This is a genomic window from Kitasatospora sp. NPDC101155 (genome assembly GCF_044768305.1).
Lineage (GTDB): Bacteria > Actinomycetota > Actinomycetes > Streptomycetales > Streptomycetaceae > Kitasatospora.
In genome coordinates this window covers 1-55,982 of record NZ_JBIWPN010000006.1, presented here as the reverse complement: position 1 = coordinate 55,982, position 55,982 = coordinate 1, and the positions used below count along the sequence as shown (strand labels likewise).

General features: G+C 72.1%; 52 protein-coding genes. 25 read left to right on the top strand and 27 right to left on the bottom strand.

Features of this window, described 5'->3' with window-relative positions:
* The 4 genes from ACIRYZ_RS11110 to ACIRYZ_RS11095 form a co-directional block, all read right to left on the bottom strand.
* The coding region (locus tag ACIRYZ_RS11110) for a caspase domain-containing protein (RefSeq protein ID WP_402942175.1) at nt 1-937 on the bottom strand (937 nt) is incomplete at its 3' end.
* A complete protein-coding gene (locus ACIRYZ_RS11105) occupies nt 934-1,311 on the bottom strand; it encodes a hypothetical protein (protein ID WP_402942174.1) in 378 nt (125 codons plus the stop codon). The genes ACIRYZ_RS11105 and ACIRYZ_RS11110, both read right to left, overlap by 4 nt.
* Before the next feature lie 131 nt (nt 1,312-1,442).
* Nucleotides 1,443-2,516, bottom strand: coding sequence for a redox-regulated ATPase YchF (gene ychF, locus ACIRYZ_RS11100; protein WP_402942172.1), 1,074 nt, complete (start codon nt 2,514-2,516; stop codon nt 1,443-1,445).
* 84 nt (nt 2,517-2,600) lie between these two features.
* A complete protein-coding gene (locus ACIRYZ_RS11095) occupies nt 2,601-2,993 on the bottom strand; it encodes a glyoxalase (RefSeq protein WP_402942170.1) in 393 nt (130 codons plus the stop codon).
* Between the two features lie 138 nt (nt 2,994-3,131).
* Between ACIRYZ_RS11095 and ACIRYZ_RS11090 the strand changes: the two genes are divergently transcribed.
* Nucleotides 3,132-3,758: a DUF6542 domain-containing protein gene (locus tag ACIRYZ_RS11090; protein ID WP_393033237.1), complete on the top strand. Its 627-nt coding sequence runs from the start codon at nt 3,132-3,134 to the stop codon at nt 3,756-3,758.
* 39 nt (nt 3,759-3,797) lie between these two features.
* Here ACIRYZ_RS11090 and ppgK read toward each other — a convergent pair whose 3' ends face one another.
* Together ppgK and ACIRYZ_RS11080 are read right to left on the bottom strand one after the other, a co-directional pair.
* Nucleotides 3,798-4,544: a polyphosphate--glucose phosphotransferase gene (gene ppgK / locus ACIRYZ_RS11085; protein WP_402942168.1), complete on the bottom strand. Its 747-nt coding sequence runs from the start codon at nt 4,542-4,544 to the stop codon at nt 3,798-3,800.
* A 131-nt stretch (nt 4,545-4,675) separates the two neighbouring features.
* Nucleotides 4,676-5,650: a 4-hydroxy-3-methylbut-2-enyl diphosphate reductase gene (locus ACIRYZ_RS11080; RefSeq protein ID WP_393033243.1), complete on the bottom strand. Its 975-nt coding sequence runs from the start codon at nt 5,648-5,650 to the stop codon at nt 4,676-4,678.
* A 109-nt stretch (nt 5,651-5,759) separates the two neighbouring features.
* Here ACIRYZ_RS11080 and ACIRYZ_RS11075 point away from each other — a divergent pair, with 109 nt between their 5' ends.
* From ACIRYZ_RS11075 to ACIRYZ_RS11060, 4 genes are all read left to right on the top strand, one after another.
* A complete protein-coding gene (locus ACIRYZ_RS11075) occupies nt 5,760-7,118 on the top strand; it encodes an APC family permease (protein WP_402942167.1) in 1,359 nt (452 codons plus the stop codon).
* Between the two features lie 38 nt (nt 7,119-7,156).
* A complete protein-coding gene (gene xseA / locus ACIRYZ_RS11070; RefSeq protein WP_402942165.1) occupies nt 7,157-8,386 on the top strand; it encodes an exodeoxyribonuclease VII large subunit in 1,230 nt (409 codons plus the stop codon).
* Between the two features lie 175 nt (nt 8,387-8,561).
* Nucleotides 8,562-8,819: an exodeoxyribonuclease VII small subunit gene (locus ACIRYZ_RS11065; RefSeq protein WP_393033249.1), complete on the top strand. Its 258-nt coding sequence runs from the start codon at nt 8,562-8,564 to the stop codon at nt 8,817-8,819.
* A 109-nt stretch (nt 8,820-8,928) separates the two neighbouring features.
* Entirely contained in the window at nt 8,929-9,531 is a 603-nt protein-coding gene (locus ACIRYZ_RS11060; RefSeq protein WP_402942163.1) for a malonic semialdehyde reductase, read from the top strand.
* A gap of 76 nt (nt 9,532-9,607) precedes the next feature.
* Here ACIRYZ_RS11060 and ACIRYZ_RS11055 read toward each other — a convergent pair whose 3' ends face one another.
* A complete protein-coding gene (locus ACIRYZ_RS11055) occupies nt 9,608-10,123 on the bottom strand; it encodes a DUF4245 domain-containing protein (RefSeq protein WP_402942161.1) in 516 nt (171 codons plus the stop codon).
* A 236-nt stretch (nt 10,124-10,359) separates the two neighbouring features.
* Between ACIRYZ_RS11055 and glpX the strand changes: the two genes are divergently transcribed.
* The gene (gene glpX / locus ACIRYZ_RS11050; RefSeq protein ID WP_387623633.1) at nt 10,360-11,400 is read left to right on the top strand and encodes a class II fructose-bisphosphatase; all 1,041 of its coding nucleotides are present in this window, start codon (nt 10,360-10,362) and stop codon (nt 11,398-11,400) included.
* 132 nt (nt 11,401-11,532) lie between these two features.
* Here glpX and ACIRYZ_RS11045 read toward each other — a convergent pair whose 3' ends face one another.
* Together ACIRYZ_RS11045 and ACIRYZ_RS11040 are read right to left on the bottom strand one after the other, a co-directional pair.
* Nucleotides 11,533-11,961, bottom strand: a complete 429-nt coding sequence (locus ACIRYZ_RS11045; protein WP_402942158.1) for a WhiB family transcriptional regulator — start codon at nt 11,959-11,961, stop codon at nt 11,533-11,535.
* A 265-nt stretch (nt 11,962-12,226) separates the two neighbouring features.
* Nucleotides 12,227-12,934, bottom strand: coding sequence for a DUF1707 domain-containing protein (locus ACIRYZ_RS11040; RefSeq protein WP_393033374.1), 708 nt, complete (start codon nt 12,932-12,934; stop codon nt 12,227-12,229).
* Between the two features lie 205 nt (nt 12,935-13,139).
* Between ACIRYZ_RS11040 and ACIRYZ_RS11035 the strand changes: the two genes are divergently transcribed.
* Entirely contained in the window at nt 13,140-14,807 is a 1,668-nt protein-coding gene (locus tag ACIRYZ_RS11035; protein ID WP_402942156.1) for a fumarate hydratase, read from the top strand.
* A 104-nt stretch (nt 14,808-14,911) separates the two neighbouring features.
* Here ACIRYZ_RS11035 and ACIRYZ_RS11030 read toward each other — a convergent pair whose 3' ends face one another.
* Nucleotides 14,912-15,670, bottom strand: coding sequence for a GntR family transcriptional regulator (locus ACIRYZ_RS11030; protein ID WP_393033267.1), 759 nt, complete (start codon nt 15,668-15,670; stop codon nt 14,912-14,914).
* Between the two features lie 136 nt (nt 15,671-15,806).
* Between ACIRYZ_RS11030 and ACIRYZ_RS11025 the strand changes: the two genes are divergently transcribed.
* Nucleotides 15,807-16,010: a hypothetical protein gene (locus ACIRYZ_RS11025; RefSeq protein ID WP_402942154.1), complete on the top strand. Its 204-nt coding sequence runs from the start codon at nt 15,807-15,809 to the stop codon at nt 16,008-16,010.
* Between the two features lie 253 nt (nt 16,011-16,263).
* On the opposite strand, the gene ACIRYZ_RS11020 is transcribed toward ACIRYZ_RS11025, so the two are convergent.
* A complete protein-coding gene (locus ACIRYZ_RS11020; RefSeq protein ID WP_402942152.1) occupies nt 16,264-16,545 on the bottom strand; it encodes a hypothetical protein in 282 nt (93 codons plus the stop codon).
* A gap of 214 nt (nt 16,546-16,759) precedes the next feature.
* Here ACIRYZ_RS11020 and ACIRYZ_RS11015 point away from each other — a divergent pair, with 214 nt between their 5' ends.
* The 3 genes from ACIRYZ_RS11015 (at nt 16,760) to ACIRYZ_RS11005 (ending at nt 22,939) form a co-directional block, all read left to right on the top strand.
* The gene (locus tag ACIRYZ_RS11015) at nt 16,760-19,723 is read left to right on the top strand and encodes an AfsR/SARP family transcriptional regulator (protein WP_402942150.1); all 2,964 of its coding nucleotides are present in this window, start codon (nt 16,760-16,762) and stop codon (nt 19,721-19,723) included.
* Between the two features lie 481 nt (nt 19,724-20,204).
* Nucleotides 20,205-20,981 (top strand): class I SAM-dependent methyltransferase, encoded by a 777-nt coding sequence (locus ACIRYZ_RS11010; RefSeq protein ID WP_402942148.1) that lies wholly within the window; start codon nt 20,205-20,207, stop codon nt 20,979-20,981.
* An 86-nt stretch (nt 20,982-21,067) separates the two neighbouring features.
* On the top strand, nt 21,068-22,939 hold the full coding sequence (locus ACIRYZ_RS11005; protein ID WP_402942146.1) for a SpoIIE family protein phosphatase: 1,872 nt from the start codon (nt 21,068-21,070) through the stop codon (nt 22,937-22,939).
* Between the two features lie 90 nt (nt 22,940-23,029).
* Here ACIRYZ_RS11005 and ACIRYZ_RS11000 read toward each other — a convergent pair whose 3' ends face one another.
* Nucleotides 23,030-25,213, bottom strand: a complete 2,184-nt coding sequence (locus tag ACIRYZ_RS11000) for an MMPL family transporter (RefSeq protein WP_402942144.1) — start codon at nt 25,211-25,213, stop codon at nt 23,030-23,032.
* Nucleotides 25,214-25,352: 139 nt separating this feature from the next.
* Between ACIRYZ_RS11000 and ACIRYZ_RS10995 the strand changes: the two genes are divergently transcribed.
* Nucleotides 25,353-25,988, top strand: a complete 636-nt coding sequence (locus ACIRYZ_RS10995; RefSeq protein ID WP_402942142.1) for a TetR/AcrR family transcriptional regulator — start codon at nt 25,353-25,355, stop codon at nt 25,986-25,988.
* A gap of 57 nt (nt 25,989-26,045) precedes the next feature.
* Here ACIRYZ_RS10995 and ACIRYZ_RS10990 read toward each other — a convergent pair whose 3' ends face one another.
* Nucleotides 26,046-26,996, bottom strand: a complete 951-nt coding sequence (locus tag ACIRYZ_RS10990; protein ID WP_402942141.1) for a LysR substrate-binding domain-containing protein — start codon at nt 26,994-26,996, stop codon at nt 26,046-26,048.
* Nucleotides 26,997-27,188: 192 nt separating this feature from the next.
* On the opposite strand from ACIRYZ_RS10990, the gene ACIRYZ_RS10985 reads away from it, so the two are divergent.
* The 4 genes from ACIRYZ_RS10985 (at nt 27,189) to ACIRYZ_RS10970 (ending at nt 30,393) form a co-directional block, all read left to right on the top strand.
* Entirely contained in the window at nt 27,189-27,740 is a 552-nt protein-coding gene (locus ACIRYZ_RS10985; protein ID WP_393033293.1) for a peroxiredoxin, read from the top strand.
* Nucleotides 27,741-27,743: 3 nt separating this feature from the next.
* A complete protein-coding gene (locus tag ACIRYZ_RS10980; RefSeq protein ID WP_402942138.1) occupies nt 27,744-28,286 on the top strand; it encodes an alkyl hydroperoxide reductase in 543 nt (180 codons plus the stop codon).
* Nucleotides 28,287-28,419: 133 nt separating this feature from the next.
* Nucleotides 28,420-28,773 carry a hypothetical protein gene (locus ACIRYZ_RS10975; protein ID WP_402942137.1) on the top strand — a complete coding sequence of 118 codons (354 nt, stop codon included), beginning with the start codon at nt 28,420-28,422 and terminating at the stop codon, nt 28,771-28,773.
* 12 nt (nt 28,774-28,785) lie between these two features.
* Complete coding sequence (locus ACIRYZ_RS10970; protein ID WP_402942135.1) at nt 28,786-30,393, top strand: alpha/beta hydrolase; 1,608 nt, start codon at nt 28,786-28,788, stop codon at nt 30,391-30,393.
* Nucleotides 30,394-30,471: 78 nt separating this feature from the next.
* Here the strand turns inward: ACIRYZ_RS10970 and ACIRYZ_RS10965 are convergent, their stop codons facing one another.
* From ACIRYZ_RS10965 to ACIRYZ_RS10950, 4 genes are all read right to left on the bottom strand, one after another.
* Complete coding sequence (locus tag ACIRYZ_RS10965) at nt 30,472-31,968, bottom strand: AI-2E family transporter (protein WP_402942133.1); 1,497 nt, start codon at nt 31,966-31,968, stop codon at nt 30,472-30,474.
* 536 nt (nt 31,969-32,504) lie between these two features.
* Nucleotides 32,505-33,245 (bottom strand): transglycosylase SLT domain-containing protein, encoded by a 741-nt coding sequence (locus ACIRYZ_RS10960; protein WP_402942131.1) that lies wholly within the window; start codon nt 33,243-33,245, stop codon nt 32,505-32,507.
* 451 nt (nt 33,246-33,696) lie between these two features.
* Nucleotides 33,697-35,031, bottom strand: a complete 1,335-nt coding sequence (locus tag ACIRYZ_RS10955) for a PhoH family protein (RefSeq protein WP_402942129.1) — start codon at nt 35,029-35,031, stop codon at nt 33,697-33,699.
* 262 nt (nt 35,032-35,293) lie between these two features.
* Entirely contained in the window at nt 35,294-36,088 is a 795-nt protein-coding gene (locus ACIRYZ_RS10950; protein WP_380612162.1) for an isoprenyl transferase, read from the bottom strand.
* A gap of 374 nt (nt 36,089-36,462) precedes the next feature.
* On the opposite strand from ACIRYZ_RS10950, the gene ACIRYZ_RS10945 reads away from it, so the two are divergent.
* Complete coding sequence (locus tag ACIRYZ_RS10945; RefSeq protein ID WP_402942126.1) at nt 36,463-38,058, top strand: chitinase; 1,596 nt, start codon at nt 36,463-36,465, stop codon at nt 38,056-38,058.
* A 114-nt stretch (nt 38,059-38,172) separates the two neighbouring features.
* On the opposite strand, the gene ACIRYZ_RS10940 is transcribed toward ACIRYZ_RS10945, so the two are convergent.
* Nucleotides 38,173-38,892: a prepilin peptidase gene (locus ACIRYZ_RS10940; RefSeq protein ID WP_402942125.1), complete on the bottom strand. Its 720-nt coding sequence runs from the start codon at nt 38,890-38,892 to the stop codon at nt 38,173-38,175.
* Between the two features lie 243 nt (nt 38,893-39,135).
* On the opposite strand from ACIRYZ_RS10940, the gene ACIRYZ_RS10935 reads away from it, so the two are divergent.
* Complete coding sequence (locus tag ACIRYZ_RS10935; RefSeq protein ID WP_402942123.1) at nt 39,136-40,350, top strand: pyridoxal phosphate-dependent aminotransferase; 1,215 nt, start codon at nt 39,136-39,138, stop codon at nt 40,348-40,350.
* A gap of 178 nt (nt 40,351-40,528) precedes the next feature.
* On the opposite strand, the gene ACIRYZ_RS10930 is transcribed toward ACIRYZ_RS10935, so the two are convergent.
* Nucleotides 40,529-42,370: a phosphoenolpyruvate carboxykinase (GTP) gene (locus ACIRYZ_RS10930; RefSeq protein WP_387623580.1), complete on the bottom strand. Its 1,842-nt coding sequence runs from the start codon at nt 42,368-42,370 to the stop codon at nt 40,529-40,531.
* Nucleotides 42,371-42,655: 285 nt separating this feature from the next.
* Between ACIRYZ_RS10930 and ACIRYZ_RS10925 the strand changes: the two genes are divergently transcribed.
* Complete coding sequence (locus ACIRYZ_RS10925) at nt 42,656-43,348, top strand: hemolysin III family protein (protein WP_393033330.1); 693 nt, start codon at nt 42,656-42,658, stop codon at nt 43,346-43,348.
* Here the strand turns inward: ACIRYZ_RS10925 and ACIRYZ_RS10920 are convergent.
* Nucleotides 43,319-43,879 (bottom strand): hypothetical protein, encoded by a 561-nt coding sequence (locus tag ACIRYZ_RS10920; RefSeq protein WP_402942121.1) that lies wholly within the window; start codon nt 43,877-43,879, stop codon nt 43,319-43,321. The genes ACIRYZ_RS10925 and ACIRYZ_RS10920 overlap by 30 nt on opposite strands.
* Nucleotides 43,880-44,200: 321 nt before the next feature.
* On the opposite strand from ACIRYZ_RS10920, the gene ACIRYZ_RS10915 reads away from it, so the two are divergent.
* A complete protein-coding gene (locus ACIRYZ_RS10915) occupies nt 44,201-45,790 on the top strand; it encodes an MFS transporter (RefSeq protein WP_402942119.1) in 1,590 nt (529 codons plus the stop codon).
* 8 nt (nt 45,791-45,798) lie between these two features.
* Nucleotides 45,799-46,455, top strand: coding sequence for a TetR family transcriptional regulator (locus tag ACIRYZ_RS10910; RefSeq protein ID WP_393033339.1), 657 nt, complete (start codon nt 45,799-45,801; stop codon nt 46,453-46,455).
* A gap of 190 nt (nt 46,456-46,645) precedes the next feature.
* Here the strand turns inward: ACIRYZ_RS10910 and ACIRYZ_RS10905 are convergent, their stop codons facing one another.
* A complete protein-coding gene (locus tag ACIRYZ_RS10905; RefSeq protein WP_402942117.1) occupies nt 46,646-46,909 on the bottom strand; it encodes a hypothetical protein in 264 nt (87 codons plus the stop codon).
* 318 nt (nt 46,910-47,227) lie between these two features.
* Between ACIRYZ_RS10905 and ACIRYZ_RS10900 the strand changes: the two genes are divergently transcribed.
* Complete coding sequence (locus ACIRYZ_RS10900; RefSeq protein WP_402942115.1) at nt 47,228-47,374, top strand: hypothetical protein; 147 nt, start codon at nt 47,228-47,230, stop codon at nt 47,372-47,374.
* Nucleotides 47,375-47,383: 9 nt separating this feature from the next.
* Here ACIRYZ_RS10900 and ACIRYZ_RS10895 read toward each other — a convergent pair whose 3' ends face one another.
* Complete coding sequence (locus ACIRYZ_RS10895; RefSeq protein WP_402942113.1) at nt 47,384-48,004, bottom strand: hypothetical protein; 621 nt, start codon at nt 48,002-48,004, stop codon at nt 47,384-47,386.
* Nucleotides 48,001-49,671: an alpha/beta hydrolase gene (locus ACIRYZ_RS10890; protein ID WP_402942111.1), complete on the bottom strand. Its 1,671-nt coding sequence runs from the start codon at nt 49,669-49,671 to the stop codon at nt 48,001-48,003. Before ACIRYZ_RS10890 ends, ACIRYZ_RS10895 begins: the two co-directional genes overlap by 4 nt.
* Nucleotides 49,672-49,758: 87 nt before the next feature.
* On the opposite strand from ACIRYZ_RS10890, the gene ACIRYZ_RS10885 reads away from it, so the two are divergent.
* Nucleotides 49,759-50,124 (top strand): hypothetical protein, encoded by a 366-nt coding sequence (locus ACIRYZ_RS10885; protein WP_402942110.1) that lies wholly within the window; start codon nt 49,759-49,761, stop codon nt 50,122-50,124.
* Between the two features lie 5 nt (nt 50,125-50,129).
* Here ACIRYZ_RS10885 and ACIRYZ_RS10880 read toward each other — a convergent pair whose 3' ends face one another.
* From ACIRYZ_RS10880 to mca, 4 genes are all read right to left on the bottom strand, one after another.
* Nucleotides 50,130-50,993 (bottom strand): GNAT family N-acetyltransferase, encoded by an 864-nt coding sequence (locus tag ACIRYZ_RS10880; RefSeq protein ID WP_402942109.1) that lies wholly within the window; start codon nt 50,991-50,993, stop codon nt 50,130-50,132.
* Between the two features lie 69 nt (nt 50,994-51,062).
* On the bottom strand, nt 51,063-53,105 hold the full coding sequence (locus ACIRYZ_RS10875; protein ID WP_402942108.1) for a thioredoxin domain-containing protein: 2,043 nt from the start codon (nt 53,103-53,105) through the stop codon (nt 51,063-51,065).
* Between the two features lie 174 nt (nt 53,106-53,279).
* Nucleotides 53,280-53,471: a hypothetical protein gene (locus ACIRYZ_RS10870; RefSeq protein WP_387623549.1), complete on the bottom strand. Its 192-nt coding sequence runs from the start codon at nt 53,469-53,471 to the stop codon at nt 53,280-53,282.
* A gap of 48 nt (nt 53,472-53,519) precedes the next feature.
* Entirely contained in the window at nt 53,520-54,425 is a 906-nt protein-coding gene (mca, locus tag ACIRYZ_RS10865) for a mycothiol conjugate amidase Mca (protein ID WP_402942107.1), read from the bottom strand.
* A gap of 241 nt (nt 54,426-54,666) precedes the next feature.
* Between mca and ACIRYZ_RS10860 the strand changes: the two genes are divergently transcribed.
* Nucleotides 54,667-55,080, top strand: a complete 414-nt coding sequence (locus ACIRYZ_RS10860) for a DUF4307 domain-containing protein (RefSeq protein WP_393033367.1) — start codon at nt 54,667-54,669, stop codon at nt 55,078-55,080.
* 275 nt (nt 55,081-55,355) lie between these two features.
* Nucleotides 55,356-55,856, top strand: a complete 501-nt coding sequence (greA, locus tag ACIRYZ_RS10855; RefSeq protein WP_380612143.1) for a transcription elongation factor GreA — start codon at nt 55,356-55,358, stop codon at nt 55,854-55,856.
* Nucleotides 55,857-55,982 lie beyond the last annotated feature (126 nt).

Sequence of the window (55,982 nt, the reverse complement as noted above, 5' to 3'; positions counted from 1 at the left end):
ACAGGCGGAAGTCCGGGTCCGGCTCGGCCGCCAGCGCCACCGCCAGGCGGGTGGCCCGGTGCAGCAGCTCCCGCGCGCCCTCCTCGGCGGCGGCCCGCAGCCGCTCGACCTCCCGCTCCCGCCTCGCGAGCAGTTCCTCGGCGGCGGCCCGGGCCTCGGCGGCGGCCCGGACCGCGGTGTCCTCCTCCGCTTCCGTCCCCGCCGCCCGGTTGCGGGCTATCGCGATCAGCCCGCCGGTGTTGCGGTTGCGCTGCTGCGGCAGCGGGCGGGACTTCGCGGCGAGCCGTGCGTACAGCCGCCGGTAGAGGGTGTCCATGTCCAGCAGTTCGGGACCACCCGGGATGCCGCACTCCAGCAGGTCGATGAGCTCCCCGGTGAAGGCGGTGTACGGCTCCCCGGGCGGCGAGAGGGCGGGCCGGGTGGCGGCCGAGGCGGTGAGCACCACCGTCCCGTTCACCGCCGTCCGGTCGGCGAGGGACTTGCCCGCGCCCATCGAGCCCACCAGCGCCCGGCCGCTGTAGCAGCAGTCCAGCACCACCACCGTGCGCTGCGCCCGGGACTGCGAGTCGAGCAGCGCGCGGCGCAGCGACTCGAACCGCAGCGCGGTGTACTCGCGCTCGCGGTCGGTGTCCGGCAGCGCGAGGTACAGCTCCTCCGAGTAGTCGTCGGTCACGCCGTGCCCGGCGTAGTAGACCAGCAGGGTGTCGGTGGCCTGGCGCGCCTTCTCCCGTACGGTGTCCAGCACTTCGCGCACGCTCGCGGGCTGGGCGATCACCGCGCAGGCCTCGGCGGGCAGCCCCCAGACGTCGGGGTCGGCGAGCACCCGGCGCAGCCCCTCCAGGTTCTGCTCGACGGCCGGCAGTCCGTCCAGGTGGACGTAGTCGTGCACCCCGACGAGCACGGCCGCCGACCGGCCCGGGTCCGCCAGCACGGTCACGACTGCTCGGCGGCTCCGGCCGGCGGCTCCAGCTGCGCCACGATCCGGCGCACCTCGTCCGCCGACCCGTCCTCGATCACCACCGACGTGCCGCCGCGCTCGATCCGCACCCGCATCCCGCCGCGCCGCGAGTCCCGCCAGGTGGCGACGGCGGTCACCAGGCTCCCCAGCGCGATCCCGTTCGCCAGGACCACGTTGAGGATCTCCAGCACCTCCCCCATCCGTCCGGCCGCCGGATCCGCCGCCCCGGGCCGCACCTCGATGCCCCGCAGCTCCGGCTCGGCCAGCAGCCACCGGGTCAACGACCGGGCCGCCTCGACCTCCGCCCCCTCCGAGGCATCCTCCGCCACCTCGAACCCGAGCTCGACCTCCACACCCAACCCCTCTCCCACAACCCCCAGTTGGCCGACCCCACCCTAGAGGAACCACCACCCCCACAAAGCGGAAGGGGCCGAACTCCGTTCACGGGAGTCGGCCCCTCCGGGGGGTGTCAGCTGTCGCCGGGTCAGACGTTGAAGCGGAACTCCACGACGTCGCCGTCGTGCATGACGTATTCCTTGCCCTCGATGCGGGCCTTGCCCTTGGCGCGGGCCTCGGCGACGGAACCGGTCTCGACCAGGTCGTCGAAGGAGATCACCTCGGCCTTGATGAAGCCCTTCTGGAAGTCGGTGTGGATGACTCCGGCGGCCTCGGGGGCGGTGGCGCCCTTCTTGATGGTCCAGGCGCGGGTTTCCTTGGGGCCGGCCGTCAGGTAGGTCTGCAGGCCGAGGGTGTTGAAGCCGACGCGCGCGAGGGTGGCGAGGCCGGGCTCGTCCTGGCCCATGGACTGGAGGAGTTCGAGGGCCTCGGCGTCGTCCAGCTCGATCAGCTCGGACTCGATCTTGGCGTTGAGGAAGATCGCCTCGGCGGGGGCGACCAGCTCGCGCTGGGCGTTCTTGAAGTCCTCGTCGGCCAGCTCGGCCTCGTCCACGTTGAAGACGTAGAGGAAGGGCTTGGCGGTCAGCAGGTGCAGGTCGCGGATCGGGGCGGTGTCGAAGCCGGCCTCGAAGAGGGTCTTGCCGGTCTCCAGGATCGCCTGCGCGGCCTCGGCGGCGGCCAGCACGGGGGCGGTGTCCTTCTTGAGGCGCGCCTCCTTCTGCAGACGCGGCAGGACCTTCTCGATGGTCTGGAGGTCGGCCAGGATCAGCTCGGTGTGGATGGTCTCGATGTCGTCCTTGGGCGACACCTTGCCGTCCACGTGCACCACGTCCGGGTCGGTGAAGGCGCGCACGACCTGGCAGATCGCGTCCGACTCGCGGATGTTGGCGAGGAACTTGTTGCCCAGGCCCTCGCCCTCGCTGGCGCCGCGCACGATGCCCGCGATGTCCACGAAGTCGACGGTGGCCGGGAGGATGCGCTGGGAGCCGAAGATCTCGGCGAGCTTGGCCAGCCGCTGGTCGGGGACGCCGACGACGCCGACGTTCGGCTCGATGGTGGCGAACGGGTAGTTGGCCGCCAGCACGTCGTTCTTGGTCAGGGCGTTGAACAGGGTCGACTTGCCGACGTTCGGCAGGCCGACGATTCCGATCGTGAGCGACATGAAGCGCAGTCCCGTGGGCTTGGAGGAGTTGGGTCGGCACCGTACGGGCCGACCCCCAAGTCTACGGGCAGCGTCTGCGCTGCCCTACGCCTCGGTCTCCGCCGGTCGTGGCTCCAGGAACTCCAGCCGGTTGCCCAACTGGTCGGCCGCGTAGAAGCGCCGGTGGCCGGGCAGGTTGTCGTCCCAGACCACCCCGTGGCCGTGCGCGGTGAGCCGCTCGGCCAGGGCGTCCAGCGAGCGCACCAGGATGCCCGGGTGTCCCTTCACGGACGGCCGGAAGTCCGGGGTCACGCCGAGGTGCACCTCGACCCCGCCGCCACGGAACCAGCAGCCGCCGCGGGCCGCCAGCACCGGCGGCTTCTCCAGCTCCGTCATGCCGAGCACGCCGGACCAGAAGGCCCGGCAGGCGTCCTCGGCGCCGGCCGGGATGTCGAGCTGGAAGTGGTCGAGGCGTTCGAAGGTGAAGTCCGTGGCCACGAGGCCCCCCGTACGGTGATCCGATGATCTTGGTTCGTCGACCCGTCCGAGCCGGTCAGGTCACTGAACGACGATCACAGAACCACTCCATCCGGAGACACGGGACAAGACCTGAACGGTCCATTACACAGTGTGGCGATGATCGGACCGTACGTTGGGCGGGTGGAGCAGAGCACCCGTACCCAGCCGCCAGGGCCCAGACGCCGTCCGCCGAACGGCGCGGCCGCGGCCGCCGTCCCCGGTCCCGGCCGGGCGCCCGAGAGCACCCGAGCCCCTGCCGCCCCTGAGACTCCCCCTGCCCGGCTGCGTCCGGTGGCCGGCCGGCCCACCGCGGCGCGCCCGTCCCCCGGGCGCCGACTGCGGGTGTACGGGCGCCGCCGCACCGGTCGGCCGACCCGGCTGACCGCCATCGGCACCGGCGTGGTCGCCGTGCTGGCGACGCTCGCGGTGGCGGGCGTGGACCGGCTGCTCTTCGACGGCCTCGGCTGGCTGTTCGGCCTCGGCTACCTGGTGGTCTGCTTCCAGCTGGCCGTCCGGGTCCGGTACGCCGACCTGCTGGCCGCGCCGATCAGCGGGCCGATCGCCTTCGCCCTGGCGCTGCTGGTGCTCGCGCCGGTCAGCTCCTCGGGCGTGACCGCCCAGGTGGTGGCGCTGGCGACCGGGCTGGCACTGCGGGCCGGCTGGCTGTTCTCCGGCACCGGCCTGGCCACGCTGATCGTGCTCGCCCGTTTCGTCGCCCAGCGCCGGATCCACCGCTCCCGCTGAGCTCCACCCCTCCCGTCGAAGCCCGGCACCGGCAGACCCTCAGCCCGCCGCCCGGGCCGCCGCCATGGCGGCCCCGACGATGCCCGCGTCGTTGCGCAGTTCCGCCGGCACCACCCTCGCCTCGCGGTCCTTCAGCAGCGGCAGGAACTTCTCGTGCTTGCGGCTCACCCCGCCGCCGATCACGATCAGCTGCGGCGAGAGCAGCATCTCCACCAGGTCCAGGTACTCGTTGACCCGCCCGGCCCACTGCTCCCAGGTCAGCCCGTGCCGCTCCTTGGCGGCCGAGGAGGCCCGACGCTCGGCGTCCTTGCCGCGCAGCTCCAGGTGGCCCAGCTCGGTGTTGGGCACCAGCGTGCCGTCCACGAAGAGCGCGCTGCCGATGCCGGTGCCGAAGGTGAGCACCAGCACCACGCCCGACTCGCCACGCCCGGCACCGTGGGTGAACTCCGCCAGGCCGGCCGCGTCCGCGTCGTTGAGGACGGTCGCCGGCAGATCCAGTGCCTCGCGGAACAGGCCCGCGGCGTCCAGGCCGACCCAGCCCTTGTCCACGTTGGCTGCGGTCCTGGTACGGCCGCCGACCACCACGCCGGGGAAGGTGAGCCCGACCGGCCCCTGGTGGTCGAAGTGCCGGACCACCTCGCACACGGCGGCGACCACAGCCTCGGGCTCGGACGGATGCGGGGTGAGCACCTTGTGGCGCTGCTGGGCGAGCACTCCCCGGGCGAGGTCGACCGGGGCTCCCTTGATGCCCGAACCGCCGATGTCCACGCCGAATACCGCCGTCATCGCTCCGCCCTCCGCCGTTCGGCCGCGGACCGGCTTGTCCACAGCCTGTGCACAAAAGTACGAGAGCCCCGGCGGCGACGCACAGCGAAGAACCCGGCACCCCACCGGGGCGCCGGGTTCTCCACAACGGTCTACAGCTTGCCCGCCGCCTCGGCGCGCAGGTCGCGGCGCAGTTCCTTGGGCAGCGAGAAGGTCAGGTGCTCCTCGGCGGTCTTGACCGTCTCGACCGTGTCGTAACCGCGCGCGGCCAGGAACTCCAGCACGCCGTCCACCAGGATCTCCGGCACCGAGGCGCCGCTGGTCAGGCCGACCGTGGTGACGCCCTCCAGCCAGGACTCCTGGATCTCCTCGGCGAAGTCCACCAGGTGGGCGGCCTTGGCGCCGTACTCCAGGCCGACCTCGACCAGGCGGACCGAGTTGGAGGAGTTCTTGGAGCCGACCACGATCAGCAGGTCGGTCTCGGGGGCCAACTGCTTGACCGCGACCTGGCGGTTCTGGGTCGCGTAGCAGATGTCGTCGCTGGGCGGGCTGACCAGCGCCGGGAAGCGCTTCTTCAGCTCGCCGACGGTGGCCATGGTCTCGTCCACCGACAGGGTGGTCTGGGACAGCCAGACGATCTTGGACTCGTCCCGCACCTGGACGTTGGCGACGTCCTCGGCACCGTCCACCAGGTGGATCCGGTCCGGGGCCTCGCCCATGGTGCCGATGACCTCCTCGTGGCCCTCGTGACCCACCAGCAGGATGTCGAAGCCCTCGTCGGCGAAGCGGACGGCCTCCTTGTGCACCTTGGTGACCAGGGGGCAGGTGGCGTCGATGGTGGCCAGCTTGCCGGCCCGCGCCTCGTCGTGGACGGACGGGGCGACGCCGTGCGCCGAGAAGACGACGATCGAGCCCTCGGGCACCTCCTCCGTCTCGTCGACGAAGATCGCGCCCTTCTTCTCCAGGGTCTGCACCACGTACTTGTTGTGGACGATCTGCTTGCGGACGTAGATGGGCGCCCCGTACTGCTCCAGGGCCTTCTCCACGGCGATCACGGCGCGGTCGACACCCGCGCAGTAGCCCCGGGGGGCGGCGAGCAGGACACGGCGCTGCGCGGTGTTGGACATGGCTCCATCGTACGGGCGACCGCGAGTCGCACTGTCCCCGGCGGGCAGCCGCGCCGACAGCGGGCGGTTTCCGGTCAGATCCGATCAGAAATGCTCAAATGTGGGGTCTATGAGCGCTGTGAGCGGGCAGGCGACACCGAGCGGCCTGCGCCGCAGTCTGGGCGTCCGCGATCTGATGGTCTACGGACTGCTGTTCATCGCCCCGATGGCCCCGGTCGGCGTGTTCGGCGTGCTGGACGCCAAGAGCCACGGCGCCGTCGCCTCGGTCTACCTGGCCGCCACGGTGGCGATGGGCCTCACCGCCTTCTCGTACGCCCAGATGGTGCGCGCCGTGCCGCAGACCGGCTCGGTGTTCGCCTACGCCCGGGCCGGGCTGGGCGAAGGACCGGGGTTCATCGCCGGGTGGATGGCGATGCTGGACTACCTGCTGATCCCGGCGGTGGCCTACCTGTTCTCCGGGATCGCGCTGCACTCCCTGGTGCCGGGCGTCTCGCGCTGGCTGTGGACGGCGCTCGCGGTGGTGGCCACCACCACGCTCAACCTGATCGGGGTGCGCACGGCGGCCGTGGTCGGCTTCGCGGTACTGGCGCTGGAGATCGCGGTGCTGGCGGTGTTCATGGCCGCGGCCGTGGTGGCACTGGTCCAGGACGGCCCCCGGCGCGGCTGGGACACCCCGTTCACCGCCGTCGGGGACTTCTCGCTCACCGCGGTGATCTCCGCGGTGTCCGTCGCGGTGCTCTCCTACCTGGGCTTCGACGCGATCGCCACCTTCGTGGAGGAGGCGGTCGGCGCCTCGGCGGCGGTGGCCAAGGCGGTGCTGTGGTGCCTGGCGCTGGCCGGGGTGCTGTTCGTCGCCCAGACCTACCTGGCGGCGCTGCTGGAGCCGATGACCCCGCGGCAGCTGGCCGCCGACCCGGCCGCACAGGGCTCGGCCTTCTACGACACCGTGGAGAGCGGCATCGGGCACTGGCTGCACGTGCTGGTCGCGGCCGGCAAGGCGATCGGCGCGGCCTTCGCGGCGCTGGCCGGCCAGGCCGCGGCCGGGCGGCTGGTCTTCGCGATGGGCCGGGACGGGCGGCTGCCGCGGGTGCTCGGCTCGGTCGACCCGGGCAGCGCGGTACCGCGCCGGGCACTGCTGGCGGCCGCGGCCATCACCATGGCGGCGGCGGTCTGGGCGGCCAACCGGGACGACGGGCTGGACCAGCTGACCTCGGTGGTGAACGTGGGCGCGCTGACCGCCTTCGCCCTGCTGCACGCCTCGGTGGTCGGCTGGTACACCGTCCGGCACGGCTCGCGGGACCGGCTGCGGCACCTGGTCGTCCCGGCGCTGGGGATCGCGGTGATCGCGGCGGTGGTCCGCGAGGCCTCGACGACGGCGCAGCTCGTCGGGCTGGCCTGGCTGGCGGCCGGGCTGGTGGTGCTCGGGGTGCAGGGCAGTACCGCTTCGGGCGCCGGCGGGCACCGTTAGCGCCCGAGCTGTCGGCGTGCGCCGCTAGCCTCGTACGCATGGCCAACCCCAGCTCCCCCGAAGCCCCGCTCCCGGTCGGCAAGGTCTCCGCGCTGATCGGCGGCTGGATCGACCGGCTCGGCGCGGTGTGGGTCGAGGGGCAGATCACCCAGCTCAGCCGTCGGCCCGGGGCGGGCGTGGTGTTCCTGACCCTGCGCGACCCGCAGGCCGACGTCTCCCTCACGGTGACCTGCTTCCGCTCGGTCTTCGACCAGGTCGCGGACGTGGTGCAGGAGGGCGCACGGGTCGTCGTGCACGCCAAGCCGGAGTGGTACGCGGCGCGCGGGCAGCTGTCGATGCGGGCCTCGGAGATCCGGCCGGTGGGCCTGGGCGAGCTGCTGGCCCGACTGGAGCAACTGAAGCGGCGGCTGGCCGGGGAGGGCCTGTTCGCACCCGAGCGCAAGCGCCCGCTGCCGTTCCTGCCGCAGTGCGTCGGACTGGTCACCGGGCGCGACTCGGCGGCCGAGCGGGACGTGCTGGAGAACGCCCGGCGGCGCTGGCCGGCCGTGCGCTTCGAGGTGCGCAACGTCCCGGTGCAGGGGGTCAGCGCGGTGGAGCGGGTGAGCGCGGCCGTCCGGGAGCTGGACGAGCACCCCGAGGTGGACGTGATCATCGTGGCCCGGGGCGGCGGCAGCGTGGAGGACCTGCTGCCGTTCTCGGACGAGGGGCTGGTGCGGCTGGTGGCGGCCGCCCGTACACCGGTGGTCAGCGCGATCGGGCACGAGCCGGACCAGCCGCTGCTGGACTTCGTCGCGGACCTGCGCGCCTCCACCCCGACCGATGCCGCCAAGCGGGTGGTCCCGGACGTCGGCGAGGAGCTGGCCAAGGTCCGCCAGCTGCGCGACCGGGCCCGTCGGCACGTGCTGGCCCGGGTCGAGCGCGAGCAGCATGGGTTGGACGGGCTGCGCAGCCGCCCGTCGCTGGCCGCCCCGCACAGGATGCTGGACGGACGCGGCCAGGAGGTGGACGGCCTGCTGGAGCGGGCCCGGCGCACCCTGCGGCACCGGCTGGACCACGCGCAGAGCGACCTCGGGCACACCCTGGCCCGGGTGGTCGCGCTGTCCCCGGCGGCCACCCTGGAGCGCGGCTACGCGGTGCTGCAGCGGGCGGACGGCACGGTGGTGACGGACCCGGCGCAGGTCGCGGCCGGGGAGGGGCTGCACGCCCGGGTGGCGGGCGGCGGCTTCGACGTCACGGTGACCGCGGCCGAGGCCGAGGCTCGGGACTAGGACGAGGCTCGGGACCAGGACGAGCGCTGCCGGGACGGCGCGGGCGCGTCGGCCGGAACGGCGGGTCGTACCTGGATCGTGCGGCGGAGGCCGGCGCCGCGGGTCGACCGGGCGCACCCGGGTTTCCGCCCCGCCGGAGCCGTCCCTGTCGGTGCCAGCCCCTACGCTGGCACGCATGGCAGAGCAGCAGGAGCAGCAGAACGCGGCGGCGCCGACCCCGGACGACGCGCTGGGCTACGAGCACGCCCGGGACGCGCTGCTGGACGTGGTCCGGCAGCTGGAGAACGGCGGCACCTCCCTGGAGGAGTCGCTGGCCCTGTGGGAGCGCGGCGAGCAGCTGGCGAAGGTCTGCCAGCGCTGGCTGGACGGCGCCCGGGCCCGACTGGACGCCGCGCTGGCCGCCGAGGAGGGCGGAACCCCGACCGGGGAGTGATGCGGGTCACAGCCCCTTGGGGAATCGTTGAATCTTCACCTATGTTGGAGGAAGTGATCGGCCACGCCGGTCACACCGACGAACCCCCTCCCGCATGAGGTGCAGAAGCATGACCACCGACGCCCTGGTACTCGACGCCGCCGCTCAGGACCTGCTGTTCCGCGAGGCCCGCACCGCGAACACCTTCACCGACGAGCCGGTCACCGAGGAGCAGGTCCAGGCCATCTACGACCTGGTCAAGTACGGCCCGACCGCCTTCAACCAGCAGCCGCTGCGCGTCGTCCTGGTCCGTTCCGCCGAGGCCCGCGAGCGCCTCGTCCAGCACATGGCGGACGGCAACAAGGCCAAGACCTCCACCGCGCCGCTGGTCGCCATCCTGGCCGCGGACAACGAGTTCCACGAGGAGCTGCCGACCCAGCTCCCGCACTTCCCGCAGGCCAAGGACATGTTCTTCTCGGAGCGCCCCGTCCGTGAGCAGTCCGCCACGCTGAACGGCGCCCTGCAGGCCGCCTACTTCATCATCGGCGTGCGCGCCGCCGGCCTGGCCGCCGGCCCGATGACCGGCTACGACGCCGCGGGCCTCAACAAGGAGTTCTTCGGCGACGGCGAGCACTCGGTGCTGGCCGTGGTCAACATCGGCAAGCCGGGCGAGGACGCCTGGTTCCCGCGCTCCCCGCGCCTGGCCTACGACGAGGTCGTCACCACCGTCTGATCCGCGACGGAACGGCGAAGGGCCCGCACCGGTTCGTCCGGTGCGGGCCCTTCCGCGTGCCCGTGGAGCCCTGGCGCTACTTGAGCGCCTGGGCCAGCTCGGCCAGCTCCTCGTAGGAGGCGGTGCCGGTGATCAGGGTGGTCGCCGAGCCGGTCTGCACGGCCAGCGCGCGGCCCTTCTCGCCCTGCACCCGGTCCCAGACGTGCCCGGCGGCGTCCGAGGTGCCGTCCGGCCGGCCGTCCGCGACCTTGTCGGCCAGCAGCTTGTCGCGCGGCACGTCAGCCTGCTCGACGGCCGCGTACTGGCCGGAGGGCGTCACGAAGCCCAGGTGCCAGGCGTTGCCCTTGCCGGAGTTCAGGTCGGCCGGGGTGTAGCTGACCGAGGTGGCCCGCCACTTGCCGGACAGCCCCTCCGGGGAGAGCAGCGGATAGGGCGCGGCGCGCTTGGCGCTGGCCGCGGCCGCCCTGTACTCGACCACATGCACCGGGTCGCTGTTGGCGTCGTGCGGGAGGAACAGGTACCCGATCCAGACGACGAAACCGACCGCCAGCATCGACAGGACCATGTCCCGTACGGTCTGCCGACCTCTCATACCCTTGCTCTCTGCAGCCACCCCCACATGGTGACTCATCCGCATCCGGGCGGGGCCACCCGGGGTGTCCACGTACGGGTGAAGCCGGGCGAACCGGTGCTTTTCGCCACAGGGTGGCGACCCGCGCCACAGACAGTCATCTCGTGGGCAGATACGATCGCAGAACCCTCACCACGGCGTTCGACCAGGCAGTAGTCGGGCGCTCACTGGCCGTCGCGTACAGAGAGGTAACGACGATGACCACGCAGTACCCGCACCACCTCCCCCGTGCCCTGGAAGTCGCGCCCGAGGCTCCCGACCGGAACCTCGCGCTCGAACTCGTCCGGGTCACCGAGGCGGCCGCCATGGCCGCCGGCCGATGGGTCGGCCGCGGTGACAAGAACGGCGCGGACGGTGCCGCCGTGAAGGCGATGCGCACCCTCGTCTCGACCGTCTCGATGAACGGCGTGGTCGTCATCGGCGAGGGCGAGAAGGACGAAGCCCCGATGCTCTACAACGGCGAGCGGGTCGGCGACGGCACCGGCGCCGAGTGCGACGTCGCGGTCGACCCGGTGGACGGCACCACGCTGACCGCCAAGGGCATGAACAACGCGGTGGCCGTGCTGGCCGTCGCCGACCGCGGCACCATGTTCGACCCCAGCGCCGTGTTCTACATGGACAAGCTGGTGGCCGGCCCCGAGGCCGCCGAGTTCGTCGACATCACCGCCCCGGCGGCCGTCAACATCCGCCGGGTCGCCAAGGCCAAGGGCAGCGCCGTCGAGGACGTCACCGTGGTCGTGCTCGACCGCCCGCGCCACGACGGTCTGGTCCGGGAGATCCGCGAGGCGGGCGCCCGGATCAAGTTCATCTCCGACGGCGACGTGGCCGGCGCCATCATGGCCGCTCGCGAGGGCACCGGCGTCGACCTGCTGATGGGCGTCGGCGGCACCCCGGAGGGCATCATCGCGGCCTGCGCGATGAAGTGCATGGGCGGCGTGATCCAGGGCCGGCTGTGGCCCAAGGACGACGCCGAGCGGCAGAAGGCCCTGGACGCCGGGCACGACCTGGACCGGGTGCTCACCACCAACGACCTGGTCAGCGGCGAGAACGTGTTCTTCGTCGCCACCGGCATCACCGACGGCGAGCTGCTGCGCGGCGTGCACTACCGCTCGGAGACCGCCACCACCAGCTCGCTGGTGATGCGCTCCAAGAGCGGCACGATCCGCGAGATCAACTCCGTCCACAAGCTGGCGAAGCTGCGGGCCTACAGCGCGATCGACTTCGACCGCGCCAACTGACCCACACGAAACGGCCTCGAAGACAGGACGTTCGGGCGCGGCCTCGGCGGAATCCCCCTCCGCCGAGGCCGCGCCGCGTTTCCGACCGCCTTTCGGGGGATCCGCCTCCCGGCTCCCGTCTCCGGCCCGCTGTCAACCGGCTATCCGGCTCCGGGCCGTGGTCACCCGGGTGGCCTCGCGCAGCTCCGCGTCCCGACGGCGGCGCCGGGCCAGCACCACCCGCCGCTCGGCGGCCGTCAGCCCGCCCCAGACCCCGTACGGCTCCGGCTGCGCCAGCGCGTGCTCGCGGCACTCCAGCAGCACCGGGCAACGGGCGCACACCTGCTTGGCCTGCTCCTCGCGCGACAGCCGGGCCGCCGTCGGCTCCTTCGAGGGCGCGAAGAACAGCCCCACCTCGTCCCGCTGACAGGCCGCACCGGTGTGCCAGGGGCTGTCCTCGCCGGCGGCGGTGCCCGCCGGGCCGCCCGGGGGCTGCGGCTGCGGGCGGACGGCCGGACGACGCTCCAGCATGTGGGCGGCGACGACTGGCGAGGTGGGGCGGGACTCGATCGGATGCAGCACGGCCGTACTCCTGACGAGGCTCTCGGACACAGGGAACCTCGCTCCGCTGCCCGGCTGCGAGCCCCCGCTGGTCCAACCCTCCGGACCGGCCGCTTGGCCGCCTCCGGTGCGCAGCCGTACAAGAAGCGATGTGCGGAATGACCTACCCCGCCCCGCCGGGATTCATGCACACTGCACGCAATCGACTACGGAGTGCACCCGCCACAACGTCGAGTGCCCGGCCGGGAGTTGATCCCCGGCCGGGCACTCGACAGGCCAATTCAAGTCAGTCGGCGCCGAGTTGCTTGCGCACCCACTCCTTGAGCTTCTTGCCCCGGCGCGGCTTGGCGTTGCAACCGCCGAACAGGGCAACGCCCTTGACCCGCACGACCGGAGCGTACGGGTCCGCGGCGGTCTGCTCGCGGACGTCGAACCCTCCGAAGATGCCGACCCCGGAGCCGTGCAGGCTGACGTTCTCCGGCACCCGGACCTCGACCCCGCCGAAGATCGCCGTCACGGTGATCTCCACCTCGGGGGACTCGAACACGGCGTCACTCAGGTCGATCTCCACCCCGCCGAACATGGTGAAGGCGGTCAGGTGCGAACCGACCCGCCAGCGGCCCTTGCGGGCGGCGCCCCCGAAGATCGCCACCACCGACGGCGACTCCTGGCGCGCGGGCGGCAGTTGCGTCCGGGTGGGAGCCGGCGCCGGGGCGTCCAGCGGCGGCTTCTCGAAGGAGAGCGGCCGGTGGGCGGGCAGGTCCCGGGTCAGCGGCACCAGGTCGCCGAAGGTCTTGGCGGCGTACGCGGCCCCGATCCGCTCGGCGTGCTCGTCCGCGTCCAGGCGACCCTCGGCGTAGGCGTCCCGCAGCAGCTCCGCGACCCGCTCGCGGTCGGCGTCCGAGACGCGCAGCTCCGCCTCCGCCACCGGGGCGTGCGAGGGCTGCGGCGTGGCCACGGGCGTGGTCTCGGGCTTGAGTTCGGGTTTGGTCATCGGTACGGGAGCCGGCACCGGCGGCTGCCCCGGGTCGTCCTGCGACGGCGAGTTGTCCACGGCGCAAGCGTAGTCGCTCGCACTGCTGCCCGAGTGAGCCCCGTCACCAAGGCTGACCTGTCCGCATGCGCGCGATCGGCGGGTCCTACCCTGGATGGTGCTTCGCCGACGCAGCCGGATCACTGGACACCTAAGGACCGCCCCCATGGCTCCCACGCCAGACTTCGAGTACAGCGACCTGCTCCCCCTGGGCGCTGACCCGACCCCGTACCGCAAGCTGACCTCCGAGGGTGTCTCCACGTTCGAGGCCGGCGGTCGCAGCTTCCTCCAGGTCGAGCCCGAGGCGCTGCGGCTGCTCACGGCCGAGGCGATGCACGACATCTCGCACTACCTGCGCCCCGCGCACCTCGCCCAGCTGCGCCGCATCCTGGACGACCCGGAGGCCAGCCCGAACGACCGCTTCGTGGCGCTCGACCTGCTGAAGAACGTCAACATCTCGGCCGGCGGCATCCTCCCGATGTGCCAGGACACCGGCACCGCGATCGTCATGGGCAAGCGCGGCCAGAACGTGCTGACCCAGGGCGGCGACGAGTCCGCCATCGCGCGCGGCGTGTTCGACGCGTACACCAAGCTCAACCTGCGTTACTCCCAGATGGCCCCGGTGACCATGTGGGACGAGAAGAACACCGGCAACAACCTGCCGGCCCAGATCGAGCTGTACGCCACCGACGGCGACGCGTACAAGTTCCTGTTCATGGCCAAGGGCGGCGGCTCCGCCAACAAGTCGTACCTGTACCAGGAGACCAAGGCCATCCTGAACGAGGCGAACATGCTCTCGTTCCTGGAGCAGAAGATCCGCTCGCTCGGCACCGCCGCCTGCCCGCCGTACCACCTGGCCATCGTGATCGGCGGCACCAGCGCCGAGTTCGCGCTCAAGACCGCCAAGTACGCCTCGGCGCACTACCTGGACAACCTGCCGACCTCGGGCAACGCCAAGACCGGCCACGGCTTCCGGGACCTGGAGCTGGAGGCCAAGGTCACCGAGCTGACCCAGAAGATCGGCATCGGCGCCCAGTTCGGCGGCAAGTACTTCTGCCACGACGTGCGCGTGGTCCGACTGCCGCGCCACGGCGCCTCGCTGCCGGTCGCGATGGCCGTCTCCTGCTCCGCCGACCGCCAGGCGCTCGGCAAGATCACCGCCGAGGGCGTGTTCCTGGAGCAGTTGGAGACCGACCCGGCCAAGTACCTGCCGGACACCACCGACGAGCACCTGGACGACGACGTGGTGCGCGTCGACCTCAACCAGCCGATGTCCGCGATCCGCGCCGAGCTGTCCAAGTACCCGGTCAAGACCCGGCTCTCGCTCACCGGCACCCTGGTGGTCGCCCGCGACATCGCCCACGCCAAGATCAAGGAGCGCCTGGACGCCGGCGAGGGCATGCCCAAGTACCTCCAGGACCACCCGGTCTACTACGCCGGCCCGGCCAAGACCCCCGAGGGCTACGCCTCCGGCTCCTTCGGCCCGACCACGGCCGGCCGGATGGACTCCTACGTCGACCAGTTCCAGGCCGCCGGCGGCTCGATGGTCATGCTCGCCAAGGGCAACCGCAGCAAGCAGGTCACCGACGCCTGCGCCACGCACGGCGGCTTCTACCTCGGCTCGATCGGCGGCCCGGCCGCCCGCCTCGCCCAGGACTGCATCAAGAAGGTCGAGGTGCTGGAGTACGCCGAGCTCGGCATGGAGGCCGTCTGGCGCATCGAGGTCGAGGACTTCCCGGCCTTCATCGTCGTCGACGACAAGGGCAACGACTTCTTCCGCGAGACGACGGAAGGTCCGCTGATCACCAGCCTGCGGATCCGCTCCAAGGAGTAGTCCGGAGGCGTGACTCCACGCGTTCCCTCACCGCCCCGGCCGCCCTGCGGCCGGGGCGGTTTCACGCCGTGCGGCCTCCGGCTACTGCGCGGCCGTCGGCTCGTTCAGGCGTCGAAGTCGTACTCCAGGACGTAGGAGGCGGCGTCCAGGATCATCTCGTTGAGCTCGACGACCTGCCCCTCGTCGGCGAAGGCCGTACGGCAGATCAGGATGACCGGGGTGCCGGCGGAGAGTTCGAGGCGGGTGGACTCCTCGGCGCTGGGCATGCGGGAGCGGACCTCCTCGCGGAAGTGCACGGGCTTGGCGCCGATCTCGGCCAGCCGGGCGTAGGTGCCGCCGGGGCCGGTGTCCTCGCGGGTGATGGCGGTTCCGGCGACCAGGACGGCGGGCAGGTAGGAGGTGGAGAGCAGCACCGGCTTGCCGTCCAGGACGAAGCGGCGGTGCCGTACGCACATCGACGCGCCCGGGTCGACCCCGAGCACCCGGGCCACGTGCTCGGGCGCGCCCCGCTCGGCGACGGAGACCTGGTCGACCACCAGGCTGCGGTTGTCTATGTCCGCGGACCATATCGACCGGCCGGAGCCCCACTGCCCCTGCGCCAGCCGCTGGATGCCGCGCCGACGCAGCGGCCGGAAGTCCCGGACGAACACCCCGGCGCCCCGGCGGGCCTCCGCGATGCCCTCGCTCTGCAGCACGCCGAGCGCCTGGCGGGCGGTCATCCGGGCCACGCCGTACTCGTCCATGAGGTCGTTCTCGCCGGGCAGCCGGTCGCCCGCGCGGTAGCGGCCGTCGTCGATGGCCGCCTTCAGGGAGTCTGCGATCCGCTGGTACTTGGGCTGTCTGTCGCCACTGCTGCCGGTCATCGCCGCTCCCTCTCCCTCGGACAATCCTAGGCGCGCCCGCGGTCGCTGATAAGGAGATACGACCGTTGACATCTCTAGAGATATTAGCTTCTCTAGAGATGCTGGCCAGTCGCCTACCAGAGCGAGGAGCAGCACGGTGAGCACTCGACAGCACGACGCCCGGGCCTACCGGCCACAGGTGGGCGAACTCGTCCTCGACCGGAGGACCGGACACACCGGCATCTACATGGGCACCCTCGGCGGCGAGCACTACCTGCGCCCGGAGGGCGGCGGCCGCGAATGGACCGCCGAACCGCACCACGTCTCACCCGTCCCGAAGCCCCGCGATTCAGCTGAATGAGATCGGCGCCGGGAATTGCGGCAAAACCCACGCAAACCACAACATTCAGGGGCCCTCAATCCCCCTGGTGAATCCGGAATTCCGGAACGTCGCGGGCCCGCCACCGGGCACGTTACGAATAACTCCGGTCACCATGCGTGCACCGCGGACAGGAATCGGCCACCGCGACGCACCCGCACACGAATTGGCGCGCACATAACCAACAGCGCCCCCGCGCCCGGACGGGGGCACGGGGGCGCTCGGTCGGCACGGCTTACGGGTGGCCGCCGACAATGCTCTCGGGCTGGCGCGGGCCCGGCTCGCCGGTGGTCGGCTGGTCGGGCTCCGCGATGTACTGGCCCTCGTCACCGAACGGGCCGTTCTCGAACGCGGTCTTGTCCGCGTCGGTCGGCGCGGTGTACTCGGTCGGGTTCGAGGTCGCGGTCACCGCGCCCTCGACAGCCTTGCCCGCCTCCACAGCGGCGGCCGGGGCACCGGTCTGCGCCGCGTTCTCGGGCGTCGACGGCACCGGGGTCTCGCTCTGGTCGTTGGCCATTGGGCGGCCGCCTTTCAGTCATCAATTGTGTCCCGCCCGACCTCTGTGGCGCGGGCGCGCGGACAGTATCGTAGGGTTGATTAAATGTCCGATAAACATCGTGCGGCTTGCGGCGCCGTCCGGCAGAGTCAGGCGCCCGCCTAAGCTGAACCATCACGGCGGACCGCCGAGCGCCCTTTCACGGAATCGACACCACAGGCCATCGGGGGACTTCATGGAGTTTCGGGAGACGCCGCAGGCCCCTGCGCTGCGCTTCCAAGTCCTCGGTCCGGTCCAGGCCTGGCTCGACGGCACGCCCCTCTCCCTCGGTTCCCCCCAGCAGCAAGCCGTTCTGACCACCCTTCTGCTGCACTCCGGCCGCCTGGTCACCACCCAGGACCTGGTCGACGCGCTCTGGGGAGACCGTCCGCCGACCCAGGCCGTGGCCGCGCTGCGCACCTACATCTCCCGCCTGCGCTCCGTCATCGAGCCCCGGCGCGCGGTGCGCCGGCCCGCCGAGCTGCTGATCTCGGTCGCCGACGGCTACGCCCTGCGCATCCCGGGCGAGGCCCTCGACCTGACGGTCTTCGAGCGCCTCTCCGCCGAGGCCGCAGCTGCACGTGCCTCCGGCGACCGGCACGAGGCGCACCGACTGCTCGTAGAGGCGCTAGGCCTGTTCAGCGGCCGTCCGCTCACCGGAATCCCCGGACCCTACGCCGACGCCCAGCGGCTGCGGCTCGCCGAACGCCAGGTAGCCGCCGCCGAGGAACTGTGCGCCGCCGCCCTCGACATCGGTCTGCACGCCGAGATCGTCGGCGAGCTCAACAACCTGACCGCCGAACACCCGCTGCGCGAGCGGCTGCGCGAACTGCTGATGCTGGCGCTGTACCGCTGCGGCCGCCAAGCCGAGGCGCTCGGTGTCTACACCGACACCCGCAAGCTGCTGATCGAGGAGCTCGGGGTCGAACCGGGCGCGGGCCTGTCCGCGATGCACACCCGCATCCTCGCCGCCGACCCTGACCTCGTCCTCCCCGCCGCACCCGCTGCCACGACCCGCGAGGACGGTCCGGCCGCGCCCCCGGCTCCGGCCCAACTACCCGCTGACGTATCGGACTTCAGTGGCCGCTCGGAGCTGGTCGGTGAGCTCTCGGCGGTCCTGATGAACGCCACCGGGCAGGCCGTGGTGGTCACCTCGCTGGCAGGCATCGGCGGAGTCGGCAAGACCACCCTCGCGGTGCACGTCGCCCATCGCGTCCGCGCCGAGTTCCCGGACGGGCAACTCTACGTCGACCTGCGCGGAGCAGGCACCTCACCGGCCGACCCGGTGGTCGTCCTGGGTGACTTCCTGCACGCGCTCGGCGTCACCGAGAACCCCGACTCGCTGGAACAGCGGTCCGCCCTCTATCGCTCGCTGCTCGCCAACCGTCGGATGCTGATCCTGCTCGACAACGCGCGCGACGCGGACCAGATCCAGCCGCTCATCCCCGGGGTCTCCGGCTGCGCGGTGCTCGCCACCAGCCGCTCCCGGCTCGCCGGTATCCCCGGCGCCCAGCTCTTCGACGTCGAAGAGCTGACGCCTGACGAGGCACTGGCGCTGTTCTCGGCCATCGTCGGCGATCAGCGCGTCGCCGCCGAGCCGGAGGCGGCCATGAAGGTGGTCACCGCCTGCGGTTTCCTCCCGCTGGCCGTCCGCATCGCCGCCGCCCGGCTGGCCAGCCGCCCGCGCTGGAGCGTCTCCGACCTGGCTAGCCGGTTAGCCGACCAACGACGGCGACTGGACGAACTCCAGCTCGGCAACCTCGCTGTGGAGACCACCATCGGGCTCGGCTACGGACAGCTGTCCGCAACCGAGGCCCGCGCCTTTCGGTTGCTCGCCCTGATCGACTCGCCCGACATCCCGCTGGCGGCGGCCGCGGCGCTGCTAGGTGTGGACGAGTACACCGCCGAGGACCTCGCCGAGGCGCTGGTTGAGGCGAACATGCTGGAGTGCTTCACTCCCGGCCGCTACCGCTACCACGACCTGCTCCGGCTCTACGCCCAGCGACAGAACGAGCGGATCGGCGACACCGCGGACCAGGAGCGAGCGGTCATGCGGCTACTCGACCTGCTCATCCCGACTGTCCGCAACGCGACCCAGGTCATCGAACCGGACGACCCGCTGCCCGAACTGCTGTCCACACTCACCTCGCCGGGGCTCGGTCTGTCGACGAGCCCGGCCGCGCAGGAATGGCTCCGCGCCGAGGGCGCCCTGTTGCTAAGCGCCATGGCCGCAGCAGCGAACGGCTCCCGCACCTCGCAGCACGCGGCGATCGACCTGCTGATCCTGCTGTACGGCCTCGGGCCGGACGCCACCCACGGCCCGCAGGTGGTGCCGGTGCTGGAGACCATCGGCCGTGCGGCGGAGCAACGCGGCGACCACGCAGCGCTCGCCAGGGTTCATTTCGCCCTCGGCACCCTGCAGTCCGTCACCAGCGACTTCCAGCGGTCCGAGCAGTCATTCCGCCGAAGCCTGGACCACCAGGCACCCAACGAGCCGACCGTCCTGCTCCTGGCCACGGCCAACATGCTGGGCGTGATCCTCAACGTCGGCAACCGTCCGGCCGAAGCCCTGCGGTTCCTCGAACAGGCCCGGGCCACCAGCCAGGCCGTCGGCGCGCCGATCCTTGAGGCTCGGGTCGTCAGCAACATGGCCCGCGTGCAGCACCGGCTCGGCATGGCCGAGACGGCGATCCAGTCCGCCGGCGACGGCGTCGCCGCCGCCCGGACGTCCAACAACGGCCCGCTGCTCGCCCAGACCCTCTACCAGCTCGGCGTGGTGCTCTCCACCGCCGAGGCCGTCCCGCACCTGCGGGAGGCCCACCAGCTGTTCCAGTCCCAGCAGAACGCGCTCTGGGAGGGCTACGCCCTGGCCCGTCTTGCCTCCGCCCTGCTCGCCGCCGAGCAGCACACCGAGGCCGCCGAGGCGGCCGGCGCGTCTCTGGCGATCGGGCAGGAGATGGACTTCGTCTACTGCCAGGGCCTGGCCAACGCCGCCCTAGGCGAGGCGCTGCTCGCCCTGGCCCAGCCGGCCCGCGGGCTCGCCTGTCTCCAGGAGGCGCACGCGATCTTCACGCGGCTCGGTGTGCCGGAGGCCTCCCCCGTGGCGGACCTCATTTCCCGTCAGCACACCGAGCCCATCTCTTCTCCCCCCGCGCCGTAAGGCCTCCGCCCCCCAGCGGAGCGCCTTCCCCGTTCCGCGCGTCGGCGCTCCCGCAGCCCCCCGGCTGCGGGAGCGCCCTCAACGCTTCCCCGGCGCTGGACTCAACTGTGCACCGAGCCGATTGACGTTCGATAAACGTCCGATTGTCAGCCTGCGGACTGGTGAAACCGCAGGTCAGCGCCGTCACCCCGGCGCGACATCCGGCGCGCGGGGCCCTGCCCACCACCCCCGCCCGCACCGTAGTGCTTCCGCGAACCCGGGCCACACCGGCCCAAGCACGACGAGTTGGCTGGAAAGGGACCCCATGGCGCAGTGATCACGCATATTCTCAGATGCCAGTACGCACACGAGTGTCTGCCGGGAACGTGTCGGGGTGCAGTCCGCCTGTGTGATGCGAAGTGATGCGGGGAGCGTGACGTACCGCCACCGGCAGCGGCCCGCGAGGCTGTGGAGGAGCCGACCGGAGGCCACAGGTGGAAGGGTGCCTCTCAACGTGACGACCGGCCAGATATCCGATTCGTTCCCGGTCGGCGAGGACGCCGACGACGACGAACCCGACGTGCGGCGGCGCCGTGCGGCGCGGGCCCTGCAGGCGGTCGCCTTCGACACCATCGGCGCCGGGTACGGCGAGGCCTTCCCCGCCAAGGACGGGCAGCTGGAGTGCGGGAAGCAGCTGCTCACGGCGCTCGAACCCGGGGCCCGGGTGCTGGACGTGGGCTGCGGCACCGGCGAGCCGACCGTCCGCCAGCTGGCCGCCGGCGGGCTGCGGGTGACCGGGGTGGACCTCTCGGACGTGATGCTCGCGCTGGCCCGTCAGGCGAACCACCCCGGCCCGTTCCCGCCCGATTTCCATCGGATCGACCTGTACGATCTGGACACCGAGCGCGCCGACCGGGTCTGGGGCGTCCCCGGGCTCGGCCCGGAGGGCCACGGCACCTTCGCCGCCGTCACCGCGTTCTTCTCCCTGATCCTGCTGCCGCAGGACGAGATCCCGACCGTGCTCGGGCGGTTGCGCGAACTCCTGCGACCGGGCGGACTGCTGGCGCTCGGTATGGTCGAGGCGGACCTGGATCACGTTCCGCTTCCGTTCCTTGGCAGAGAGCTGCGGATCAGTGGGTATCTGCGGGAGGATCTGGAACGGGTTCTGGTCGCGGCCGGTTTCGCCGTCGAGGAGTGCTCGGGGCATCCGTACGCGCCGGCCAGTACCACGCTGCCGCCGGAGGAACAGCTGTTCCTGTGCTGTCGACGCGTCGGCTGATCGACCGCCCGACCAGCACACCCACCGACCAGTACACCCACCGCCCAGCCCACCCACCGACCACACCGAATCCAGGACAGGCAGCCGTGCGCGACCAGCTCAAGACCGAGGCGGAGCAGCCGCCCGCCGTCCCGGGCCAGCGCCGCCGGGTCCCGGCCCGGCCGGAAGCAAAGTTCGGGGCCGCGGCCCCGGCGAAGTCGCCGACGGCACGGCCGGACCGCACCGGGGCGGCGGACGGGCTGGCCGACCGCCTCGCCTACCTCGACGCGGCGACCCGACGGATCAACAGCGCCCTCGACCTGTCCGCGACCCTGCGCAACATCGGCCGGGTGCTGGTCCCGACCCTCGCCGACGCGGCCGTCGTCCACCTGCGCGACCCGCTGCCCAACGTCGAGCGCGAGCCCGGCTTCCCGGACGAGCTGCGGATCCACCACAGCACCGGCACCCGGATCGGCCGGCGCGGCCGCAAGGGCGGCGTGGACGACCGGCACCGCTCCCGGTTCGGCTCCCGCTCCACCGCCGACCCGGGCCCGGCCGTCCCGGTCACCCGCGGCGGCGCGCTGGCGCACGTCCTGCTGAGCCGCCGCCCGGCCGAGTCGGCCGTCCTGGGCGCGCCCGCGGCCGATCGCACCGAGACGCTGCTGCGCGAGCTGTACGGCCCCCGCGGGCTGGCCCGGCTGGCCGCCGGCACCTCCGTCCTCGCTCTGCCGCTGCGCGGCCGCAAGGCCGTCCTCGGGCTGCTGGTGCTGATCCGGCGGCCCCCTGAACGCACCGGCCGTCCGGCCTTCGACCCGGCCGACACCGCGACCGCCGCGCACCTGGCCACCCAGGCCGGGCTGGCGGTGGACACCGCGCTGCGGTACGCCCGCGAGTGGGAGATAGCCAACGAACTCCAGCGCAGCATGCTGCCGTTGCGGCTGCCGCAGCCGCACGGCGTCCGGCTCGCCCAGCGCTACCTGCCCGGCGAGCGCGGCGCGCAGGTCGGCGGCGACTGGTACGACGCGGTGCCGCTGCCCGGCAACCGGGTCGCCCTGATCGTCGGCGACGTGATGGGCCACTCGCTCACCTCGGCCGCCATCATGGGTCAACTGCGCACCAGCGCCCAGACCTTGGCCGCTCTCGACCTGCCGCCGCACGAGGTGCTCTACCACCTGGACGAGCAGGCCCAGCGGCTCGGCCGCGAACAGCACCTGGCCACCTGCGTGTACGCGGTGTACGACCCGATCGCCAACCGGGTGGTGCTGGCCAACGCCGGGCACGTCCCACCGGTGCTGGTCCGCCCGGACGGCACGGCCGAGCTGGTGGAGCTGGACTCCGGGGCGCCGATCGGAGTCGGCGGGGTGGACTTCAACTCCGTCGAACTGCCCGCGCCGCCCGGCTCGGCGCTGCTGCTGTTCACCGACGGCCTGGTGGAGACCCGCAGCCGTCCGATCAGCGACGGCCTGGAGGTGCTCCGCGCCAGGATCGCCGCCGCCCGCTGGCAGTCCCCCGAGCAGCTGTGCCAGGAGGCACTGCGGATCCTGCCGCCCGGGGACCGCGGTGACGACATCGCCCTGCTCGGCGCCTGCTTCGACGGCATCCCGGCCGGGGACGTCGCGCACTGGTACCTGCAGCCGCGCAACGAGACGCCGGGCCGGGCGCGCCGGCTGGCCGCGCACACCCTGCGCCGCTGGGGGCTGGACGAGCTGAGCGAGGCGACCGAGCTGATGGTCAGCGAGCTGGTGACCAACGCCGTCCAGCACGCGACCCGGCCGGTCACCCTGAGCCTGGTGCGCACCACCCGGCTGCGCTGCGAGGTCGGCGACGACAGCCCGCTGCTGCCGCGGCCGCGCCGTACCGGCCCGGAGGACGAACGCGGGCGCGGGCTGCAGATAGTGGCCCGGTGCGCGGACCGCTGGGGCGCCACCCGGCTGGGCACCGGCAAGGTGGTCTGGTTCGAACAGCGGCTGCCCCAGTAGCCGCCGGCTCCGTCACAGCCCCGGATCTGCCGGGCGCCCGGCGGGAAACCGCTCCCACCGGGCGCATCGAAGGGTGCGTCGAAGGGGCCGTCACACCCCGGCGGGCTCCTTCACCGGCTTCTCCTCCAGCCGGGCGATCAGCTGCTCGCCCTCCATGTCGACCTTCGGCACGACCTTCTCCAGTCGCTTCGGGAACCACCAGGCCGCCTTGCCGAACAGCGCCATCGCGGCCGGTACCAGCGCCATCCGCACCACGAAGGCGTCCACCAGCACGCCCACCGCGAGGGCGAAGCCGATCGGCTGGACGATCGGGTCGTGGCCGAAGACGAAGGCCCCGAACACCGAGATCATGATCAGCGCGGCCGCGGTCACCACCCGGGCGCCGCCCTTCACCCCGCCGACGACCGCCTCGCGCGGCTCCTTGCCGTGGACGTACTGCTCCTTCATCCCGGAGACCAGGAACAGCTCGTAGTCCATCGCCAGCCCGAACAGCACGCCGATCAGCAGGATCGGCACGAAGCTGACCACCGGGCCGACCTTGGGCACGTCGATCAGGCCGTCCAGCCAGCCCCACTGGTAGACCGCGACCACCGCGCCGAGCGAGGCCACGATGCTGAGCAGGAAGCCGAGCACCGCCTTGAGCGGCACCAGCACCGAGCGGAAGGCCAGCGCCAGCAGCAGCAGGGCGATGCCGACGATCACCGCGACGAACGGCGGCAGGGCCTGGCCGAGCTTGGTGGAGACGTCGATGTTGGCGGCCGTGGTGCCGGTGACGGCGATGCTCGCGCCGGTCGCGGACTTGAGTGAGGCGCGCTGGTCGCGGATCTCGTTGACCAGCGCCTTGGTGTCCGCGTGGTCCGGGCCGGTCTGCGGTATGACGGGCACCAGGGCGGTCCGGCTGGCCTGGTCGACGGTCGGCGGCAGCAGCGTCCTGACACCCTTCAGGGTCTGCAGCTCGCCCGCCACGGCCTGCACCGCCTGCTCCGGCCGCGGCGCGTCATGGGCGTCCACGACGACCACCAGCGGCGCGTTGAAGCCGGGCCCGAAGCTCTCGCTGACCAGGTCGTACGCCTTGCGGCCGTCCGTCCCGACGGCCTGCGAACCGCCGCCCGGCAGGCCGAGCTCAAGGCTCGCGGCGGGCACCGCGAGGGCGCCCAGCCCGGCCAGGCCGACCAGCAGCACCGGCAGCGGGCGGCGGACCACGAAGCGGGCCCAGCGCTCGCCCACGGTGGTCCGGCCGTGCGTGGTCAGCGCCCGCCTCCAGACCGGCAGCCGGTCGATCGCGCGGCCGGCGAAGCCGAGCACCGCGGGCAGCAGGGTGATCGCGACCAGGACGGCGACCACGACGGCGCCGGAGGCGGCCAGCCCCATCACGGTGAGGAACGGGACGCCGGCCACCGCCAGCCCGGCGAGCGCGACCACCACGGTCAGGCCGGCGAAGACCACCGCGCTGCCGGCGGTCGCGGTGGCCCGGGCGGCGGCCTCCTCGGGCTCCAGGCCCTCGTCCAGGTTGCGGCGGTGCCGGAAGAGGATGAACAGCGCGTAGTCGATGCCGACCGCGAGGCCGACCATCAGCGCCAGCACCGGCGCGGTGGTGATGATCTCGAACGAACCGGTGAGCGCCAGCAGGGCGCCCATGGCCACGCCGACGCCGATCAGGGCGGTCAGCAGCGGGAGCCCGGCGGCGACCAGGGTGCCCAGGGTGACCACCAGCACCACCCCGGCGACCACCAGGCCGATCGACTCGGTGCCGCCCTCGATCTGGGCGAACCGGTTGTACGCGTCGCCGCCGAAGGCGACGTCCAGGCCGGCCGCGCGGGCCGGTTCGGCGGCGGTCTTCACGGCCTCGCGCTGCTGGTCGGTGACCTCGGCGAGCTTGTGGTCGAAGGAGACCAGCGCGATCGCGACCTTCCCGTCCGGGGAGACGGCACCGGTGGCGTACGGGTCGGGCACCGCGGCCACGCCGGGGACGTGGGCGATCCGGTCGACGGCCTCGCCCACCGCCTTGCCCGCCCCGGGTGCCTTGATGCCGCCGGAGTCCTTGGCGGCGAAGACGATCTGCGCGGAGCCGTGGCCCTGCGCCGGGAAGGTGCCCTTGATCTTGTCCAGGGTGCTCTGGGCCTCGGTGCCGGGGACCTTGAACTCGTCGCTGGTCTTGCCGGCGAAGGCCCCGGCGGCGCCGCCGATCGCGATCAGCAGGGCGATCCAGACGGCCAGCACGGCCCGCCTTCTCCGGAAGCAGTAGCGGCCCAGCCGATACAGGTACGTGGCCATGGGTTCCCTCGGTCGGATCGTCGGACAGGCGACTGCCTGAGCGGACCCGTCTCACGGTAGCCCCAAGTTTGTCGAGTGACAAAGTTGGGCGACAAAATCATCCGACACGGTTGCCCGACCATGGCGCTACCCTGGCTGAATGGCTCACGTCCCCGCCTCCGAACGCCGACCACAACTGGTCCGGGCCGCGATCGACCTGATGACCCGGGAAGGGGTCGCCGCCGGCAGCACCCGCGCGATCGCGGCCGAGCTGGGCGTGGCACAGGCGACGGTGCACTACACCTTCGGCACCAAGAAGGACCTCTACCGGTCCGTCGTCGAGGAGGTGGCCGCCCAGTTCATCGACCAGGTGCGCGCCGCATCCCCGGGCGACGGCCCGTTCGGCGAGCAGGTCCGCACCCTGGTGCACGCGCTCTGGGCCGCCGCCACCGGCGAGGAGGGGCGCTGCGTGCTGCTGAGCGAGTTCTCGGCGCTGGCGATGCGCGATCCCGACGTACGGGAGATCATGCTCGGACTGGACCGCGCGATCGAGGGCACCGCCACCGAGATGCTCACCGCCCTCGCGGCCGCCCACCGACTGACCCTGGCCGTGCCCGCCCGCGAGATCGCCGTCCACTTCCTCAGCGGCTTCGACGGCCTGACGGCCCGCCACCTCACCGGGCACTCCCCCGGCGAGCCCGCCGACCCGGACACCCTGCGGGCACTGGACCTGCTGGTGGCCACGACGGTCGGGCTCTGCCTGGGCACCCCCGCCGCAGTCGGCCGGGTCGCCTGAAGCCGCCTGCCGAGGGCGGGTCCGCAGGCCCGCCCGGCGGGAATCGTCAGACCGGCCTCAGGAGACGATCCGGACCGGCAGTTCGGCCAGCACCTCGCGCAGCGCGGCCGCGAAGCGCTCGTACTCCGCGCTGCGGGCCGAGCCCGGGCGGGTGGCCAGCCCGATCCGGCGGCCGGGCGCCGGATCGGCGAAGCGGACGGCGGCCAGCCGGTCGGCGCGGCCGGCCTCGACGTCCAGCGCGGTGGCGGGCAGCAGGGTCACCCCGAGACCCCCGGCGACCAGCTGGACCAGGGTGGACAGCCCGGCCGCGCGGGTGGTGGAGCCGGCCGGGTCGGCGCCGACCTCGCGGCAGATGTCCAGCGCCTGGTCGCGCAGGCAGTGCCCCTCCTCCAGCAGCAGCACGTCCAGGTCGAGCAGCACGTCGCGCGGGACGTCGCTCCGCCCGGCGAGCGGGTGCCCGGGCGGGGTGACCAGGACGAAGTCCTCCTCGAACAGCGGGATGTCCCGGGTCGGCGAGGCCCCGCCGGCCGGCAGCGCGAGCAGCAGCACGTCCAGGCGCCCGGCGGCCAGACCCTCCAGCAGCGAGGGGGTGCGCTCCTCGTGGACGTGCAGTTCCAACTCCGGAAACCGGTCGCGGACCAGCTTCAGCACCAGGGGCAGGAGATACGGCGCGACGGTCGGGATCACGCCCAGGTGCAGCGGCCCGGTGAACGGCCGGCGGGCGGCCTCGACCTCCTCGGTCAGCGCCTGCAGCGAGGCCAGCACCCGACGGGCGTGCTGGTGCACCCGCTCCCCCAGCGGCGTGACGATCACCTTGCGCGTCGTACGCTCGACCAGCTGGGCGCCCAGCGACTCCTCCAGCGCCGCGACCGCCCCGGACAGCGCCGGCTGGCTGGTCCCGGTCGCGGCGGCGGCCTCCCGGAAGTGCCGGTGCTCGGCCACCGCAACGAAGGCCCTGAGCTGGGCGACCGTCGGCGTGCGGGGGCTGCGGGCCGTGGCGCTCGTCACAGCCGGATCGGCCTTGGCGGCGGCGGACCTGCGGGCGGCGGGCCGGGGTGCGGGCGGTTCAGTACTGATAGCAATCTCCGATCAGACACATCCAGTGTAGCTATTTCTCTGATCAGTCCACGATGTGGAATCGTGGGTCGTGTCCGGAATCCGGACAAAGCTCCCCACAGTCTCACTTCAGGAGAAGCGAACGTGCTCACGATCGGTGACAAGTTCCCCGAGTTCGACCTCAAGGCCTGTGTCGACCTCGACGCCGCGAACGCCTTCGCCGACATCAACCACAAGTCCTACGAGGGCAAGTGGAAGATCGTCTTCTTCTGGCCGATGGACTTCACCTTCGTCTGCCCCACCGAGATCGCCGCGTTCGGCAAGCTGAACGACGAGTTCGCCGACCGCGACGCCCAGATCCTCGGCGTCTCCGGCGACTCCGAGTTCGTGCACCACGCCTGGCGCAAGGACCACAAGGACCTGCGCGACCTGCCCTTCCCGATGCTGGCCGACGTCAAGCACGACCTGATGCGCGCCTGCGGCGTCGAGGCCGAGGACGGCACCGCCCAGCGCGCCGTGTTCATCGTCGACCCGAACAACGAGATCCAGTTCGTCATGGTGACCGCCGGCTCCGTCGGCCGTAACCCCAAGGAGGTCCTGCGGGTGCTGGACGCCCTGCAGACCGACGAGCTGTGCCCGTGCAACTGGAACAAGGGCGAGGACACCCTCGACGCCCAGGCCCTCCTGGCGGGCTGACCCATGGCCCTCGACGACCTGAAGGCCGCCCTCCCGGACTACGCCAAGGACCTCAAGCTCAACCTGGGCTCGGTCATCGGCAACTCCGACCTCCCGGCCCAGCAGCTCTGGGGCACCGTGCTCTCCTGCGCGATGGCCACCCGCAGCCCCGGCCTGCTGCGCGAGCTGGAGCCCGAGGCCAAGGCCAACCTCTCCCCGGAGGCGTACACCGCCGCCAAGGGCGCGGCCGCGATCATGGGGATGAACAACGTCTACTACCGGACGCTGCATCTGCTCTCCGACAAGGAGTACAGCACGATGCGCGCCGGCCTGCGGATGAACATCATCGGCACCCCCGGCGTCGAGAAGATCGACTTCGAGCTCTGGTGCTTCGCGGTCTCCGCCATCAACGGCTGCGGCCAGTGCCTCGACTCGCACGAGGCCGTCCTGCGCAAGGCCGGCGTCGAGCGTGAGGTCATCCAGGCCTCGATGAAGATCGCCGCCGTCCTGCAGGCCGTGGCCGGCGTCCTCGACTCCGAGGCCGCCCTCGCCGCCGTCAGCTCCTGACGCACCCGGCACGACGCCGACGGGCCCCTCCGCTCCAGGAGGGGCCTGTCGGCGTTTCCGCGTCCCGGACCCTCCCAACTCCGCTACAGTGCAGGGCGATCCGTACACGACATTCGGTCCGAGGGGGCCCGCGGTGTCCGACCACCCTTCGCATTGCGGCAGCTTCCAGATCGACGCCGACGCGCTCCACGAGGCAGCCGGAACGGCGAGCACGACCGCGGCCCGGATCCCCGGCCGGACCAAGGCCGTCCTCGACTCCTCCCACCAGGCCGTCGCCGCTCTGTCGGGACTCCGGTGCGCCGCCGCGCTCGACACCTGCACCGACGCCTGGCACACGCTCCTGGACGACCTCCGCACCTCGATGAGCCGACACGGCCGGCAGCTCGAAGAGGCCGCCCGCCGGTACCGGGGCACCGACCACCAGATCACCATCCGGTTCGGCCCGACGGCGGAGCAACAGCAGAACTTCGTCCGGCACTTCGGTTAGGGGCCGACGACCGTGGATCTCGCGACGCTGCGCGACACCGACTTCGCCGCCCTCCACGCCGCCGCCGACGCGTACGACAAACTGCACGGCGCCTTCGGACAGCACCTGGAGAGCTGGCACAGCGGGGTCGACCAGCGGCTCGCCGCCTCCGGCTGGACCGGACCGGCGGCCGACGCGGCGACGCCCTCCTTGCAGCTCACCACCGGCGAGTTGAGGGCCGCCCACTCCGAGGTCGGCCAGATCGGCAAGGTCCTCCGGACCGGCGCGGACGCCCTGGTCCTCGTCCAGTCCGCCCTGCGCAAGGCCCTGGAGGACGTGAGGACCGCCGGCATGTCGGTCAACGAGCACGGCGCCGTCACATGGGGGCCCGCCCCCTACGCCGACCAGCACGACCCCGAGTACCGGAAGAGCCGCGAGCGCACCGCCACGGCACTCGCCGCCCGCATCGGCACCGCCCTCACCGAGGCCGGCACCATCGACCAGGCCGTCGCCGCCCGGCTCCAGCACTACACCACCCGCGCCCACGACGGCACCGGCCTCGACCCGGACTCGGCCGGCCAGGACCAGCTCGACCCGAACCTCGCCGTACGGACCCTGCTCCGCGTCGCCGTGCCGCGGGACGGCGCCCCACCGACCGAGGTGAACGCCTGGTGGAACGGACTCCCCGCCGACGAACAACAACGGCTGATCAAGGACCACCCGGACCTCGTCGGCAACCGCGACGGCATCCCCGCCCTCGCCCGGGACCGGGCCAACCGGGCCCTCCTGGCGCAGCACCTCGCCACGTACGAGGGCCACCCACCGCCGCTCTCCGACAAGGACGAGCTCAGACTCGCGGGCTTCCGCAAGATCAACGAGCGGTTGGAGGAGGCCGAGGGACAGGACCCGCCGGTCCTCCTGCTCGGCATCGGCGCGGAGGGCCAGGGCCGCGCCATCCTCTCCTTCGGCAATCCCGACACCGCCCAGAACGTCACGTCCCTCGTCGGCGGCATGGGCACCGAACTCCAACGCATCGGCGGCGGCGACGCCGACCGGGCCAAGGCGGTGTACGACTCGGCCCTGCGCGCCGACCCCACCCGCAGCACGGCGTCGATCGCGTGGCTGGGCTACGACGCGCCGCTCTCCCCTCAGCGGACCCTCGACTTCGGCCGCGCCCGGAGCGGAGTCGACGCCTACCGCACCTTCCTCGAAGGGCAACGCGTCACGCACCAGGGACCGCCGGCCCACGTCACGGCACAGGGACACAGCTTCGGCTCGCTCCTGGTCGGCCTCGCCGCGCGGAAGCCGGCCGGACTGGCGGCAGACGACATCATCCTGGTCGGCAGCCCCGGCACCGACGCCTTCCACGCCTCCGAGCTCTCGGTGGGAGCCGCCCACACCTACGTCGGCGCCGCCGGCTGGGACTACGTCTCGCACGCCGGCTGGTACACCCGGGACCCGGCGAGCGCCGACTTCAGCGCCCAGCGCTTCGCCGTGGACGTCGGGTCGGCCGACGGCACCGCGCACTCGTCCTACTGGGACGACGGCCCCCATGACGACCACACCTCGATCGACAACATCGGAGAGATCGTCAGCGGTCACGGCGACCGGATCACGAAGGCGGTCGGCCGCCGTGACTGACAGCACGCCGGAACCCCGTCCGCCCCGACCGTCGCTCGCCGAGGCGGCTAGGCGGCGCCGGCCACGTCCGACCCCGTCCTAGTCCACCGCCGGAGCCGGCTCCGCCGCCTGGGTCGGTTGCGCCGGTTGGGCCGCCGCCTTGTGCTCAGCGGCTTCGCGGGCGGCTTCGAGGGCGGTGAAGACAGCCTGGCCGGCCTCGTTGCGCTGGCGCAGGTGGGTGATCACGGTGTTGGTGACGGCGATCAGCGGGACGGCGACCACCGCGCCGCCGATGCCGCCGATGATGCCGCCGGCCGCGACACCGAGGACCACACCGAGCGGGTGGACCCGGACGGCGCGGCCGAGGATCAGCGGCTGGAGGATGTGACTCTCGACCTGCATCACCACGATCAGGATCACCAGCACCATCAGCGCCGTCCACGGCCCCTGGGTGACCAGGGCGATCAGGACCGCGACGGTGCCGGTGACCAGGGCGCCGACCAGCGGGACGAAGGCGCCCAGGAAGATGATCACGGCGAGCGGCACGGCCAGCGGCACGCCCAGCAGCTCGATGCCGGTGCCGATGCAGACCGCGTCGATGAAGGCCACGCCGACCGTGCCGCGCACGTACGCGGTGAGGGTGATCCAGGCCTTGGGACCGGCGCCGGCCATCGCGAAGCGGGAGTGCCGGGGCAGGCCGCGCAGGGCCCAGTTCCAGATCTTCGCCCCGTCGTACAGGAAGAAGAAGGTGGTGAAGAAGGTCATCAGCAGCGCGGTCAGGGTCTCGACGGCGATCTGCGCGCCGGTGATCGAAGCCGAGGTGAGCTGGTCCGTGTTGGTGGTGATGGCCTTGGTGATCTGGTTGGCGAAGTCGGTGATCTGCTGCTGGGTCAGGTGCAGCGGTCCGGTGACCAGCCAGTCCCGCAGCTGGTTGACGCCGGTCTTCACCTGGGTGGTGACGTCGGACAGATTGGTGGTCACCTGCCACACCACGAACCAGCCGACCAGCCCGATCCCGGCCAGGCCGCTGAGGAACACCCCGCCCGCCGCGAGCGAGCGCGGCACCCCGTGCCGGCGCAGCCAGGAGACGGAGGGTTCCAGCAGCGCGGAGATCAGCAGCGAGGCCAGCACCGAGAAGGCCACCAGCCGCAGCATGTCGACGACGTAGAAGACGACGTACAGCGCGGCGCCGAGCAGCAGCAGCCGCCAGGTCGATTCGGCCGCCACCCGCAGTCCCCAGGGCACCGCCTCGGCGGGGGTGGCGGGCCGGCCCGGATGGTACTCCCGCCCGAGCCCGGCGTTCGCGGCCGGGGCGGCCTGGGCGGCCTGGGCGGCAGGGGCCGCCGCGGACACCGGGGCCGTAGCCGTCGCCGTCGTCACGGCCGCCGCCGCGGCGGGCTCGACGGCTTCGGCTGCCGAGTCGACACGCGGCACCGGGACGGGCCCGGGCACCTCGGTGAGGGCCGGGACGACGGGAAGCTCGTGCGGGTCGGCCGCAATCGCGGCGCGTCGGCGCCGTTCGATCACGGCGGCCGCGCTCGCCACCACGGCCATGCCCTTGGCCACGGCCTTGAAGGCCTTTCCGCCCCGCGCCATCCTCGCTACCCACCGCTTCCCCGCTGTACCCGCCGAGCCGGCGGTACGCCGTGGGTCCTGCCACGGCCGTCAGGGATGACGCTACCCGGCGGGGGCCGGGCGAGTCCGCCCACCGGTGGGTTCGACTCGATCGCCTCATTCCACAAATTCGGACAAATCACCGGATTGCAGATGGTTTCGTCCACACGCCGCTGGGGAGGACTTCGAACGAGACCTCAGGGTCATCCCACTCAAGCCAACCTCCGGCGGACCGGCCGGTGCGGGGAGCAACCAGGACCCCTTCCCGCGCCCCACGTCCGCACCCAGGACCGCACCGCCCGCGGGCGCACTGGTCAGCGCAGCCCGGGCGGCGCGGCCCGCCCCTTCTCGGCCGATGAAGGCCATGCAGGCCGATGAAGGGGGCCCGCCCGGTCGGAGCACGCCACCGGTGGGAGAACGCGACGGCCCCCGGCCGCTCGTCGAACGGGACGAGCGGCCGGGGGCCGTGCGGAGTGCGCCGCCCGGGGGCGGCGGCCACCTTCGGAGAGAGGGGCGGCCTAGTACCAGCTGTGCGCCTGCCAGAACGACCAGGCACCACACGGGCTGCCGTAGCGGTCGTTCATGTAGCCCAGGCCCCACTTGATCTGGGTGGCCGGGTTGGTGCGCCAGTCGGCACCGGCCGAGGCCATCTTGGAGCCGGGCAGCGCCTGGACCAGGCCGTACGCACCGGAGCCGCTGTTGGTCGCGGTGTAGTCCCAGCCGCTCTCGCGCTTCACGATGTTGCTGAAGCACTGGAACTGGGCGTCGTTGCCGACGATCTGCCGGGCCATGTCCTGGACGGAGCCGGGAGTGACCGAGACGGGGGGCGTGCTGCTGTCCACCGCGGTCATCGCCGAACGCGCCTTGGAGCGGTTGGCGGCGGCGTCGGCGGCGGCGCGCTGGTCGGCGGCGGCCTTGGCGGCCTTGTCCGCGTCGGCCTTGGCCTGGGCGTCGGCCTTCGCCTGGGCGTCCGCGGCGGCCTTCTGGCGCGCGGCCTCGTCGGCGGCCTTCTGCTCGGCGGCGGCCTTGGCGGCAGCGTCGGCGGAGGCCTGCTGGGCGGATGCCTGCTGGCTGATGTTGTCACTGATGCTCTGCGCCTGGACGCCAGAGGGGACTTCGGCAAGCAGGGTCGCGCCGGCGACGTCGACCGTCTGCGTCGTCTTGCCCTCGCTGCCCGAGGCCATGCCCACGACGGCACCGACAGCGGTGACGGCGGTGGCGGAGGCCACAGCAACTCCCCGGACCGAGATCCGAGTCACATGGATTCCTTCCAGCATCGCCCATGCGTGACCGTACGGGCGCAACATGCCCCTTGGCGCGGACCTCCGTTGGGTGCTCTGGTCACGGGAGGTGCTGGCCCGGCGTCCGGCCGAGGTGAGGCGACCGGGCGTTGGAATCGGGCGGCGTACGGCTCGTCGGTCTTCAATTGTGCGCCCACCGACCGAAGTTGGTGGACCTTCCGGGGCCTGACTTCCGGGGTCCGGAAGCCCTGCCGCGCCGTACGCGGGGCCTGACAGAACCCTCACCATGCCGCACCGGACACTGTCGACGCAATTCCCGCCCGCGTGGCGCATGTCACATTCACCGCTTGGGAGTTCCCCGGACAGAAAGCACTCGATGTGATGAAACGGGCGGGGCCCGCTCCGTCAGGAACGGGCCCCGCATCACGAGTTGACCTTTTTGTCCAACTATGTCCTGATCAGGGATGACTCACGGGTGGATGTCCTCCAGCATCTCCGTGACCAGCGCCGCGATCGGCGAACGCTCCGAGCGCGTGAGCGTGATGTGGGCGAAGAGTGGATGACCCTTCAACTTCTCCACCACCGCCACCACACCGTCGTACCGGCCGACCCGGAGGTTGTCACGCTGGGCCACGTCGTGGGTGAGCACCACCCGCGAGCCCTGGCCGATCCGGGACAGCACCGTCAGCAGGACGTTCCGCTCCAGCGACTGGGCCTCGTCCACGATCACGAAGGCGTCGTGCAGCGAACGCCCCCGGATGTGGGTCAGCGGCAGGACCTCCAGCATCCCCCGGGCGATGACCTCCTCGATCACGTCCGGGGTGGTGACGGCGGAGAGGGTGTCGAAGACCGCCTGCGCCCAGGGGCCCATCTTCTCCGCCTCGGTGCCCGGCAGGTAGCCGAGCTCCTGTCCGCCGACCGCGTACAGCGGCCGGAAGACCATCACCTTGCGGTGCTGCCCCCGCTCCAGCACCGCCTCCAGCCCCGCGCACAGCGCCAGCGCCGACTTGCCGGTGCCGGCCCGGCCGCCCATCGAGACGATGCCGATGTCCGGGTCGAGCAGCAGGTCCAGCGCCACCCGCTGCTCGGCGCTGCGACCGCGCAGCCCGAACGCCTCGCGCTCGCCGCGCACCAGCCGGACCCGCCCGTCGCCGGTGACCCGGCCGAGCGCCCGGCCGCGCTCCGAGGTGAGCACCAGTCCGGTGTGGACCGGCAGTTCGGCGGCGCCCTCGACGTCCACCGCGGCGTCGTGGCCGGCCGCGAACAGCGCGTCCACATGGTCGGCCGCGACGTGCAGCTCGGACATCCCGGTCCAGCCGGAGGTGACCGCGAGCTCGGCCCGGTACTCCTCGGCGAGCAGGCCCACCGAGCTGGCCTTGATCCGCAGCGGGAGGTCCTTGGAGACGACGGTGACGTCGTAGCCCTCGGCCTGCAGGTTGCGGGCTACCGCCAGGATCCGGGTGTCGGCCTCGCCGCCGCCGGCCCGGTAGCCGACCGGCAGTATCGAGACGTCCGAGTGGTTGAGCTCCACCCGGATCGTCCCGCCGAGTTCGCCGACCGGGATCGGCTCGTCGAGCCTCCCGTAGCGGATGCGGTAGTCGTCGAGCAGTCGCAGCGCCTGGCGGGCGAAGTAGCCCAGCTCCGGGTGGTGCCGCTTGGCCTCCAGCTCGGTGACGACCACCACCGGAAGGACGACCTCGTGCTCCTCGAAGCGGGTCATGGCGAGCGGGTCCGCCAGGAGCACGCTGGTGTCGAGAACGTACGTGCGCCGGTCTGGTGTCCGGCGGCTCTTGGAACTGACCACTAGGCCTCCAGAGCGGATGACCCTGCGTCATCCGCGGCATGCCGGCCCCCGCTGCCCCGGTGGCCTCGGGGCCGGACTGACTGGAGTATTCCCAGGCGAGGAGCGGTGCATTCGCGTCCCCGGCGAACTGACGGATCATTGCCGGTGAACGTTTGGCCTCACGCGGAGCCCGGGTAGGCAAGCCCTACGGCGGTCACTTCACCGCGCCGGGGCCTGCCTCTTGGAGCTCGGCGGACCCGGCGAGGATCCGAGAGACAGGCCCTTACAGCCCCAGCCGGCGGTGCCGCTGCTCGAACGCGCGCAGGGCGCGCAGGAAGTCGACCTTGCGGAAGGCCGGCCAGTAGGCCTCGCAGAAGTAGAACTCGCTGTGGGCGCTCTGCCAGAGCAGGAAGCCGGACAGGCGCTGCTCGCCCGAGGTGCGGATGATCAGGTCCGGGTCGGGCTGGTTGCGGGTGTAGAGGTGCTCGGCGATGTGCTCGACGGTCAGGATCTCGGCCAATTCCTCGATCGAGGTGCCGCGTCCGGCGTGCTCCTGGAGCAGCGAGCGGACGGCGTCGGCGATCTCGTGCCGGCCGCCGTAGCCGACCGCGACGTTGACGGTGATGCCGTCGATCGCGGCGGTCTGCTCGGCGGCGCGCTTGAGTACGTCGGCGGTGTGCTGCGGGAGCAGGTCCAGCGCGCCGACCGGGTTGACCCGCCAGCGGCGGGCGGCGGCCAGGCCGGTGACGGCGTCCTCGATGATGCCGAGCAGCGGGACCAGTTCGTCGGCCGGGCGGTCCAGGTTGTCGGTGGAGAGCATCCACAGGGTGACGACCTTGACGTGGGTCTCGTCGCACCAGCCGAGGAACTCGCTGATCTTGTCGGCGCCGCGCTGGTGGCCGTACGCGGTGGAGCCGCCGGCGGCCTTGGCCCAGCGGCGGTTGCCGTCCAGGATCACGCCGATGTGGTGCGGGGTGCGGCCGAGGTGGACCTCGACCCGGCGGCCGTAGAGCCGGTACATCCCGCCCAGCAGGGTGCGCAGCCCCGGCGTCCGTTCGGCGACATCGCGCAGACCCATGTTTCCCGGCCCCTCCGTGCTCGTTCAGCTGGTGCGTCACCGCACCGGCGCAGCCTACTCCCGCGCGCTGGCGCGCGGGAAAGCCCCAGGTAGCGGTCTGGTCACGGTCCTGTACGAAGTCTGTCGCGACGGGTGTGTCCCGGGCTCCGCCGGGCCCGACCCGGCGCGGACACGGAACGGTCTCCGAATCCTTAAAGAATCCGTAAGCCGACGGTCGGATGCTTGACGACCGGCAATGGTCTAGTCCAGCTTTTGACCCGGGACGACAGCGAACTCCCGCGTCCCGCAAGGCTCACACCGGACCTCCCCTCCCCCACACGCGGCCGCCGCGCCCCCCACCGCGGCGGCCGCTCCTCCCCCAGGAGCGTCACCCCATGGCCCGTACGCTGAACCAGCCTGCCCACAAGCGCCGGCGCAGCCCCCTCCCGGCCGTCGCGGCCGGTGCCACCGCCCTCGCCCTGGCCGGCGGGGGGCTCGCCCTCTTCGCCGGGGGCGCCGGCGCGGCGGTCGGCAACCTGGTCACCAACGGCGGCTTCGAGAGCGGGCTGGGCGGCTGGTCCTGCGCCGGCGCCGCGACCGCCGTGTCCTCGCCGGTCCACTCCGGCACCGGCGCGCTGCAGGCCACCCCGGGGGTGGGCGACACGGCCGAGTGCACCCAGACCATCAGCGTGCTGCCCAACACCAGCTACACGCTGAGCGCCTGGGTGCAGGGCCCGTACGTCTACCTCGGCGCGCGCGGCACCGGCGGCACCGACCCGTCCACCTGGTCGAACCAGAACAGCTGGAACCAGCTGTCCACCACCTTCACCACCGGGGCGAACGCCACCAGCGTCACGGTCTACCTGCACGGCTGGTACGGACAGGGCGCCTACCTCGCGGACGACGTCGCGCTGGTCGGCCCGGGCGGCACCTCCACCCCGTCGCCGACGGCCACCCCCACCCAGACGCCGACCCCGACCCCGACGGCGCCCCCGACCGCCACCCCCACCGCGACGCCCACCCCGACCGCCACGCCGACCCCCACGGCCACCCCGACCGCCACTGCCACACCGACCACCCCGCCGGCCACCGGCCTGCCCGCCCACGTAGTCACCGGCTACTGGCAGAACTTCGACAACGGCTCGACCCCGCAGCGGCTGAGCGACGTGCAGAACGCGTACGACATCATCGCGGTCTCCTTCGCCGACGCCGTGCCGACCCGGACCGGCGCGATCAGCTTCACCCTGGACCCGGGCCTGTCCAAGGCGCTCGGCGGCTACACCGACGCCCAGTTCCGCGCCGACATCAAGGCCGAGCAGGCGGCGGGCAAGAAGGTCGTCCTCTCCATCGGCGGCCAGAACGGCGCGATCACCGTCGGCGACGCCACCGCCGGGGCCAACTTCGCCAACAGCGCCTACGCGATCATCAAGGACTACGGCTTCGACGGCATCGACGTCGACCTGGAGAACGGCGTCCAGGCCGGCCCACTCGGCGACGCGCTGCACGCCCTGCAGGCCAAGGTCGGCACCGGCTTCGTGCTGACCATGGCCCCCGAGACCATCGGGATGTACAGCACCTCCGGCGCCTACTTCCAGCTGGCGCTGAACACCAAGGACATCCTGACCGTCGTCAACACCCAGTTCTACAACTCGGGCGGCATGAACGGCTGCGACGGCAAGGTCTACAACCAGGGCACGATCGACTTCATCACCTCGCAGGTCTGCACCCACATCCAGGGCGGTCTGCGGCCCGACCAGGTCGGCATCGGCGTCCCCGCCTCCGGCAAGGCGGCCGGCGGCGGCTACGTCGACCCGTCGGTGGTGAACAACGCGCTCAACTGCCTGGCCACCGGCAACAACTGCGGCAGCTTCGTGCCGCCGGCCAAGTGGCCCACCATCCGGGGCGCGATGACCTGGTCCACCAACTGGGACGCCAACAACGGCAACGCCTTCTCCAACACGGTCGGCCCGTTCGTCCACAAGATGCCGTGAGTGGATCCGGATCCAACTCCCTCCGGCGCGCCGCTCCTTGAGGGTGGGGCTCGCGCGCCGACGGCGGGGCCCGTCGTACCGACTCCGGTACGACGGGCCCCGTCCGTCACCTGCTCACCTGGCCAACACCGCGGTGAGCGCGCCGAGCAGCAGGAACGGGCCCACCGGGACGTCGAGTCCGCGCCACGGGCGCCGGCGGATCAGCAGGGCTGCGGCCCGCAGGGTGGCCCAGAGTCCGGCGAGCACCACCGCGGCGACCAGCCCGCCGATCGCGACCCACCAGCCGTACCACCCGAGCAGCCCGCCCAGGGAGAGCCCGAGCGGGGAGTCACCGGGGCCCAACGCGCCGATCTGGACGGCCACTTCGAGCAACGCCCCGACCGTCAGCGCGACCAGCAGGCAGCGCAGAAGCACCCCCGGGCGCCCCTCGGCCAGCGCCGCCGCCGTCAGCAGCACGGCCACTCCGGCCAGCAGCGCCAGGTTCAGCCGGTGCGGCAGCCGGTGCACCCGCCCGTCCACGAAACCGAGCGCCACGCCGAGCGCGCCCGCCCAGCCCAGGGCCATGGCCTGCGGCCCGTCCGCCGCGTACGCCACCGCGACCGCGACCGCCGCCGTGACCGCCTCCACCGCTCCGGCACCGGCGCCCAGCCGCCCCCGGCAGCCCGGGCAGCGCCCGGTCGGCGGCAGCAGCCGCACCACTCGCCCGCACAACGGGCAGGCCCCGCACCAGGGTTCACCCTCCGGTACGGCGAAGTAGGCGATCAGCCCGCGCAGCGGCGGGGCCACCAGGAGACCGACCAGCACCGCCGCGACCACGACCGGTACCACCGGCACACCCCCTCCTCGATCCGACGCACCGGCCACATCCTCCCCCGCCCGGGGTGTGCCGTCCGTCTCGTTCCGAACAGGATCGCGCCCGCGTTCCTCGCGTACGGGAGCATTCCGGACATCCGGCCACCGGTTTGGAAGGCGACCTGACACCCCCGCCTGTCGATCCAAGGGGGCCGCTCCGAACGCTTTCACCCGTCCCCGGGATACCCGGTACGGGGCCCCGGCGTACCCCTAAAGTAAGCAGGCATGCAGGTCATCCAGTCCACGAAGCTCGCCAATGTCTGTTACGACATCCGCGGTCCGGTGCTCGACGAGGCGATGCGGCTGGAGGAGCAGGGCCATCGCATCCTCAAGCTCAACACCGGCAACCCGGCCACCTTCGGCTTCGAGGCACCCCCGGAGATCCTCCAGGACATCCTGCGCAACCTCTCCAACGCGCACGGGTACGGCGACTCCAAGGGCCTGCTCTCGGCCCGCCGCGCGGTGGTCATGCACTACGAGGACCGCGGCCTGCACGGGCTCTCGGTGGACGACGTCTTCCTCGGCAACGGCGTCTCCGAGCTGATCCAGCTGGCCATGACCGCGCTGCTGGACGACGGCGACGAGGTGCTCGTCCCGGCGCCGGACTACCCGCTGTGGACCGCCTCGGTCTCGCTGGCCGGCGGCACCGCCGTGCACTACCGCTGCGACGAGCAGGCCGAGTGGTACCCGGACCTCGCCGACATCGAGGCCAAGGTCACCGACCGGACCCGGGCCATCGTGGTGATCAACCCGAACAACCCGACCGGCGCGGTCTACCCGCGCGAGGTGCTGGAGGGCATTGTCGAGATCGCCCGCCGGCACCAGCTGGTGGTCTACGCGGACGAGATCTACGACAAGATCCTCTACGACGACGCCGAGCACGTCCCGCTGGCCACCCTGGCCCCGGACCTCTTCTGCGTCACCTTCAACGGACTGTCCAAGGCCTACCGGGTGGCGGGCTTCCGCTCCGGCTGGATGGTGCTCTCCGGCGACCGCAACCGCGCCCACAGCTACGTCGAGGGCCTGACCGTACTGGCCTCGATGCGGTTGTGCGCCAACATGCCCGCCCAGCACGCAGTGGCCGCCGCGCTCGGCGGCCGGCAGTCGATCCGCGACCTGGTGCTGCCCGGCGGCCGGCTGCTGGCCTCCCGCGACGCCGCGTACGAGCTGCTGAACCAGATCCCGGGCGTCAGCTGCGTCAAGCCCAAGGGCGCGCTGTACGCCTTCCCCCGGCTGGACCCGAAGGTCTACAAGATCAAGGACGACGCCCGGATGGTGCTGGACCTGCTGCGCTCCCAGCGGATCCTGCTGGTCCAGGGCACCGGCTTCAACTGGCCCGAGCCGGACCACTTCCGGCTGGTCACGCTGCCGCGGGCGGAGGAGATCACCGACGCGGTGACCAGGATCGGGGACTTCCTCAGCGGCTACACCCAGCCGTAGGCCCCACGGTCGGGGAACACACCACGGCCGGAAAACACTACGGCCGGAGTCCCGGCCCGGGCGGTCTCCTTGGTCGGGGAAAGACCGCCCGGCGGAACTCCGGCCGTCCTGTCACTCGGCGGGCGCGCGGTTCGTGCCGCGCGCCCACCTCTCGCTCGGTTGAGGCTCAGGCTCAGGCTCAGCCGAGGCGCGCGACCAGGCTCCGGTACTCGTCCCACAGCTCCTTCGGGGTGTGGTCGCCGAACAGCTCCAGGTGGGCCGGCACCAGCGCGGCCTCCTGGCGCCAGATGTCGGCGTCCACGGTGAAGAGCAGGTCGAGGTCCTCCTCGGACAGCTTCAGGTCACCGAGGTCGAAGCCGTCGACCGTCGGCAGCACGCCGATCGGGGTCTCGACGCCCTCGGCCTTGCCCTCCAGCCGCTCGACGATCCACTTGAGCACGCGGCTGTTCTCGCCGTAGCCGGGCCAGACGAACTTGCCCTCGGCGTTCTTGCGGAACCAGTTGACGTAGTAGATCTTCGGCAGCTTGGCGGCGTCCGCCTGGGCGCCGACCTTCAGCCAGTGGGCGAAGTAGTCGCCCATGTTGTAGCCGCAGAACGGCAGCATCGCGAACGGGTCGCGGCGCAGCTCGCCGACGGTGCCCTCGGCGGCGGCGGTCTTCTCGGAGGCGATGTTGGCGCCGAGGAAGACGCCGTGCTGCCAGTCGAAGGACTCGGTCACCAGCGGGACGGCGGTGGCGCGGCGGCCGCCGAACAGGATCGCCGAGATCGGCACGCCCGCCTGGTCCTCCCACTCCGGGGCGATGGTCGGGCACTGCGCGGCCGGGACGGCGAAGCGGGCGTTCGGGTGGGCGGCGGGGGTACCGGACTCGGGGGTCCAGTCGTTGCCGCGCCAGTCGATCAGGTGCGCCGGGGGCTCCTCGGTCAGGCCCTCCCACCACACGTCGCCGTCGTCGGTGAGGGCGACGTTGGTGAAGACGGTGTTGCCCCAGAGGGTGTCGATGGCGTTGGCGTTGGTGTCCACGCCGGTGCCGGGGGCGACGCCGAAGAAGCCGGCCTCGGGGTTGATGGCGTACAGGCGGCCGTCCTCGCCGAAGCGCATCCAGGCGATGTCGTCGCCGATCGTCTCGACCTTCCAGCCCGGGATGGTCGGCTGGAGCATGGCCAGGTTGGTCTTGCCACAGGCCGACGGGAAGGCGGCCGCGACGTACTTCGGCTCCGCCTCGCCCGCGGAGCCGGCCGGCGGGGTGAGCTTCAGGATCAGCATGTGCTCGGCCAGCCAGCCCTCGTCGCGGGCCATGGTCGAAGCGATGCGCAGCGCGTAGCACTTCTTGCCGAGCAGGGCGTTGCCGCCGTAGCCGGAGCCGAAGGACCAGATCTCCTTGGTCTCCGGGAAGTGCGAGATGTACTTGGTGCTGTTGCACGGCCACGGCACGTCCGCCTGGCCCTCGGCCAGCGGGGCGCCGACGGTGTGCACGGCCTTGACGAAGTCCCCGTCCTCGCCGAGCTGGTCGAGCACGGCCTGGCCCATGCGGGTCATCACGCGCATCGACACCGCGACGTAGGCGGAGTCGGTGATCTCGACGCCGTACGCGGCCAGCGGGGAGCCGACCGGGCCCATCGAGAAGGGCACGACGTACATCGTGCGGCCCTTCATCGCGCCGCGGAACAGGCCCTGTTCGCCCTGGAAGATCTCCCGCATCTCGGCGGGGGCCTTCCAGTGGTTGGTCGGGCCGGCGTCCTTCTCCTGCTCGGAGCAGATGAAGGTGCGGTCCTCCACGCGCGCCACGTCGGACGGGTCCGAGGCGGCGTAGTAGGAGTTGGGGCGCTTCTCCTCGTTGAGCTTCTTGAAGGTGCCCTGAGCCACCAGCAGGTCCGCGAGGCGCTGGTACTCCTCGTCGGAGCCGTCGCACCACTCGATGCGGGCCGGCTGGGTGAGTTCGGCGATCTCGCTCACCCAAGCGAGCAGCTGCTTGTGGCGGGTGGGCGCGGATGCGCTGAGAGCAGAGATCTCGTACGACACGATCGCTCCGTTTCACGCCGACTCGGCGAGGAGACGGCGTTGCGGGGGTCTGAGGGTGCTTGCAGCGTAGCCCCGGCCTTCGGGCCTGAATGCGGCGCAGCGGCGAAATTGACGCATCTTTTACTACAGTAAGTACGATTACCGGCCAGTAGCAGGTCGCCCACAGGGGGGCCGGAGTGCGCGGCGCCACACTCCAAATGCTCCAAAACGTCTAAGAGTGATGATCGCCACTTCACTACGCGCCAGTAACCTACGGATGCGTAGGTAACGGGTAGCATGCTGCGCATGACTGCTGCCGCACTTGCCGAGCGCCTCCCGGAGGGCCCTGCCGAGAACAGGGAGGGCAAGCCGAAGTGGCGCGGCTGGCTGCACGCCGGGATGTTCCCCGCCACGGTCGCCGCCGGGATCGTACTGATCTGCCTGGCCGGCTCCACACCCGCCAAGATCGCCTGCGCGATCTACTCGGTCAGCGCCTGGATGCTGTTCGGGGTCAGCGCGGTCTACCACCGCTTCAACTGGGGCCCGCGCGGGGACGCCGTCCTGCGCCGGCTGGACCACTCGAACATCTTCCTGATCATCGCGGGCACCTACACGCCGTTCACGATCCTGCTGCTCAAGGGCAACAGCCAGCAGGTACTGCTCTGGGCGGTCTGGGGCGGGGCGCTCGCCGGGATCGCCTTCCGGGTGTTCTGGGTCGGCGCGCCGCGCTGGCTGTACACGCCGGTGTACATAGCGCTGGGCTGGGCCGCCGCGTTCTTCCTGCCGGACTTCCTGCGCACCGGCGGGGTCGCCGTCCTGGTGCTGATGATCGTCGGCGGGGTGCTCTACAGCATCGGCGGCGTGGTGTACGGGCTCAAGCGGCCCGACCCCTCACCGCGCTGGTTCGGCTTCCACGAGGTGTTCCACGCCTTCACCCTCGGAGCCTTCATCGTGCAGTACGTCGGCGTCTCACTGGTGGCGTACAGCACGGCCGGCTGAACCCGGCGCGTTCCGACGGGCGGTCGAACGGTCCACGGACCGGGCGGCCGCCCGTTCCGCCGTCCAGGGGCGCTCGTACGGGGCCCGGCCCTGTGAACGGTGCGGGTACGACGGGTGGTCGGCGGCGCCGGACTCCGGCTGCCGGACCTGCGCGGGCTCGACCGACGGCGGCGCGAACTCCGGCGCGAACTCCGCCCCGGACTCCCGGCGCGCGGCGCGGGCGGCCTTCGCACCCCGCCCACGCGTCTCCCGCGCGTCCAGCGCCTCGCGCGCCCGGCGGCAGCGCTCGCAGTGTGCCGCGTGCGGGGTGCCGCGCCGCGGACGGTGTCCGGCCGGGGAGGCCTGCTGGTGCAGGGCGCGCCAGCGGCGCGCGACGTACACCATGAGCAGCAGCACCTCGGCCCCGGCGACCCCGAGGACCAGCGCGGCGCCGTTGATCAGATAGGCCGCGACCACGGCCAGCGCGGAGCCCACCACCACGGCCGCGCCCCACACCTGGGCACTCGCCTGCCTGTCGTCACTGTCGGCCACTTCGGCTTCCCCTTTCCCGGCGCCGGGCTCGTGGTCGGCTCCTGCCGCCCCACCCCTTCTCCGCTCTCGGCGTGCGTCGGCCAGCACTGACCGATTGCCACATGGTATCTACCGACAGTCACTCGGGGCTGCCTCCAGGCGGCGAACGACAGATCAACGTTGCGTCAATTCCGCGTGCGGAAGCAGCACTTCCAGGACACATCACGGAACGTGTCCGTACGGCTACGCACCTACAGTACGGAGCCATGTTGACGGTTGCCATCTTTTGAGAGTTACTGTCATTTGAAAGTGACTCCCTTTCGGATGGCTCCGGAGGTCACCGTGCCCACCGCTCCGCCCGCTTCCGCCACCACCGCCGGGGTCTCCGACCCCCGCCGCCGGCTCGCCCTGGTCGCCGTCGCCCTCAGCGTCCTGGTGATCAGCTTCGACATGACGATCCTCAACGTCGCCCTGCCCACCCTGGCCTCGCAGTTACAGGCCGACACCGGGCAGCAGCAGTGGCTCGTCGACGCCTACACCGTGGTGTTCGCCGCCGCGATGCTCCCGGCCGGACTGCTCGGCGACAGGTACGGCCGCCGCCGCACCCTCACCACCGGCCTCGCCCTGTTCGCACTCGCCTCCGCCGTCGGCATGCTCGCCGACTCCCCCGGCACCCTGATCGCCGCCCGCGCCGGAATGGGACTGGCCGGCGCACTCGTCATGCCGATGTCGATGGCGGTCATCCCCGGGCTCTTCCCCGCCGCCGCACAGCGCCGGGCCACCGCGGTCCTGGCCGCCTCGCTCGCCGCCGGCGCCCCGCTCGGGCCGCTCATCGGCGGCTTCCTGCTGCAGCACTTCTGGTGGGGCGCGGTCTTCGCGATCAACGTCCCGCTGACCGCGATCGGCATCGTCGCCTGCGTCCTGCTGCTGCCCGAGAGCCGCAACCCCGCCGCACCCCGGATGGACCTGCCCGGCACCGCGCTCGCCGCCGCCGGACTGAGCGCGCTCACCTACGGCATCATCGAGGGCGCCGACGCCGGCTGGGCAGACCCGGCGGTGGTCACCGCCCTGGTCGGCTCGGTGCCCCTGCTCACCGCGCTGGTGCTGCGCAGCCGCCGCCGACGCGACCCGATGCTCGACCTCGCCCTGCTCGCCGACCGGACCTTCCGCTGGTCCGCCGTCGCGGCCACGCTGATCTCGCTCGTCCTGTTCGGCGCCTTCTTCGTGCTGCCCCTCTACTTCCAGAGCGTGCTCGGCACGGACGCCCTCGGCTCCGGACTGCGGCTGATGCCGATGATGCTCGGCCTGCTGGTCGCTGCCAAGCTCACCGACCGGCTGGTCAGCCGGATCGGCGCCCGTACCGTGATCACCCTCGGCCTGGCACTGCTCGGCGGCGCGCTGCTGTTCGGCAGCCGGACCGGCCCCACCGACGGGTACGGACGGGCCGCGGTCTGGCTCACCGTCCTGGGCCTCGGCATGGGTCTGTCGCTGATCACCGCCCAGGCCTCCGCCCTGGTCACCCTGCCGCCCGCCAAGGCCGGGGTCGGCTCCGGACTGCTCCAGACCCTGCGGCAGGTCGGCGGTGCGATCGGCATCGCCGCCTTCGGCAGCCTGCTCACCGGCGCCTACCGGGGCGCGCTGGACACCGGTGGACTGCCGGCCGAGGCCGCGCACCGGGCCGGGAAGTCGGTGGTCGCCGCCGACGCCGTCGCCCGGGCCACCGGACGTCCTTCGCTCAGCGCCTCCGCGCACGCGGCGTACGTGCACGGGATGACGGTGGTGCTGCTGGTCTCCGGGCTGGTCGCGGTGGTCTCAGCGGTGCTGGTCGCGGCCCGGATGCCGGCCGGCGGGGATGCCGGCATGAATGTCGGCGGGGATGCCGACGCGGCCGCGGACGCGCCCGAACACGTCGCTGCCGGAGATCGCCGATAATCGTCGCCATGACTCCCAAGCAGCCGACCGCGGCCCTCCCGGACGCCCCGACCAACCCGGTCCAGGCGCTGTTGGAGGCGCCGCTGTCGCTGCGCGAGCGCAAGAAGCTGAAGACCCGGCAGACCATCCGCCGCGAGGCCTACCGGCTGATCTCCGAGCAGGGCTACGAGAACACCACGGTGGAGCAGATCGCCGCCGCCGCCGAGATCTCGCCGTCCACCTTCTTCCGCTACTTCGCCACCAAGGAGGATCTCGTCCTCTCCGACGAGTACGACCCGGCGATGGTCTCCGCCCTGCTGGCCCGCCCCGCCGACGAGCCCTTCCTCACCTCCTGCCGGGAGGCGATCATCGACCTGATCCGCGCCCTGCTCCAGCACGAACGCCAGGAGCTGCTGACCCGGATGCGGCTGGTCACCGAGGTCCCCGCGCTGCGCGCCGGCCTCGACCGCTCCGGCAACAGCCCGCGGGAGCTCTACCTCTTCGTCCTCACCCGGCGGGCCGGCGTCGAGGAACCCACCTACGACATGCGGGTCACGGCCGCCGCCATCGGCGCCGCCACCACCGAGGCCGTGCTGCAGTGGGCCGCGGCCGACGGCCGGGAGGACATCGCGGACCTGGTCGACCACACCTTCGCGCTGCTCGGGAGCGGCTTCGCGGGGGTGTGAGCCCTACGCCGGGGTGTGAGCCCTGGCCTGAGGAAGAGGAAGAGGCGGGGCCCGGCCCGACCGGCCGGACCCCGCCCGGCGTCAGCGGCCGCTCCGCCTCCGCCGCCACCTCGCACTACGCGGCGTCCACGTCGGAGTCACCAGCCTCAGCTACTGGCAGCAAGGCCGCCGCCGCCCGGAACGCCCCGAATCACTGCGCGCCGTCGCCGCCCTGGAAGAAGTCCTCGACCTGCCCCACCACTCCCTCGCCCGACTGCTCGGTCCCCGCCGCGCCGCCGTCACCACCGGCCCCCCGGTCCGCCCCTACCGCGACCTGATCTCCCCACCCACCGCCGTCGACGACCTGCTCACCACCCTGGCCAGCCCCCCCGACACCGGCCTCCACACCATCACCCACATCGAACGCATCCGCATCGGCCCCGACCGCCAACTCGCCCGCCGCGACTCCCAGCACGCCCTACGCGCCCACCGCGACGGCATCGACCGCTACCTCGCCCTCTACCAGGGCGACCCCGGCAGCGACATCACCCGCGTCGGCGTCCGCGCCGAGGAGAACTGCCGCCCCGGCCGCATCCGCCGCGACCGGGCCCACCACCTGCTCGCCGCCGAACTCCTCCTCGACCGCCGCCTACGCGCCGGCGACACCCACCTCCTCGGCTACGGCTTCGACGACGCGCCTTCCCCGGAGCCCAGCTGCGAATACGTCCGCGGCTTCAACTCCGGCGCCGGCCAGTACGTCCTCCAGGTCACCTTCCACCCCGCCGCCCTGCCGGTGCGCTGTCACCGCTTCGCGCTGCACTCGCCGGGCGAAGCCCCGTACGAGAGCGAGGAGTTGACCCTCGACGGCCACCGCTGCGTACACCTGGTGGCGACGGCGGTACGGCCGTGCATCCTGGGGATCCGGTGGGACTGGGAGTGAGGGGGGTGGTCAGTGCGACCAATACGGGTCGTCAACGTCGGGGGTGAGCTCCTGCCCAGTCGGCCGCTCCCCGATCGGAGGGACGCCGTAATCCGCTCCAGGCTGGTAGCGCACCGTGAACACCTCTGCGCTCATGAACACCTGCACGGTCGAGTCAGTCGTGGAACTCACCACCGACAGCGTGAACAGGGTGTCTCCGCGTCCGGAACAGTTCAGGTCCGTGTAGCGCTTCGCTGCGGCTTCCCCGGTGACTTCGGGTCGGCACTGTCCACCCCAGACCTGCCTCATCCGGTCCAGCAGCACCGGCACCTTCGCGGGGGTCACCTTCGTCCGAACCGAGACCACTTCCCTGACGCCAGACAACAGGCTCGGCTCACCGTCGGCGTGCTCCGGTCTGCGGTCCACGGCGTAGAACCCGCCGAAGTAAGCCATCGGGGGAACGACCGCCCCCATGGCCGCCTGCAAGCTGCCATCCAGGTCCGCCTTCGCCTCGCCCGGGCTCAGCTGGGTGGTACCACCCCGGTCCATCAGCGCCATCGGCCCGTACCCGTTGTAGAACAGCCCCAGGCCCGTGGCCAGCACGACCGCCGCCACCACAGAACAGCCCAGCGCACGTCGCGGCCGCTTCACCCGCGTTGTCCCTGCAGTTCGACGCCCCCGCTGCCCGTGACGACGGCCGCGATGTTGTCCAGCGAGGGCCCGCCCCGCCCGTTCAGGTACTTGGTGTGCGCGTCGATGGGGTTGCCACGGCTCCAGTCGTCGACGGTGAAGCGATTCGCGCCGAAGTGCTTGCTCGACGGGTCCCGCCCGTACCAGCGCTCGTCCGGGTCAAGGCTGAACTTCGACGGGGCGTGCGTCACGACGTCGTTGTCGGCGGCACCGACCCAGACGTGACCGGAGGGCATCTTCAGGTCGGAGGCCTTGTCCACGCCGACGCCCGGGCTGCCGATGAAGACCACGTCGTCCGGGGGTACGTAGTGCGACCCCGGCTGGGTGGCGAGCTTGGTGGCCTGGCCTACCAGGTACGAGCCGTAGCTGTGCCCGACCGAGGTGACGTGCGGCAGCTGAGTGCCCTCGTGGCTCGCCCGTACCCCGCTCATGAACCTGGCGTACGCCGGGGCGCCGTCCTTGCCCGCCTTCGTCGACGCGGCCCCGAGGTCCGCCCCCGGCGAGTCATACCCCAGCCAGACGATGGAGGCGACGGAGCGGCCGGCCGGGGCCTTGCCGCTCGCGGCGCGGTAGAGGTTCAGCGCGTTCTCCGCCTCGTTGGTGCCGTCGTTCTCCCCCGGCCCGAGGCTGGCCATGGTGGTCGTGATTCCCGGCACGTAGGAGGAGATGTCGGTGGCGGTGTCCGGGTTCCCGAACGAGAGGACCGCCCGTCCCTGACCCTCGCTGCCGAGGCCCAGCAGGTAGATCGGCGGGTCGCCCTTGTGCTGCGAGAGGCGCGCGTCGATGGGCCCGTAGAGGGCGAGTAGGGCCTTCTCGTTGGCGTTCAGCTCCTGCGGCTTCTTGCCCCTGATGGAGCCCATCAGGTCCTCCAGGTGCTTGCGGTTCACCTGGTCACGGACCTCCGCCGGGACGCCGTCGAGGTTGCCGAGCACCTCCGGGTGGTGGCTGAGGAACCACTGCCGGCCCTGCGGGCCGAGCCCCTTCCACCAGGAGTTGACCTCGGTGGGGGGCGCGTCCTTGAGGGGCATGTTCCGCTGCCACATCGGATTCGACGCATCGCCGAACTGGTCCATGTACGCATCGGCACTGGCCGTCTTCTCGTCCAGGCCCGACTTGTCCTTGGCGTGCCCCGCGAACAGGTTGAGCATGCCGGCCAGGCTGGTGTCGGCCTCGGCCGCGTCGGACAGGGCCTTGGCGATCTGCTTGCTGATCTCGTCGGCAGCCGCCTTCTGCTTGGCCTCCCAGTCCGGAGCCTGGTACGGGTTGGTCGACGCGGGCCAGCTCACGGCGCCGGTGTCGCTGACCGTGAAGCCCTTGGTCTGCGCCTCGAACAGCGCCTGGGTGAGCTCGCCCTGGGCGAGCGTCATGGCGTCGGCACAGTCTCGGATCCCCTTGCCGATGAGGCCGACCTCGGTCACCGCCGCGCGCATCTTGGTGGTGAGGCCGTCCAACACGGGAATCGCGGCAGTGGCCGACGGGCCGGTCCACTGGGAGCCGTGGACCCGATCCGCGGTTCCGCTCGTCCAGTCGTTGACGTGCTGGTGAAACGCCTTGGACAGCGCGTCGTACGCTTCCGCCGCCGTGTAGAGGTCGGCCGGCTTGGCGTCCCTCAGGCTCGCCAGATCCATCCTCGGTCCCCCTGTACGCTCCGTACCTCCCGCGACACTCACAGCTACCATAACGTCCGCGGCCGACACGGATGTCAGGGGGAATCAGTGGGACAGGATCCGGGATTCACGGTCAAACCCGGCGAGTTGACCGCCGCCGGGAACAACGCGGTGACGGTGGCCGGGAAGGTCCCCGAGGAAACCGCGAAGCTGGCGGAGCCGAGCACCAAGGCCGCCGGAGGCCTGGCCGGCTGGCAGAGCGGGGCGGCGCTGACGGGGTGCAGCAGCGCCTGGAAGACGCTGCTGGACGGGCTCTCCAACGACATGAAGTCGGCCGGGGGCAACCTCATCACCTGCGCGCAGACGTACCTGAACGCCGACCACCTGCCGCCGCCCACGGCGGCGCCGGTCTCCGACCCCTTCGACACGAAGGTGGTCGGCGTGACCGGCGACCATCTGACCAAGGACGCGTAACTGCGCTACCGCGCCTGGAAGTCCAGCACCAGGCAGTCCTCCACCGGCCGGTAGCCGATCTGCTGGTAGATGGAGTTGCTGGTCGGGTTGGAGAGGTCGGTGTAGAGCAGCACCTCCTCCGCCCCCAGGCCGAGGACGTGGGCGGATGCGGCGGCGGTCACGGCGCTGGCGTAGCCGCGGCCGCGGCGCTCGGCGGGGGTGTAGACGGGGCCGATGCGGGACATCCCGGCGAGCACCGGGCTACTGCCGGCCAGGGCGACCGGAGTGCCCGCGTCCTCCCAGAGGTGGAGGCCGCCGGACGCGATCTTGTCGTCCACCGACCTTGCTACGTCGTGGGGTTGAATCTTGACTTCGAGCAGGAACTCCTGGTGCCAGCGGATCGCCAGCTCCCGGTCGGCCGGTCCGGCGAGCCGGTGGCGGCCGGCCGGCGGGCGCGACGGGTCGGTCAACTCGCCGAGCCGGTAGAGGCGTTCACTGACCCTGACGGACTGCTCGGTGCCGGTGGCCGCCGTCCAGGCCTCGCCGAAGGCGCGGACGGCGTCGGCTCCCCCGCTGACCCCGGCCACCTCGGTGAACTCGGCTCCGGCCTCGGCCAGCCGGACCGCCAGCTCGGCGGCCGCGGTCTGCGGCATGGCGGAGAGCCTGGGGGCGAACGGCGGCGTCTGGAGGAAGGCGCCCTCGATCGGGCCACCCGGCTCGGCCTGCCACCATCCGAAGACCGGCGGGCGTTCCCCGAACACGTCGAGTCCGGCCTCGGCCAGCCGGTGGGCGATGGTGAGCAGGACGGTGTTCTCGGCCGGGCGGGCGGCCAGGAACTCACCGGCCTGCTCACGGAAGTCGTCGAGCGAGGTGCTGAGGGTCCAAGTCATGGCCCATGCTCGCCCCGACCAACCCTTTCCCGCCAACGATTATCCGCCCGCCGACCACGCCGACCGGGCCTACTCGACCGCCGTCCCGAGCCGTTCACCGAGCACCACCGGATCCGTGGTCGGTGTCTCGCAGGCGAAGTGCCGGCACACGTACGCGGCGGGCTCCCCGCCGACCAGCGGCCGGTCCGCGAGCAGGGGGACGTCGGTGTCCCCGGGCTCCCCCACCGCGACGACGGCGCCCGGCGCCGTCCCGAGCAGCGCGGCCCGCCGCAGCGCCGCGGTGGCCGGATCCCCGGCGGGGCCGACGACGGCGATCTCGCGCGGCCCGTCCACCAGGGCTTCGGCGACGGCCAGGCCCCAGCCGATGAACCGGGGGGCCCGCCCGGCCAGCGCGCCGACGATGCCGAGGGCGCGCTCGGCGGCGGTGCGGTGCCGGTCGGAGCCGGTGTACGCGGCGTACGTCAGCAGGGCGCCGGCGGCGGCGGTCCAGCCGGAGGGGGTGGCGTTGTCGGTCGGGTCCTGCGGGCGGCGGATGAGTTCCTCGGCGTCGTCGGCGGTGTCGTACAGCGCGCCGGAGCTCTCGTCGGTGAAGTGCTTGAGCACGGTGTCGAGCAGCCCGCCGGCCAGCTGCAGCCACGAGGTCTCGCCGGTGACGGCGTACAGCGCGAGGAAGCCCTCGGCGGTGTCGGCGTAGTCCTCCAGGACGCCCGCGTTGGCGCCGGCCCGGCCGTCCCGGGAGGTGCGCAGCAGTCGCCCGTCGGCGGTGAGGTGGACGGCGAGCAGCAGGTCGGCGGCACGTTCGGCGGCGTCGACGAGGTCGGGGCGCTCCAGCAGGGCGCCGGTCTCGGCGAGCGCGGCGATGGCGAGGCCGTTCCAGGCGGCGACCACCTTGTCGTCACGGGCCGGGGCGGGGCGGGCGGCCCGGGCCTCGGACATCCGGGCGCGGATCGTCTCGTACTCGGTGAAGTCCTCGGGGTCGGCGAGGAGTTGGAGTACGGAGGTGCCGTGCTCGAAGGTGCCGTCCGCGGTGACGGTGAACAGCCGGGCGGCGGTGGCGGCGTCGGCGGGGCCGAGCAGGTCGACCAACTGGCCGGGCTCCCACACGTAGTAGGCGCCCTCGGCGATGGCGCCGGTCTCCTCGTCCAGGCTGTCGGCGTCCAGTGCGGAGGCGAACGCGCCTTCGGGGGTGCGGAGTTCGCGCAGCAGGAAGTCGGCGGTGGAGAGCGCGACCCGGCGGGCGAGTCCGGAGCCGGTGGCCCGCCACAGGTGCAGGTAGGCACGCAGCAGCAGGGCGTTGTCGTACAGCATCTTCTCGAAGTGCGGCACCACCCAGCCGGCGTCCACCGCGTACCGGGCGAAGCCGCCGCCGAGCTGGTCGTGGATGCCGCCGCGGGCCATCGCCTCCGCGGTGTGCACGGCCATCTCCAGTGCCGCCGTCGATCCGGTCCGGGCGTGGTGGCGCAGCAGGAACTCGATCACCATAGCGGGCGGGAACTTGGGTGCCCCGCCGAAGCCGCCGCGGTTCTGGTCGAACTCCCGGCTGAGGGCGACCAGCGCCTGGTGCAGGTCGGCTTCGCCCGGCGGGTGGTGGGCGCCGGCCGAGTAGACGGCGGCCCGCTCGGCCAGGTCGGCGCGGATCCGCCCGGCGACCTCGCCGACCTCCTGGCGGCGGTCCCGCCAGGCGGCGTCCACGCCTTCCAGCACCTGCCGGAAGGACGGCATCCCGTGCCGGGGCTCGGGCGGGAAGTACGTGCCGAAGTAGAACGGCTCCTTCGCAGGAGTGAGGAACACCGTCATGGGCCAGCCGCCCTGCCCGGTCGCCGCCTGGACGGCCTCCATGTACACGGCGTCGACGTCGGGCCGCTCCTCCCGGTCCACCTTGACCGCGACGAACCGCTCGTTCAGGTATCCGGCGAGCTCGGCGTCCTCGAAGCTCTCATGGGCCATCACATGGCACCAGTGGCAGGCGGCGTAGCCGACGGACAGCAGCACGGGCACGCCGCGCCGCTCCGCCTCCGCGAAGGCCTCGGGGCCCCAGGGCCACCAGTCGACCGGGTTCTCGGCGTGCTGCAGCAGGTAGGGCGAGGTCGCGTCCGCGAGACGGTTCGGCATGCCCCCATCCTCCCGCATCGGGGCCCTGACGCGTGTCAGCCGGGACACGCGTCAGCCCGGGCCCCGCTCGCGCCGATCCCGCCGCCGGCCACCCGCCGCCGGCCACGCAGTACCGGACACCCGCTACCGGATGCCCGCCGGACCGGCCTCACCGAAGCCGGTCCGCAGCGGGGGTCACTCCTTGGGAGCCTCCGGCTCCTCCGCGAAGTCGACCTTCTTGAACTGCCGGTTCATCGACTTGGCCAGGAACCACGTCGCCACGCCGAGCGCGGCGAAGACGACGAAGCCGAGGAGACCGGGGGTGACCTTGGCGTCGTCGACGGCGAGGTCAGCGGCGAGGTGGACGAAGTTCACGGGGGCGCTCATATCTCTATGGTGGCCCGGCTCACGGCGAGCCGGGCCGTCGGGGGTGGGTCAGTCGCGCGTGTCGGCGGCCTCGGCCACCAGGGTGGGGGTGCGCAGACCGGCGAACAGGTCGTCCTCCGGCAGGTCCGCATCGATCAGGGTACGGGCGAGCTCGTAGTCCTCGGTGGGCCAGACCTCGCGCTGGACCTCCAGCGGGACGCGGAACCACGGCCCGTCCGGGTCGATCTGGGTGGCGTGGGCGATCAGCGCGCGGTCACGGGTCTCGAACCAGTCGTCGCAGCGCACCCGGGTGGTGATCTCGCGCTCCTTGCGGCCGCTCTTCTCCCAGCCCGCGATCCACTCGCCGTACGGGGAGTCGAGGCCGTGCTCGGTGAGGTACTGGTGCAGCGCGCGGATGCGGCCCATCGGGAAGCCGTGGTTGTAGTACAGCTTCAGCGGCTGCCAGGGCTCACCGGCCTCGGGGTACGCGTCCGGGTCCCCGGCCGCGTCGAAGGCCACCATGGTGATCTTGTGGGTCATGATGTGGTCCGGGTGCGGGTAGCCGCCGTTCTCGTCGTAGGTCGTGATGACCTGCGGCTTGAACTCGCGGATCAGCCGGACCAGCGGCTCGGCCGCCTCCTTGACGTCCTCCAGGGCGAAGCAGCCCTCGGGCAGCGGGGGCAGCGGGTCCCCCTCCGGCAGGCCGGAGTCGACGAAGCCCAGCCAGGCCTGCTTGATACCGAGGATCGCCCGCGCCTCGTCCATCTCCTTGCGCCGGACCTCGTGGATGTTCTCCTCGATGTACGGGTCCCCCTGGAGCTTGGGGTTGAGAACCGACCCGCGCTCGCCCCCCGTGCAGGTGGCCACGAGCACGTCCACGCCCTGCTCGACGTACATGGCCATGGTGGCCGCGCCCTTGCTGGACTCGTCGTCCGGGTGGGCGTGCACCGCCATCAGTCGCAACTGCTCAGTCAACGCCTTGCGTTCCTTCCACATGTTTCGGGCGTTCCGCGAAGTCCGGTCTGCCCACCGTACGAACCGCTCACTTCGGGACCACGTCACCGCAAGGCCGGCCACCGGCCGGTGGTCGACCTTGCCGAGCCCCGCCCCCGCCGGAACGGCCGCGGGCGTGTCCCTCCTATAGTGACGGACTGGAGGAGCGTCGCATTCCCCCGCACCGCCCGCGCGGCCCCTCCCCGGGAAAGGACGTCGCCCGATGACTGCACAGAGCACCGCCGCCCAGCTGCCCGAAGGCCGCTACGGCCGGAGCGGCAACAGCGAGTCGGACCGCCGCCTGAAGGTGGTCGGCGCGGTCTGCGGTGTGCTCGCCCTGGGCGTGATCGCCTGGCTGGGCGGCTCGTACGTGCTGCGCGAGTCGAAGATCAACGGCTCGGTGCCGACCTTCCAGGTGCTCTCCGACACCGAGGTCCAGCTGCACCTGGCCGTGAGCAAGAGCGACGGGACGGCGGGCACCTGTACGGTCCGCTCACAGGGCGACGACCACGCGGTGGTCGGGGTGGCGGACTTCCCCGTCCCGGCGGCCGGGTCGAGCTACGAGGCCACTGTCACCCTGCGTACCACGGCCCGCGGCACCACCGCCGAGCTGCTGGGCTGCACTCCGGCGAAGTAGGCGGAACGGCGCGGGGGCGCATATTCGTTCGGGAGAGCGGGCATCCGTAGGAAGTCCCGTACACCGTTCCCGTACACCGTGGCGTAACACTGCCGTCAATGACCCACTAACGCCTCTCCCGCTTGTCGGCAGGACTTGTTAGGCTCGTGGTTTCGCCCCTTCCGCACCGGATGGTACGGGAGCGGGCGTTGCTTTGTAGTTACGACCGATATCACCGACAACCCTGCTGACGACTCACACCCTCAGCACAGCCCCAGCACCTACGAGGAGCACCCGTGACCCAGACCAGCGAGAACGTGACCTGGCTCACTCAGGCCGGCTACGACCAGCTCAAGGCCGAGCTGGACCATCTGACCGGGACCTGGCGCATCGAGATCGCCCAGAAGATCGAGGCGGCGCGCGAGGAGGGTGACCTCAAGGAGAACGCCGGCTACCACGCGGCGAAGGAGGAGCAGGGCAAGACCGAGCTGCGCATCCGCCAGCTGACCCAGCTGCTGGAGCGCGCCAAGGTCGGCGAGGCCCCGGCCGACTCGGGTGTGGTTGCCCCGGGCATGGTCGTCACGGTCGCCTTCGACGGTGACGAGGACGACCTGATGGAGTTCCTGCTCGCCTCCCGTGAGGTTGCGGGCTCCGACGACCGGGACGTCTACTCGCCGCAGTCCCCGCTGGGCCGCGCGATCGACGGCAAGAAGATCGGCGACGAGGCCACCTACGAGCTGCCGAACGGCAAGCCGGCCATGGTGAAGATCGTCAAGGTCGTGCCGCACGCCGGCTGATCCGGCCCCTGAACACCGCCGAGGGCGGTGGGCCCCGGCCCCGGCCCCGCGGCCCCCCCCCGCGGCCACGCCCCCGAACACCCCCGCCGGCGGGGGGGGCTCCCCCGGCGGGGCCAGCCCCCCCCG

Coding starts and splice junctions, on each gene's coding strand:
- ACIRYZ_RS11020 (WP_402942152.1), bottom strand. CDS start 16,545: ATGGCCAACGACCAGAGCGAGACCCCGGTGCCGTCGACGCCCGAGAAC.
- ACIRYZ_RS11035 (WP_402942156.1), top strand. CDS start 13,140: ATGGCTCCCACGCCAGACTTCGAGTACAGCGACCTGCTCCCCCTGGGC.
- ACIRYZ_RS11090 (WP_393033237.1), top strand. CDS start 3,132: ATGATCGGACCGTACGTTGGGCGGGTGGAGCAGAGCACCCGTACCCAG.
- ACIRYZ_RS11060 (WP_402942163.1), top strand. CDS start 8,929: ATGACCACCGACGCCCTGGTACTCGACGCCGCCGCTCAGGACCTGCTG.
- ACIRYZ_RS10860 (WP_393033367.1), top strand. CDS start 54,667: ATGACTGCACAGAGCACCGCCGCCCAGCTGCCCGAAGGCCGCTACGGC.
- ACIRYZ_RS11075 (WP_402942167.1), top strand. CDS start 5,760: ATGAGCGCTGTGAGCGGGCAGGCGACACCGAGCGGCCTGCGCCGCAGT.
- ACIRYZ_RS11080 (WP_393033243.1), bottom strand. CDS start 5,650: ATGTCCAACACCGCGCAGCGCCGTGTCCTGCTCGCCGCCCCCCGGGGC.
- ACIRYZ_RS10925 (WP_393033330.1), top strand. CDS start 42,656: ATGACTGCTGCCGCACTTGCCGAGCGCCTCCCGGAGGGCCCTGCCGAG.
- glpX (WP_387623633.1), top strand. CDS start 10,360: ATGACCACGCAGTACCCGCACCACCTCCCCCGTGCCCTGGAAGTCGCG.
- ACIRYZ_RS10945 (WP_402942126.1), top strand. CDS start 36,463: ATGGCCCGTACGCTGAACCAGCCTGCCCACAAGCGCCGGCGCAGCCCC.
- ACIRYZ_RS11040 (WP_393033374.1), bottom strand. CDS start 12,934: ATGACCAAACCCGAACTCAAGCCCGAGACCACGCCCGTGGCCACGCCG.
- ACIRYZ_RS10880 (WP_402942109.1), bottom strand. CDS start 50,993: ATGACTTGGACCCTCAGCACCTCGCTCGACGACTTCCGTGAGCAGGCC.
- ACIRYZ_RS10910 (WP_393033339.1), top strand. CDS start 45,799: ATGACTCCCAAGCAGCCGACCGCGGCCCTCCCGGACGCCCCGACCAAC.
- ACIRYZ_RS11030 (WP_393033267.1), bottom strand. CDS start 15,670: ATGACCGGCAGCAGTGGCGACAGACAGCCCAAGTACCAGCGGATCGCA.
- ACIRYZ_RS11000 (WP_402942144.1), bottom strand. CDS start 25,213: ATGGCCACGTACCTGTATCGGCTGGGCCGCTACTGCTTCCGGAGAAGG.
- ACIRYZ_RS11065 (WP_393033249.1), top strand. CDS start 8,562: ATGGCAGAGCAGCAGGAGCAGCAGAACGCGGCGGCGCCGACCCCGGAC.
- ppgK (WP_402942168.1), bottom strand. CDS start 4,544: ATGACGGCGGTATTCGGCGTGGACATCGGCGGTTCGGGCATCAAGGGA.
- ACIRYZ_RS10965 (WP_402942133.1), bottom strand. CDS start 31,968: ATGGCGCGGGGCGGAAAGGCCTTCAAGGCCGTGGCCAAGGGCATGGCC.
- ACIRYZ_RS10995 (WP_402942142.1), top strand. CDS start 25,353: ATGGCTCACGTCCCCGCCTCCGAACGCCGACCACAACTGGTCCGGGCC.
- ACIRYZ_RS10875 (WP_402942108.1), bottom strand. CDS start 53,105: ATGCCGAACCGTCTCGCGGACGCGACCTCGCCCTACCTGCTGCAGCAC.
- ACIRYZ_RS10935 (WP_402942123.1), top strand. CDS start 39,136: ATGCAGGTCATCCAGTCCACGAAGCTCGCCAATGTCTGTTACGACATC.
- xseA (WP_402942165.1), top strand. CDS start 7,157: ATGGCCAACCCCAGCTCCCCCGAAGCCCCGCTCCCGGTCGGCAAGGTC.
- ACIRYZ_RS10950 (WP_380612162.1), bottom strand. CDS start 36,088: ATGGGTCTGCGCGATGTCGCCGAACGGACGCCGGGGCTGCGCACCCTG.
- ychF (WP_402942172.1), bottom strand. CDS start 2,516: ATGTCGCTCACGATCGGAATCGTCGGCCTGCCGAACGTCGGCAAGTCG.
- ACIRYZ_RS10870 (WP_387623549.1), bottom strand. CDS start 53,471: ATGAGCGCCCCCGTGAACTTCGTCCACCTCGCCGCTGACCTCGCCGTC.
- ACIRYZ_RS10890 (WP_402942111.1), bottom strand. CDS start 49,671: ATGGATCTGGCGAGCCTGAGGGACGCCAAGCCGGCCGACCTCTACACG.
- ACIRYZ_RS11015 (WP_402942150.1), top strand. CDS start 16,760: ATGGAGTTTCGGGAGACGCCGCAGGCCCCTGCGCTGCGCTTCCAAGTC.
- ACIRYZ_RS10980 (WP_402942138.1), top strand. CDS start 27,744: ATGGCCCTCGACGACCTGAAGGCCGCCCTCCCGGACTACGCCAAGGAC.
- ACIRYZ_RS11055 (WP_402942161.1), bottom strand. CDS start 10,123: ATGAGAGGTCGGCAGACCGTACGGGACATGGTCCTGTCGATGCTGGCG.